Below are 41,633 nucleotides of genomic sequence, written 5' to 3' on the forward strand. Positions count from 1 at the left end.
TTGTTACCTCAAATATGGCAGTGGTATTAGCCAATGCAGGTAAAAAAGTCTTATTAATCGATACTGACTTACGTAAAGGTCGTATTCACAAAGCCTTTAGCTTAAATAATAAAATAGGGCTGTCTGAATATCTATCTCAAAAGGATATGACGTCTCCGACAATTCATGAAAACGTGATTGAAAACCTTGATGTGATTTGTCGTGGTAAAAACGTTTCCCACTCCTCTGAATTACTGATGGGCGAGCGTTTTAAACAGCTACTCGATAAAGTAAAAGCTCAGTATGACATTGTAGTCATTGATACCGCACCTATCTTAGCCATTACTGACTCAGCCATTATCGGTAAATACGTCGGTACTTCATTACTGATTGCGTTCTATGGTGTGAACACAGTTAAAGATATTGAGCTATCAATCAAACGTTTCAAACAAAATGATATTGAAATTACTGGTGTGATCCTCAATGGTATCGATGCGCGTTCAGATGACTATAACTATGTTTATGAATACTAAGTTTATAAATACTAGATTTATAAATATTAATCAGATAAGGACGTTATGATGGATAACTCTCAAGTTTTAGTGACTGGCGGTCTGGGCTACATTGGCAGCCATACCTGTGTACAAATGATTGAGCAAGGTATGCAACCGATTATCTTAGATAATCTACATAACGCGAACCTTGAAGTACTCAACCGAATTGAAGCTATCACGGGTACTAGACCAACCTTTTATCAGGGAGATGTACGCGACAGCCGCATTCTTGATACTATTTTTGCTCAGCATCAAATCAGTTCAGTGATCCACTTTGCTGGGCTAAAGGCAGTGGGTGAGTCAGTACAAAAACCGATTGAGTATTATGACGTTAATGTTAACGGTACTTTGGTGCTAGTCGAAAGTATGAAAAAAGCGGGTGTGAAAAGCTTAATTTTTAGCTCTTCGGCGACAGTTTATGGCGATCCAGAAGAAGTTCCATTAACTGAAGCATCCAAAGTTGGTGGAACAACTAATCCATATGGAACAAGCAAGTATATGGTTGAGCGTATTCTCTCCGACCTATATATTGCCCAAAATGATTGGTCATTAACACTATTGCGTTATTTTAACCCTGTTGGCGCACATCCATCGGGCACTATGGGAGAAGACCCTCAAGGCATCCCAAATAACTTAGCGCCTTATGTTGCCCAAGTTGCTGTTGGTCGCCATCCTAAAGTTATGGTGTTTGGTAATGATTATCCAACACCCGATGGTACTGGCGTTCGTGACTATATTCACGTGATGGATTTAGCTGATGGTCACATTGCCGCTTTAAATAAAGTAAGCACAAAAGCGGGATTGCATACCTATAATCTGGGAACTGGCACAGGTACTAGCGTATTAGAAATCATATCCGCATTTGAAAAAGCGTCAGATAAACCAATTAAATATGAGATTGTCGCGCGTCGCCCTGGTGATATTGCTGAATGTTGGTCTAGCCCTGATAAAGCCTATAAAGATTTAGGTTGGAAAGCACAATATTCAGTGCAAGATATGGTAGATGATAGTTGGTGTTGGCAGTCTCAAAATCCTTTAGGCTACGATAAATTTTAACTACTGGTTATTATTATGAATATTGATATAGATTCATTCGCTTTATATATTGGTGTTAAAGGTGAGTACTTAGCTATGTTATATCGAACGACATGTAAATTAGAAGGTTTAAATTTACCTATACGAAATCGCCATGGTAAAGTGAAAATGAGTGATGTCTTAGTATTTAAAAAAGAATTGGCGAATGTTTTAAATAGTAAAAAATAAACTTATTCTTATAAAAGCACCCTCTAAAATAAGGGTGCTGATTAATATATAATTTTAATTCCTAAGATCTTATTCAGTTTGTTCTAAAATTTTTTAATTTCAATTAAACTCAAGTATAACTACTTATTTTCGCAAAGCTAAAAGGCGAAACCTCCTTCGTTTTATTCACATCCAAATAATCAGCCCACCATTGCACCATCAATCGACGTTCATCAATGTGTTCTGCTTTATGAATATAAGCTGCACGCACAGAGTTACGCTCTTGGTGGCTCATTTGCCTTTCTACTGCATCTTTAGACCATAACCCTGATTCAATTAACGAACTACAAGCCATAGTTCTAAAACCATGACCACAAACTTCCGTTTTAGTGTCATAACCCATGACGCGCAAGGCTTTATTGACTGTATTTTCGCTCATGGGCTTAAAGGGATTATGCGCGCCGGTTAAAATGAGTTCGTGCTCACCCGTCCATGCCCAGATTTCTTTCAATATAGTGATAGCTTGTTGGCTGAGTGGTACTAAATGCGGAGTACGCATTTTAGCACCTCGGTGCGAAAACTTAACATCGGGTATAGGTTTTCGTTCTGCGGGAATAGTCCACAATGCTTTATCAAAATCAATTTCAGACCAACGAGCATAACGAAGTTCACTCGAGCGAATGAAAACCAATAAATTCAACATCACGGCTAAACGAGTGACGGGTTGCCCTTTATAAGCATTGATACGGGCAATAAGTTCAGGGAGTCGGTCTAGATTAAGAGCAGGGCGGTGTTGGCGCTGTACCGTCGTCACAGCCCCCGCGGTATCAATGGCAGGGTTATAACCAATAATACCGGATTGCACAGCATAGCGCATTACAGCAGCGATACGTTGCTGCAAACGAGCCGCTATCTCATAAATCTCTTTACTTTCCGCAGCGCGAATAGGAATAAGCAGGTCAGGGGTTTTGAGGGTGGTGATATCGCGTAGTCCAATATAAGGAAATACATGCGACTCTAAACTCTTTAAAACCTTTTCGCTGTGTGATTCAGACCACTTTTTATTGCTGGCATGCCATTGCCTTGCAATTGTTTCAAAAGACAGGTTGGTATCTGTAACAGCTTTAGAGACACGCTTTTGCTCGCAGGGGTCAATACCGTCAGTGATCAGCTTTCTCGCTTCATCGCGTTTAAGCCTTGCTTCAGATAAAGAAACGTCAGGGTATAAACCCAATGCTAAGGTTTTCTCTTTACCTAAGTGACGATAGCGTAAACGCCAGTACTTAGAACCATTAGTGTGAACCAATAAGTGCAATCCTGCACCATCGGTTAATTTGTAGGATTTTACGTCGGGTTTAGCGACCCGAATTTTAGCGTCAGTTAGAGCCATAGTGAGCTTCCTGAGGGATAAAATGGGTACAAAATTCTATCGAACTAGTGTATACCCGCAATTGTACCCACGCAATGGGGTTGATGTGGGTAGAATCGAGTTGAATTCAGTAGAGTTGAAACTTTAGAGGAGTGTTGATTTTAGCGGGCGCTACAAACAAAAACAGACGTCGATTGACGTCTGTTGATAATAAGGTGGTGCCCGGACTCGGAATCGAACCAAGGACACGGGGATTTTCAATCCCCTGCTCTACCGACTGAGCTATCCGGGCAACGGGGCGCATTAAACCGTATTAGGCTGTTTACGTCAATGGATTTTTAATAAAAAACCTTAATTACTGACTGAGTGTTTTCTTTTTCGACAAAACTTGACCGTTTAACGCGCTGACGATGATTTTTAGCTCAATGCGCCTTTTTTACGGCATAACGCAATGGCTAAAATATCTTCAGAAAGATGTTGAGCAATCTGCACATCTTTTATGTCGTGCTGAACCAAAAGGCGGTTAAGGCAGCCTTCTAAAACTAACTCCATCTGGTTAGCGACTAATTCTGAATCTTCAATATCAAGCTCATCTAATAACTCTTTTGTGAAGTGAAATGAATTATCTTTTTGTAAGCGACTTAGTTGATGAATAGGGTGGTCTGAGTCAGGGTAATAGCTGCAAGCTGAGATAAACAGACAGCCAGGGAAACGCTCTTCGCTGACCTTTTCACTCAGTTGTTGGTAACGTTCTGTTAGCTTCTGTTGAGGACTCAGCGATTCATCAAGGAGCGTTTGGCGTTGCCATGTTTCAATCTGTTGCCCATGAAAACGCAAGCAATCATAGATAAGGGCTTCATCATCTGGCCAAAACTGGCGAATGGTCGCGAAATCAGGCTCAATTTCATTCAGTAGGTTTTCCGTTGATGCGGATAAACCTTGTTTTTCCAGTTGGTTTAAGGCATGGCTTAAGATCGTTTCACGCTGGATAGGCATTATCATCTCCATCAGAATATTTCCCAGTTTGATTCATCATAGCAATGTTCAATATCTAATTATAGCGGTTTGCTTTATGAACGGAAAAACTAAGCGTGAATACGTATTGTACTGTTTACTGAGATAATTGAAGAGGGTGTCGGAAAACGGGTAGTAAAGTAGGTATATAATTTATTGATATTTAAGGATTGAAAACACTTATTTGAAAAAAAAAGCATACGCTAATATTTTAATGTGGCCTTAGATGAGTGAATTAAAGAACTATAGTCATTAGATTTTGATATTTTTTATTATGGGAAATGGGAAATGGGAAATGGGAAGGGAGGGGGGTAATCCCCCCGAGCCTAAATTAATCAATAATGTTTTATTTATATTTGAACATTAATGAATCAACTTAGCTTCTGTATTGAAATTAACGAAATAAAAACTAAAAATATTTTTAACAAACTCGTCAATATCATGCTTTCTTAAGTCCAGAGCCTGTAAAATATCTAAAAGGCCTTGTATGGTAAGTGCATTTATGCCCCGTTCATAGCGAGAAACTTGTTGCTGACTAATGCTGAGTCGAGAGGCGAGTTGTGCTCCAGTAAGGCCAACTTTTTTTCTACGGAGTTTTAAAAACTGGCCAATGTAAATAGACACTTCTGCATCTTCAAGTTGTAAATTATTTGTCATTCCTACTCCAGATAATATTGATGTAGGAGAATAATATTATTTAAATATGGAATTCAACATAAAATCATTCCCAGTGAAATATATATAAATATATATGAGGTGTTTCTGACGCGTATTAAACAAGGTTAATCATGTCATTTCCAATATTTATGACTAATGGATATTAGTATTTCAATAGATACTACCTATTTCAACTACGCAGGATAAGAGTGACAAAGTGGTTTTTTGCGGATTATAAAGCCTTTGTTTTTATTTTAAATGGTGTTTTATGCTGAATTTGTTTGTTTGAGATTCATTGTATAATATTAAATTTCACAAGTACTGTTGGGGTAGATATCTTATATTGGGCATTATTTTAGTGAGATAGAAATTGTTTGTTACACTAACACTGAGAGTATTAATATATATGTTTCAAATGAAACTTTTTATTCGTAGTACTTGTGAATAAACAATTCTATCTTAATTTATCATTTTTTTTACTATTGGAAACATAAATTAATATTTTATTTAACTTGATCTAAAAGACGAAATAAAACTATCTTATATTCTTGTTGCATAGCAATATTAAGTTCTGTTTCTTTTTTATTTTGCATTCTCGCTCTAGCTGAGGCGAATATTTGTTCCTTCGTCGCATTTTTTACAGCTAATAAAAAAGGAAAGCCAAATTTTTGGCGATAAGTTTCGTTAAGTTGTGCTAATTCTTTCGCCTCAGTTTCAGTACATTCATTTAATCCTGCACTTGATTGTTCTCCTTGAGATAGCAATGCAATGTCGTTATTACGCAAAGTCTTACAAGCAAGTTCAGGATGAGACTGAATCAGCTCTAACTGTTTATCGGTTCCTGCATTTTCAACTACGTTGACAATATCGATATACATATCAACAAAGCCTGTAAATGGTCGTTGTTTTGCGGCTTCAACGATAGGCCAAGTGGTATCTTCAAAAATAGCGGAAAGAGATTTTTCATAGTTATCCGCTGACATACTATTGAGTTCATCAATAGTATAAGTTTGATTGGAGAAAGCATAATTTGACGTTAAGAGTAACGTTAATGGAAGAATGAATTTTTTAATTAATAGCATAGGGAATCCTTTCATGTTAAAGATGAAATATTAATAAACTTAAATTAAGAATGAAATTTAAATATTTAGATATTAAATACGTAAAGGAAAGGCATTTTTTATAAAATGCCTTTTATCTAACTTTGATAAAATAATCAATCAGAGCTCAATATCTCGATTACAATCTTTTGAGTAAATATAACTAAATTCTTTATCGCCAACCGCGTAACCGGCCTGAAGTGCATAAGATGCCATAAAGATATAGTCGCCTTCTTTCACCGGAACCCAGTCATTATCTAGGTTATACATACCTTGGCCAGTTAAAATCAGCGCCCCATGTTCTTGGTAGTGAGTTTCAATATAGCCGTGGCTTGCGCCTGGCTGGAACGTAAGAATATGAATGTTCATATCAAAACCGAGATCTTTCGGCAGTAAATCTTGAAGGTGTACATTATGCATGCCTTCGTAATCAATTTTAGGTAATTTATTGGTATTACCACATACGACATGAGCTTTATGACCTGCTGTAGGTTCATAAACTCGTTTGTATAAAAATAATTTAGAGGCTTGGCCTTTATTATTATTTTTAAAGCGTAAAGTAACGCCTGCGGGACAATATAAATAGCCACCTTGAGTTAATGCATGTTCTTCTTTATCTGAATAAGCGGTAATTTCACCGTCGATGACATAAACAATGCACTCAATCTTACCGCCGCCAAATCCGACTAAGTTACCGCCTTCGTTATTGAGAGTCACAAGATAATCAACAAAACTTGCACCTAATTTAGGTGTTGATAAGATAGTGACATTACAGTCGGTAAATCCCGGGATGATATTGCAGACAACACCATTAGGTGGAATGATGGCGTAATTATCTTTTTTGATAATGGCGCGTGATGCTAAAATATCATTTGGATAGCCAATTTGATTATTTAAATAACCCATACCATACTCTCCTATAGAAATTGTTTTTTATTATCTTATTTAATTATTCATGACATTTCAGTCAAATTAGAAAATAAATTTTTGAATATATTGAATATTGCTATTCAATATATGCCAGTTTATATAAAACTTCTGTGAGTAATTTTACCCCTTCAGCGAGGTCGGCGAGCTTCGTCGCTTCTGCTGGATTATGGCTGATACCATTAATACTCGGTACAAACATCATGACGGTAGGAATGTGTGGTGCAAAAATTTGTGAGTCATGGCCTGCTCCACTATGCATGACTTTGTAGCTATATTTATTTTCTTCACAAATAGTCTTAACAAACTCAACCAGTTCATTATTCATGGGGATTGGGCTTTCATCCATCCACAAATTTATCTCAGCCGTAATCCCCATTTCTTGGCAAATACGCTGAATATCGTTTTCAATAATTTCAGTGAATTGGACTAATATTTGTTTGTCGGTATGACGACAATCAAGGGTGAAATCAGTTTGTCCGGGAACGACGTTAACGGTATTGGGGTGCGGCACTACACGGCCAAAAGTAAGTACTAACGGATCGCCATATTGTTTTGCTTTTTCAGTTGATTCAAAACAGATACGACTAAATGCGCAGATAGTATCTTTGCGATATCCCATCGGTGTGGTGCCTGCATGGTTTGCTTCACCTTTTAACGTAATACTGTAGCGTCGTTGTCCAACAATATTATTAACGACTCCAATTGTAGTTTGCTCTCGCTCAAGAACATTACCTTGCTCAATATGTAGTTCGACAAATGTTTTGATATCATTACGAATAGGTTGATGAGCGGGACGAAATTGGAAGCCCGCAGCTGTCATGGCATCAACAAAATTAATCCCTTCAGCATCTGAAATGGATTTTACATCCTCAGATTTAGCGATGCCTACTACGTTTTTACTCCCCCAATAGGCATAGGGAAACCGGCTACCTTCTTCCTCTGCTAGGGAAACAACCTCTAACGTTCGTAATGGTTGTCCATAGGTTTTTTGCAAATAGTCTAAGGCAATATAAGCGGCTTCAATACCAAATTGGCCATCAAGGTTTCCGCCGTTGACGACGGTATCAATATGCGAGCCTGAGAGTATGACTTGATCGGGATATTTACTGCCTTTAATTTGGCCAAATAAATTACCGATATCATCGTAATATGCATTTAATCCTGAATGTTCAAAGGCATTTTTTAATGCTTTTTGGGCGCTAATCCATTCAGGCGTATAAAGCAGGCGTGTCATGCCATTATTTTTAACAGCACCATGCTTGGATAACCAATTTGAAGTTTCTTGAACTTCATGTGTAAAGTTCTTCATAAACTCACCAGTTAGTGATTTTTATACTGTGTGCTGTAGTAACAGACAGCTAGTGTTGTCACTAAACAGCAATATTTGTTCTCATAAGCTAAAGTAATTAATAGGTTTTGCGGTACGTTATTATTTGAAATGTCTTTCCCTAATTACCGGATGCCAGTGATCAGGGAAAGTAATACCGATATTATCTTAAGCTAAATCTTGAAATTAAATATTTGCAGAAGAGATACCGACTAATTAATTTATCCCTATTTTTTAGTTAGCTAGCAAAGGGAGATTTATTGTTGTAAGACTTTTGGTAAATATCATCAGAAATTAAATAATTATAAATTTCGTCTACAATCTCGATACCATTAGCTTCGCTTTGTTTTTCTCTATTTAAGCTGTTCTGCCCTGGATAAAGTACTTTTTCAAAACCAGGTGCAGGTTTAACGGCATTCAATTCTTGCATCACTTGGCTAATATGTTGACGGAACATCACAGGGTTAGTGAAATAGGCTGGATTTATAACAATATGTAATTGCCCGAGCTCTCTTCCTTGTGTTAAATCATGGTACATGGAGCTCACATGTTTACCAAAAGGTAGCCCTAATAGAACGCCGGATAAAATATCGACCATCATCATTAAGCCATAACCTTTAGGGCCTGCAATTGGTACTAAACCTGTAACTGCAAATGGGTCAGTGGTTGGATTACCGTCTTTATCTACTGCCCAAGTGTCAGGTATTTTTGCATTTTTAGAGCGAGCATCGAGTACTTTACCCCATGCTTGAACCGTGGTGGCCATATCAAAAGTGATATTATCGGTTTCACCGGGAGCAGAAAATGCAATTGGATTAGTACCGTAGTATGGCTCAGCGCCCCCATAAGGGACCACCATTGGGTCGGATTGACAGACTGAGATACCGATCATGCCTGCATTTGAGGCTTGCTGAACAAAGTAGGATAACGCGCCACTATGACCGATGCGGCGAATGCCCACGACGGCGATACCGTTTTCTTCTGCCATTTTAATGGCTTCATCCATACTGAGTTTTGCGGCAACATGGCCTGCGCCATTGTCACCATCAAAAACTGCGCTGCAAGGGCCGGTTTTTTCGAAAGTAAAATTAGGTGAATTATTGGTTCCGCCTTTAGAAATGCGTTCTGAATAATATTCAACACGTACTGCTCCGTGGGAGTGAATTCCTTTGGCATCAGCATGAACTAACACGTCAGAAACAATACTTGCATGTTCTTCAGATAAACCTGCGGCATGAATTTTATTAGCGATAAGCTGGTGGAGTTTTTCTTTAGAAACTTTCATACTTAAATAACCCTTTAGTGTTTTCGAAGTTTAATAAAACTCGGTGCTAGCATCAATGTATCAACTAAATTTGGAATAAATGTGATCTAGGTTATTTTTATCTGATTTTATTAAAAATTCCATAAATCAACATACAATTATTAGAATGTCTTAAATAGTCATTTAATTGAGATGTTTTCTTTCAATGCCATGCTTATTTTAAAGTAATTTCTAACAATATATAAAATGTGACCATTCTCAACTTATTTTTCTCTTTAATTTGTAATTTTGTTTTTCAATATAAATATGTATTTACTTTTTTATCGAATATTAAGTAAATAAAATTCCGCCTAATAAAATGTTGTCTTAAGGATATTATTATGGTCCATGCCTTCATAAAAAAAGGGAGTTTCCAAGATTCAGTGAGTCTTATGCTGATATCTCGAAAATTAAGTGAATCTCCAAATGTATCTGAAATATCAGTCATGATGGGAACGCCTGCAAATAAATCATTGCTAGAGGCTACTGGTTTTTGGCATTCATCATTTGATGAAGCCACTCCGAATGATATTTGTGTTGCCATTAAAACTGAATCGGAAGATAGCGCAATTGTAGATGAAATCGTGATTGCCCTTGAAGGATCGCTAAAAGAAATAGCCCAAGGACAGCAACAAAAAGGAAAAAAACTTCAACGTGCGCGTAGCTGGCGGATGGCGAAAAGCAAATTGCCGGATGCAAATATTGCTCTCATTTCTATTGCAGGCGAATTTGCCGCAGAGCTTGCCAATCAAGCCTTAGATGATGGCTGCAATGTGATGATGTTTTCAGATAACGTGACACCTGAGGACGAACGAAATTTAAAAATCAAGGCAAGTAAACTAGGCTTAATTGTGATGGGACCCGATTGTGGAACCGCCTATTTAGCTGGCGCTCCCTTGGCTTTTTCTAATGTCGCGCCACAGGGCAATATCGGGATTATTGGCGCTTCAGGAACGGGTATTCAAGAGCTTATCTCTCAAATTACCCTTGCGGGTCAAGGGATCACTCATGCAATTGGTTTAGGCGGCCGTGATTTGACCGCAGAGATTGGCGGCATCAGTGCGATGACGGCAATTGATTTGTTAGCAACAGACTCAAACAGTGATGTGATTGCTTTTGTTTCTAAGCCGCCGGCAAAAGAGATCCGTGCCAATGTTATTGAAAAGCTTAGGGCGCAAGGTAAGCCTGTTGTTGCCCTTTTTCTGGGAACCACTCCAGAGGTTCGACAAGATGGTAACCTCTATTTTACGGAAACATTGGATGAAACGGCGCGTATCGCTGCAATGTTAGGGCGTGTACAAGCGGCAGCTAAAATTCAACCTCAAGGTCGCGGTAAAAAAATTGCTGGATTGTATGCGGGGGGAACTCTAGCAGCAGAATGTGCGATGCTACTCGCGACTAAGTTAGGCTTACAAACCGATGCAGCGCACTATCAAGGTATGATGCTAAATGAGGGCGGTCATAAAATTATTGATTTAGGTGATGATTTTTATACGCAAGGTAAGCCTCATCCCATGATTGACCCATCAACGCGTAATCAGCAAATCGCGAGTTTGGCACAAAAAACCGAGATTGGGGTGTTATTGCTTGATGTGGTGATTGGTTATGGTGCGCAGATTGATTCTGCTCAGACATTAGCAAAAGAAATTATATCACTAAAAGAGAAACGACCTACTAATGCCCCTATTGCGGTTATTGCAACCGTAACGGGAACAGAACAAGACCCTCAGGTACGCTCAGCGCAAATTACCTATTTAGAAGAGGCAGGTATTGCGGTGATGAATTCACTTCCTGAAGCGGTGACCCTTGCCTGTGCTGTTATCTCACCTTCAATTCCCGCTTTTCCTCAACAAGAACATCAAATATTGCAAAGCGTCTCAGTAATTAATGCTGGGGTTCGCAGTTTTGCTGACGACTTGCAAGCCAATGAGATCCCCGTTGTTCATTATCAATGGGCGCCTATTGCTGGTGGTAATCAAAAACTAGCTAATATTCTGAAAAAATTGAAATAAGGGTTTGGATATGTACTCAACGATTGAAGAAGCAAACGCCGCAGTAATTGAACGTATTCGTGCCGCTCGTCCTTTCTGGCAAAGTGTTGAACCGGCAAAAGTCGTGGTTCCGGCCTTACAAAAAGGTAAAAAGCTGTTACATGCGGGGCCGCCTGTCACTTGGGATGAAATGAGTGGTCCAGTTCGAGGAGCTTGTATTGGGGCTTGTCTATTCGAGCAATGGGCTGATACAGAAGAACAAGCACTCAAGATGTTAAATAACGATGAGATTGAGTTTGTTCCTTGTCACAACGTGAAAGCCGTTGGGCCAATGGGGGGGATCACCTCTGCCAATATGCCAATGTTGGTTGTAAAGAATATGACTCATGGTAACTATGCCTACTGCAATATGAATGAAGGTATAGGCAAGGTGATGCGATTTGGTGCATACGGCGAAGATGTGCAAACACGTTTACGTTGGATGCGTGATTCATTAGCGCCAGTGTTGAAAAAAACATTGCAGACTTTGGACGATGGCATTGATTTAACCGCGATGATGGCTCAAGGCATCACCATGGGTGATGAGTTTCACCAACGCAATATCGCAACCTCTGCATTGCTGCTAAGACAGCTAGCGCCGATTATGAGTTCGCTAGATATCGACAAAGATGAGCTGCAAAGTGTGCTGCATTTTTTAAGTCTTACAGATCAATTTTTTCTGAATTTAGCGATGGCTTACTGTAAATCAGCGATGGATGCAGGCGCAGAAATTAAACAAGGCACAATTGTGACTGTTTTAACGCGCAATGGTAAGAATTTTGGGGTCAAGATCAGTGGGATGGGTGATGAATGGTTTACGGCTCCTGTCAACACGCCAGAAGGATTGTTTTTCTCAGGCTATAGCCAAGCGGATGCGAATCCGGACATTGGTGACAGTGCAATTACCGAAGCATTCGGCATCGGAGGTGCCGCAATGGTTGCCGCGCCGGGTGTGACACGTTTTGTTGGCGCGAGTGGCGGCATGAGTGCTGCGCTGGATGTTTCCGATGAGATGGCTGAAATCTATTTAGAGCACAATATGATGTTGCAAATTCCAACTTGGGATTTCCAAGGCGCATGTATTGGTTTAGATGCGCGCCGCGTGGTTGAAACGGGTATTACACCACTGATTAATACGGGTATTGCACATAAAGATGCAGGGGTTGGCCAAATTGGGGCTGGAACGGTGAGAGCGCCAATTGCCTGTTTTGAAAAAGCTATTATTGCACTGTCCAAAAAGCTGGGTATTACCGAATAAATCATCAACTTATCACGCTGAAGGAGATTGAAAAATGATAATGCAAGCGTTGTCAGTTAGCGAACATTTGCCAAAGGATACTGGGATATTGCGTGGCATTGGACGCTTTAATCACGCACTCAATTTTTTGACTCCTTCAGGTGATCTATTGACTTTACATCGTCACGGACGTGGTTTGAGTCCAATGGGGTGGATGGTATCCGAACGAGATTTTCAGGTGATATTTGAAGATGAAAGTGAATGTATTGAATATCAAAAAGATGTGATTATTGGGCGTAATTGGCAATTGCAAGCCCCTGAAAATCGGGTCTCATTGAAAATTTTGCCACAGAAGCTTTCGAGTTCGGTGATGGTGTCCTTATGGGATATTTTAAGGCAGTCCAAAGCAAAAAGTGGACTGCATGGCATGTTATCTCAAGTCACTAATGGAACGGTTCCTAGAGAGCTTCAGGTGCTTAGTGCTAATTTTCAGCGTTGGCGTCGTGGAGATAGTATTAACTGGCAATCGGTTGTTGGTAAAGGGCCCGGATTAACGCCAAGTTACGACGATATTTTAATTGGGATGCTATTAGTCAGTTTTTTAGATGAGCGTACTGATAGCCATAAATCACCGCCTTTTTTTCAAGATACACCTTCATTAGAGCTATTAACCACCCTGATTAGCGTGAATTATTTGCAGTTTGCTTCTCAGGGAATATTTTCTACACCATTGCAAACATTAGCAACCGCATTGACGCAGCCGATGAAATTGTCACAGGCGGTGCGTTTATTACTTCAAGTGGGGCACTTTTCTGGCGCGGATACCTTAATTGGTGTGTGGCTGGCTGGAATGGAAACCCATCATTAAATCAATTTTTCAAAAATAACTCATTGATGACGTCATTAAAATATAAGGATAAACATGGAAACGATAGTTGTTGCCTTAGGGGGGAATGCGTTATTAAAGCGCGGTGAAGTCCTTTCTGCTGACAATCAATATCATGCAATCGCTTCAATTGCAGATGTATTAGGTAAATTGGCTCAAAAATATCGTGTTGTTATCGTGCATGGTAACGGCCCACAAGTCGGCTTATTAGCGTTACAAAATTTGGCCTATCCAGAAGTGCCAGCCTATCCCCTTGATATTTTAGTGGCAGAAAGTCAGGGTATGATAGGATATATGTTGACTCAAGAATTAGGCCGACATCACCCTCTACAACCAATAACCACCATATTGACGCGAGTAAGTGTGGATGCGAATGATCCCGCTTATCAAAATCCAACTAAGTATATTGGCCCTGTTTATAATGAAACTGAAAAAGCAGATTTAGAGGCAAAATTAGGTTGGACTATCAAAGCCGACGGCCAATATTACCGTCGTGTTGTCCCGTCCCCTGAGCCAAAATCAATTCTTGAAATTGATGCAATAAAATATCTATTAGATAAACATCATATTGTTATTTGTAATGGTGGTGGCGGTGTGCCGGTTATTCAACAAGGGAAAGGTTATCAAGGTAGTGAAGCCGTTATTGATAAAGATTTATCGTCAGCATTATTGGCAGAAGCAATTAATGCTGACCATTTAATTATTTTGACAGATGCTGATGCGGTGTATCGCCATTGGGGAACGCCAAAGCAGAGTGTAATTAGAACAGCAACGGTTGCCGATGTTGCACCTATGGCAATAGATGATGGCTCAATGGGACCGAAACTTATCGCAGTGAGCCGTTTTGTGAAGCGTTCAGGTAAACCTGCTTATATTGGTGCGCTTAATCAAATAGAAGCCATCCTTAGCGGTGAGATGGGGACAAAAATCACACCATAATCATGATTATTTTGTAGCTGGGTCAATGGCGCTCAATAAATTGTTAATGATTGGGTTCTGTAATTTGAATAGTTTAATCACTGTTTTTAATACTTCACCTTTGTGGCTGCTATTCCATGCTAAAGAAAGTGGAGAAGGGCGCCTTGGTCTTTTTATTGATTTAGCCATTAATTGACCGCTTGTAATATAAGGTTCACATATTGATGCAGGCAAAAAACCAATGCCAGTTCCCTTTAGATGGCAAAGTACTTTGGTACTCATATCGGGGACTTTGATTTCTCGTTGGCCTGATAACAGCCATGCTGTTCGTTTAGATAATATTTGTGAGGTGTCTTCAACATTAATTGTGGGATGACAGCGGAGTTGTTCATCACTCAAAATGCCGTCGACATCTGCTAAGGGGTGATGCTTGGCAACAGCAAAGATCCACTCGATTTTACCTAAAAACAAGGTGTTGACGCTACTATCAAGTGATTCAGAACCAGGGACACCAATAGCAATATCACTTTTATTGCTTAACAGTGAATCCCATACCCCCATGTAAACATGGCGAGTAATATTGATACGAGTAAATGGAAAGCGCTCAGTGAGATATTGAATGAGGTCAGAAACGGCATCAGCTTGATAAAGCAAATTATTGATAGAAATTGTAATTTCTGGTTCGACACCTTCATTAATCAACTGTAATTGGCTTGGCATATTACTTAACCAGTGATGCCACTGGCGGCACTGTTCGAGCAGAAATTCACCTGCTGCGGTTAGGTTAACTGTTCGTGTGGTTCTCATAAACAGTTGTACGCCAACATGCTCCTCTAACATTTTGATTCGATAGCTAATAGTAGCCGTACTTTTGTGGAGTTGTTTAGCTGCTTGAGAAAAACTTTGACACTGAGCAACGGTAATAAAGGTTGTCATGGTTTCTTGATCTAGCATTTTTTATTCCTCGGGCACAGGAAAAATGAAGTTGTGCAGATCCGTCTTAGTTTGCACTGGAAAGAGAACATTTCTGATGATAATTGAAAGCGATAAGTATAAATCACACTCAATTGTTAGAAATTATTATCTTACTGAATATTAAGAGATTATATATCTTTCAAATTATAAAAATGTGATGCACACAGTTTATTGGAAAATTTTTCCAATAAACTGTGTTAAAATAAAAACAACCTGATACACTGGTTTTATTATATCGATGATTATGTTTGTTAATGATGGTGTGTTTATCCACTAATGTAACAGTGGCATGAATACAGTAGTGGCTCAAAATTTTTAGCGTGTTAGGAGAAAACAATGAAACTTGTTCTATCTGATCTGACACCGGAAGCGTTTGCTCCTTATGGCGACGTCATCCAAGTTGAAGGGTCTGATTTTTTTCATATTAATGAGGGGTCAACAGAGCGTTATCATGACCTTGGAAAAGTTGAAATCACGGATAGTAAGCCGGTATTGATGAGTATTAGTCGCTCAGATCCTTGTAATATACCGATGGATATCACGTTGCTTGAGAAACATCCACTATCAACACAGGCTTTTATCCCAATGAATGGCGAACGCTTTGTCGTCATTGTGGCAGAACCCGGCGATGATATCCCTGCTAAAACATTACGTGCATTTATTACGAATGGAAAACAAGGAGTTAATTATCATCGTGATGTATGGCATCACCCCATTTTTGCCTTTAAGGAAAAAACTGATTTCTTAACTGTAGACCGAGGTGGCGCAGATAATTGTGTCATTAAGAATCTACCTGAACCTTGTCAAATCGTTTTTCCTTAACTAATCTATTGGGCGATAATGGCTAATTGATAATGCTAGTGCCCGCCGATAGTAAACATAAAAGGTAAAAATAAATGACTGAACCACGTAAAAAAGGAAGACCACAAACAGATAAAAGTACACCAAAGGGTGCTCAAGCACTTGAGCGTGGGCTTGATATTCTTCAGTTTTTGGCTAACTCAGGTGGAAGTTCATCGGTTTCAGTACTCTCGGAGCAGTTGGGTCTACCATTATCAACGACGTTTCGTTTACTGAAAGTCCTTGAACAATCAGAGTTTATTTTTCAAGATCCTCAACTGGGTTGGTGGCACATTGGTCTACAATCATTCACTGTTGGCGCGACCTACATGAATGATCGCGATGTTGTTTCTGTGGCAGGTCCTTTTATGCGCAGATTGATGTTGTTATCGGGTGAAACGGCAAATCTTGCTATTCGCAACAATTTAGATGCAGTTTTAATTAGGCAGTGTGAATGTCATGCGTTAGTTAGAATGTGCGCGCCACTTGGTAGCCGTTTGCCTCTACATGCTTCTGGTGCGGGTAAAGCACTTCTTTTCCCTTTAGATGAGGAAGAGATGTTAGAACTTGTTATTCGTTCAGGCTTACAAGAATTCACACCAAAAACGATAACCAGTATTAACATTTTAAAGAAAGCGCTTGAACATTACCAAAAACTTGGTTATGTCATTGATAATGAAGAACATGCATTAGGTCTTAATTGTTTGGCAGCGCCAATATTTGATCGTAATAATTCATTGATTGCAGCAGTTTCTATCTCGGGACCAAGCTCTCGAGTGACTGAAGAGCGTTTTACTGAATTGGGTGAGCTAGTGCGTGATGTTGCAGCCGATATCAGTGCTGCATTAGGTGAGCGCCAGTAAAGTAATAAATTGGCACGAATAAGAATGATTGAATAGCGGGTGGCTAGCATCCGCTAATACAAATAGATAAATAACCCGTTTTTTTAAACGGTTTTTTTAGACATAAAATCAAGTTGGAAAAATTTTCCAATAAAAGGAGTTAGTATGGCTAAGATGCGTGCAGTTGATGCAGCAATGTATGTACTGGAAAAAGAAGGCGTTACAACCGCTTTTGGCGTACCAGGTGCTGCAATAAATCCTTTCTATAGTGCAATGCGCAAACATGGTGGTATTCAGCATTATTTGGCACGCCATGTTGAAGGGGCCTCTCATATGGCAGAAGGCTATACAAGAGCAAATCCGGGTAATATTGGGATGTGTTTAGGGACTTCGGGTCCCGCAGGCACTGATATGATCACGGCGCTTTACTCTGCATCAGCCGACTCAATTCCTATTTTATGCATTACGGGTCAAGCACCAAGGGCACGGTTACATAAAGAAGATTTCCAAGCAGTAGATATTGCATCAATTGCAAAACCTGTCACTAAAATGGCGACCACTGTCCTTGAGCCTGCATTGGTGCCGCGTGTATTACAGCAAGCCTTTCATTTAATGCGTTCAGGACGTCCGGGACCGGTTCTGATTGATCTCCCATTTGATGTTCAAGTGGCTGAAATTGAGTTTGATCCTGATACTTATGAGCCATTACCGAGCTATAAGCCTGCCGCAACGGTTGCTCAGGTAGATAAAGCATTAGATATGCTATTCGCCGCTAAAAAACCATTAATTATCGCGGGTGGTGGGGTTATCAATGCGGATGCATCAGACAAACTGCAAGAATTAGCTGAGATTTGTAATGCGCCTGTTATTCCAACATTGATGGGATGGGGTTCAATTCCAGATGACCACGAGTTAATGGCTGGTATGGTTGGTTTGCAAACATCTCATCGTTACGGTAATGCCACATTATTAGAATCAGACTTTCTGCTAGGTATTGGTAATCGCTGGGCAAACCGTCATACCGGTTCAACGGATAAATACGTTGGGAACCGTAAAACAGTCCATATTGATATTGAACCAACACAAATTGGTCGTATTTTCTGTCCTGATTTAGGGATAGTTTCTGATGCTAAATTAGCATTAGACTTATTAGTTGAACGCGCTAAAGCCCGTAAAAAAGCGGGAACATTGCCAGATTACAGCAAGTGGGTTGCGCAGTGCCAAGAGCGTAAGCGTACCTTATTACGTAAAACACATTTTGATAATACACCAGTCAAACCACAGCGCGTTTATGAAGAGATGAATAAAGCATTTGGTCGTGATGTTTGTTATGTCACCACGATTGGCCTCTCACAAATTGCTGCCGCACAAATGCTACATGTATTTAAGCCTCGCCATTGGATTAACTGTGGCCAAGCTGGCCCATTAGGCTGGACTTTACCTGCCGCTCTGGGGGTTTGTGTTGCAGATCCTAAACGTAAAGTAGTCGCTGTTTCTGGCGATTATGACTTCCAATTTATGATTGAAGAGCTTGCTGTCGGTGCCCAATTTAAATTGCCATATATCCATGTGGTAGTGAATAACGCTTATTTAGGCTTAATTCGTCAATCACAACGCGGTTTTGATATGGATTATTGTGTTCAACTCGCGTTTGAGAATATTAACTGTGATGTTATCGGCGAGTATGGCGTTGACCACGTTAAAGTTGTTGAAGGTCTTGGTTGTAAAGCCATTCGCGTATTTAAACCCGAAGATATTGCGCCAGCCTTTAAGCAAGCTGAAAAATTAATGAAAGAGTTCAGTGTTCCTGTTGTGGTTGAAATCATTCTTGAGCGTGTGACGAATATTTCAATGGGAACTGAATTGGATAACGTGACTGAATTTGAAGAAGTGGCAACTTCTGAAGCGGATGCACCAACGGCAACGGCATTCTATCAATATAAATAAGGAAATAAGCTGATGACAAAGTTTGCAGCTAATTTATCGATGTTATTTACTGAAGTTGATTTTATGCAGCGTTTTAAACTCGCCGCTAAGAATGGCTTTAGTGCTGTGGAATATATGTTTCCTTATGATTTTCCAGCGCAAGCGATTAAAAAAGAACTTGATGATAATAAGTTAACTCAAGTTCTCTTTAATCTTCCTGCTGGTGATTGGGATGGTGGAGAGCGTGGAATTGCGTGCTTACCTCAAAGACAAGAAGAGTTTCAGCAAGGTGTTAAGCAGGCTATCGAATACGCAAAGGTATTAGGCTGTAAACAAATTAATTGTCTAGTTGGCCGTAAAGATCCTGCGCTTTCTGAAGCCGAAACGCTTATCACGTTAGTACAAAACTTACGTTTTGCGGCTGAATTACTGTCTAAAGAAAATATTCGTTTACTTGTCGAAGCGGTGAATACTTTTGATATTCCGGGTTTCTATTTAAACCGTTCTTTTCAAGTGAAAGAATTAATTAAACGCGTTAATCATCCAAATATTTATTTTCAATATGATATTTACCACATGCAGCGTATGGAAGGTGAATTAACTGAAACAATAAAGCAGTTATTTAATCATATCTCACATATCCAGTTAGCGGATAACCCAGGGCGTCATGAACCGGGAACCGGGGAAATAAATTATACCTATCTGTTTGAGCAACTTGAAGCTATGGGCTATCAAGGGTGGATTGGCTGTGAATATAAACCGGCCACAACCACAGAGCAGGGTTTGGATTGGTTAAAACAATATTCATAATGAGGGGTAGATCATGAAATTAGGCTTTGTGGGTTTAGGTATTATGGGTGCGCCAATGGCGGCGAACTTGATTAAAGGTGGTCATGAGTTAGCGGTTAATACTCGAGGTACTCTTCCTACTTCTTTATTAGAAAGCGGTGCTAAAGCCTATAATAACCCGAAAGAAGTGACAGAAAACTCAGATGTCATATTTATTATGGTGCCAGATACTCCGCAGGTTGCTGAGGTTCTATTTGGTGAGAATGGCTGTGGTTTTGCCAACTTAAAAGGCAAAATTATTGTAGATATGAGTTCTATTTCACCGATAGAAACCAAAGAGTATGCGAAAAAAATTAATGAACTTGGTGGCCAATATCTTGATGCACCGGTATCCGGTGGTGAAGTTGGCGCTCAACAGGGCACACTCAGCATCATGGTGGGGGGAGAAGAGGCTTCATTTTCCAAAGTGAAACCATTGTTTGAACTGATGGGTAAGAATATTAGTTTAGTGGGCGGTAATGGTGATGGACAAACATGCAAAGTTGCTAATCAAATTATCGTTGCACTAACCATTGAAGCGGTAGCAGAAGCACTTGTATTTGCTTCTAAAGCGGGTGCAGACCCAGCACGAGTACGTGAAGCGTTGATGGGGGGATTTGCTTCTTCAAGGATCTTAGAAGTTCATGGTGAACGCATGGTTAAGCGTACATTTGACCCAGGTTTTCGTATTTCGTTACATCAAAAAGATTTAAATCTTGCTCTACAAGGCGCTAAGGCACTGTCAATGAGTTTGCCTAATACGGCGACTTGCCAAGAGCTTTTCAATCTATGTGCCGCACATGGTGGTGAAAACAATGATCATTCGGCATTAGTGAAAGCTATTGAAATTATGGCAAATCATAAGCTCAGTGATTAAGTTACCGAAGTCGTAGTATGTTCTAAAAATAGTAATAAGTAGTTACAAGTAGTAAAACAGTTTAACTAGTCGTTTATTTGCCCCACGTATGTGGGGCTTTTTTTATGGGTAATAATTAAATTTTTTATGTGAAAAAAATAAGTTAGAGACAAAATTTTTTAAAAAAAAACGGAGCCTATAAATTAAGGCTCCGCTTTTATATTAAATTAACTTAGTTAAGTTTTATTTTACAGCATCCCATTTGAATATATTTTCAAGAATTATTGAGATAATAATTCCCATTAATAAGCCATTAGTGACAATAGGTCTTATCATTAATGGAATATCTTGCATATATGTTGGTGGAACACTCATTAAAAATATACCAATAAATAAAGGTAGTGCAAGGCGATAAATATTTCTTGGATTGAGCTCAAGTATGCGAATAAAGAGCAAAGAAGACCAAAGTAAAGGCAAGTAAGTCACCATCATAACGGTACTACTGATGACTAAAGGAAACGAAGAAAACAGACTGGATAAAATAGGAACCAAGCTGATAATTAAAAAGAAAATAGAGCCGATCACAAAAGGTTTTTTGCTGAAATCATTCGTTTGTGTAATGAGTCCGATAGAAGAAACGAAAGGCGCAAAAGGCACAATACCTAAAGGTGAACAAATAAATGTCATAGTACCGGAAGTAATAAAACTTCTTTTGTACATTGCTGGTGTTGAAGGGTTCTTTGCATTGAACATATCAGTCCCTTTGATGGCGCCAAAGGTATTTGAGGTATTGAGTAATGAAGCAATAATGCAGGTCACGACAATACCATAATTGATGGTTTCAATTTTACCTAATGGGAAAAGTTGCCAATTAATACTATTTGAAACGGTGGATTCTGATCTGAATAAAATTAAGAATAAAAACCAACCAAGAATTGACCCGATAAGTACTGCATATTTATTAATATTTCGAGGAAGAAGTACAATAATCGCAATGATGATCGCCATAATAAATAAAGCAAGTAGGAACGTTTCAAAGTTAATGTGCACAATATCTGTTGTTGCACTGAATGGGAGACCAAGCATGCCTTTTAGGAATATAGTGATTAAATTCGCACCTAATAAAAACATGAATACAGCCATGACACCGGGTGAAAATAGTAAAGCGAGATATTTCCCTGCACCACTAATACCAATTATAACTGTAATAATCCCTGCTATAGCAATACCAACCGCGAAGCTTCCACCAATCACTTCAAGAGGTGTGCCTTGAGCTGACTCGGCAAATGTCACTGAAAGAATAGTTCCCCACCATAAACCGGCTGGGCCTTCCATAATTGACCGTTTATGACCTGCAATAGCTTGAATCAAGCAAGCAACTGATGTTGCAAGGAAGGCATATTGAGTAATTGTTAGTGTTGTTGCATCAGACAGATGAAATGCAGATTGTAATGTAGGTGGAATAACAACAGTATTGCAAAAAATAAAAAAGAACCATTGTAGACCGGACAAACAGTTATCTTTGTTCAAACTAAACATAATCACTTCCTATTAAAATGACAATACAGCACACTCAATTAAGCGTGTGCTGTATCGTTCAATACAACATTACTGCTGGTGCTTCAATATAAATTTACCAATTGGGTTTTTACGCACACCTGTTTTTAACTCATAGATGGTTTCACCACGTAAAATGGTACGAGCAATTTGAGCGCCAATTTCTCGACCAATGTATGGGCTAATTTTATGACGGTATTCCAAATCTTCAGATTTTAATTCATAAGCTGAGTTAGGTTTGATGAAAACAAAGTCAGCATCTTTACCGATGGTAATAGACCCTTTATGTTTTAAGCCAAATATTTTCGCGGCATTAGTTGCCATTATTTGGGCAAACAAAGGTAGGCTCATCCCACGTTTCTGAACGGCTTCATCATACATAATATCTACACAGTTTTGCATTCCAGCAATACCACCCCATGATTTAAATACATGACCCTCTTTCATTTCTGGTGGACATGGGGAGTGATCAGAGCCTAAACAATCTATTTCACCTTTGAATAATTTCTCCCACATTCCTTTTTGATTCTGTGCATCTCGGATAGGTGGCGAACATTTAGCGGTATTGCCAATTTTGGCAAAGTCATCAGTTGTAAGGGCAAAATAGTGTGGGCAAGATTCTGCGGTTACCTTTTGACCTTCATTACGCGCTTTGGTGACTTCATCGACACCTTCAGGACTACTAATATGGCAGATATGGACTGGGCAATTCGCAACTTTGGCGAGATAAAGCACGCGGCGAATAGCTTCAATTTCAGTATATACAGGGCGAGAGGCAACATAATCATGTGCAGTTATCCGTCCTTCAGCCTCAGCTTCAAGGCCTAATGCGTCACAGATTGCTGCATTTTCGCAGTGAATGAGTACGGGAGAACCAAACTCGCTAATAATTTCAGCGCCACGTAAGAATTGAAAGTCATTAACTTCACGGAAGTCATTATCAATTGTTTTATCACCACAGGTTGCAATAAAGCATTTGAAGCCGACAACGCCTACATCATCAAGTTCGTGTAATTTCCCTAGATTATAAGAAACCAATCCCCCGAGTTGTGCGGCATCAACGGATAATTTACCGGAAGCGGCATCAAATTTAATTTCAATACTTTCACGGTCAACCGTTGCGGGTAATTGGTTTAAAGGCATCTCGATAATTGTTGTTATACCGCCTTTTGCTGCTGAACGCGTTCCGGTTTGGTAGCCTTCCCAATGCGTTCTGCCGGGCTCTGATATATGTGCGTGAGGATCAACCATACCTGGAGATACAATTAAACCGACTGCATTTATTTCTTCTTTAGCACCGGATAAACCTGCGCCAATGGCAGATATTTTGCCATCTTTTATCGCAATATCAGTAATTGTTGCTTCGTTTTCAAGAATGACAGTGCCGTTTTTAATGATTAAATCGTATGACATAGGTATTCCTTAGATAAGATTATTCTTTCATTTTATTAACATTACTGTTCAGCGTATTATTCGATATATTAAAAATTAATGAGCTGAATAGGTTCTTTATTCCAAACTATGCAGGGTTCTTTATTGCAATATCAGAATCCGCATTTAATAAAGCTTCTTTTTGTATTGCTTTTGTTGTGTCTTTTTTAAATAAAGAGTAGAGAACGAAAGCTAATATCACGCCTGCGAACCAAGATACTCGCGATACAGGTTCAAGTATGGGGATGATTTTTCCACCGAGAGAGAAAATAACGGCAATAACAGTGACAACGAATGCCGTAATATTAAATCCGTGTTCATAGAATTTATAATCACCCGCCTTTGTATACAGCACATCTAAATTAATTTTCGTACGCATCACAATAAAATAGTGGGATAACATGACACCGACTACAGGACCTAAAATACCGCCGATAATATCTAAGAAAGTATAAATGCTGTCCTGATTTTCAATTAATTTCCAAGGCATGATTAATACACTGATAATACTGGCGATGATAACACCGTGACGATAAGTTAATTTTGATGGATACAATGATGCAATTTGATAGCCTGCTGGGATAATGTTACCTGCCGCATTTGTTGAAATCGTGGCCATCAATATGACAATAACAGCAAATAGTGACGCGTATAAACTATCCCATTTTTGCACAATGTCGAGAACGTTCCATGTATTTACACCGTAGTGAATACTAGCGCCTGCTAATATACACACACTGCTGATAGCAAAGAGTAAGTAGGCAACAAGTAAACCGGCGGTTTGTCCAAAGGCTTGTTTCTTGAAACTAGATGAATATTGCGTGAAGTCTGAGGCATTTACCGCAGGTGCAGCCCAGACCGCGACCACGCTATTAATTACGATGAAAAAGAAAAAGACTTTACTTGGCGCTTCGCTAATTCCGTTTGGAATATAGTCAAGAATAGGTTGAATACCTACTAAAGAGATTGACCAGATTGCCATACCACCAAATAGTATGTAGATACAAGGATTTAAGATTGCAGTCAGTTTATTGAGTACTTTACCGCCACCGAGTCCGATAGCGACATTCATGGCCCAAAAAATAATAAACACCATGAAAGCAGGAATCGTCACACCCATATAGGTTTCGCCATTACCGATGTTTAAAAATTCAGGCCAAATTTTACCAATGAGAATTAATAAGGCCAGTGAACCGGTAAAACATTGCAAGCCAAACCACATAATCGCTGCAACACATCCTCTTAATATTCCTGGGAAAAGTGAGCCTTTGATACCATAAGATGCACGAAGTAGCATGGGAAATGGAATACCATATTTAGAGCCGGCAGCACCATTCATTACCATGATAAATGCAATACAAATGGAGCTAAGTACAATAGCAAACATGATATTCATGGTTGAGAGACCTAAAATGAAAAAGCCGCCCACCATTAGGTAATTTGGAACGTTGTGTACAGATCCCATCCAGAGAGTAAAATAATTAAATGCTTTCCATGTTCTTTGCTCGGGATCTTTAGGTAATAGGTCATCAGTGTAACCACGTTCACGATAAATCTCTTTTTCGTTTGATCGGTTCATATATGTGTCCTTTCACGCATATAATTTAAATATGAAAGCGAGAGATTTAACTAATCGAATTTTTAATAAAATACCAAAGTTATTATTTCAAAATTTTAAACAATCTTATTTTTTATATATGCGTCAACTTAATAACTTATTATTTATATATAGTTATTAGTTAACTTTATTTTATTATTATTACTAGCAGTTTTTAATTATTTCTTGGGTTTAATATAGCCACCCTTAACTCTGATAGGCAATGTATTTTTAAGAAAATTTTCCAAAAAATAGATCTAGAGCACTATTATGTTTTAAAGTTAATAAAAAACATATAGTTACAATTTTAATTTGTGGTTTTATTTTAACTTCATAAGTTATTTAAATGATTTTATTGTGAATTAAATTAACATTAACTCATTTTTTAGTGATTTAACGCTATTTCGTTTGATTTAATAGAATGTTTCTTGAGTTTATTTTTTTAAAACGTTGTTATTTATGGTTAATTTTAATTGGAAAATTTTTCCATTTAATCTTTTAAATTGTGATTCTTCTGATACAATAGCGTTAATTAGATAGTTAAGCTTTCGTTTAAGTTACCATGATGATTAAAAATAAAGACTTAGATCTTAAGATGAGGTTTTTAATTTCCTAAAATAGCGATAAATAATCTAATACATTTAGCTAATAAGAGATAATAATTACTCATGAGAGTGCTATTATTAAAAAATGACTCAGTTTTCGATAGGTGATCATATTATGAAAATTATCATAGCTCCCGATTCTTTCAAAGAAAGCATGTGTGCAGAAGTTGCAGCAAAAGCCGTTATGAAAGGATTTAAAATGGTATTTCCAGATGCACAATATGTCTGTTTACCTATTGCCGATGGTGGTGAAGGCACAGTTGATGCATTTATCGCAGCAGTAGGGGGCGAACGAGTCACCATAAAGGTTAAAGGCCCTCTTGGTGAGCCAACAATGGCATATTATGGTTTATTAGCGGCTAGGAAAACCGCCGTTATCGAAATGGCTCAAGCTAGCGGATTAATGTTAGTGGCTCCCGAACAACGAAATCCAATGCTGACGAGTAGTTATGGTACTGGGCAATTGATTCAAGATGCACTTGATAAAGGTGTTTCTCAGATTATTTTAGGTATTGGTGGTAGTGCGACAGTGGATGGTGGGGTCGGCATGCTACAAGCCCTTGGCGCAGTTTTTTATGATGATAAACAAAATGTACTGGGTACTGGCGGTAAGGTCTTAAATCAAATCGCAAAGATTGATATTTCGGCGCTAGACTCTCGCTTATTGGATTGCTCAATAAATGTGGCTTGTGATGTGGATAATCCATTAGTCGGTACTCGAGGTGCGGCTGTGGTGTTTGGCCCGCAAAAAGGAGCCACACCTGAAATGGTCGTTGAACTTGAAAATGGATTAAATCGACTTGCTGATGTTATTGAGCAGGTTAAAGGCCAAAACTATCGTCATCTAGCCGGCGGCGGTGCCGCTGGGGGTATCTCTGTTGCCGCAGCGGCATTTATGAATGCACAATTAAAGCCTGGGATTGATATTGTTATTGAGGCGGTCAAATTAGAACAGGAAATCGTGGATACCTCATTAGTGATTGTAGGGGAAGGAAGCATGGATGGGCAAACTGCTGGCGGTAAAGCGCCAATAGGTATTGCTAAAGTAGCTGCAAAACATCATGTTCCCGTGATAGCACTTAGCGGTGTTTTAGGTGATGGTGTGGAAGGATTACATCAAGAAGGGATTGATGCGTTTTTTAGTATCTTACCTCGCCTATCTAAATTGGACGAAGCATTAACACAAGGTGAGATTAACTTACAGCAAACCGCGTATAACGTCGCTACAGTACTTAAGATAGGGCAACAGCTATAAACCAAGAAATAAGAACCATAGATGGGTTGCATTAACCAATAAAGAAAAACCCGTGGTATTCAGTTTAAAACTGCTACCACGGGTTTTTTATGATATTAATTCGTTTTTTTTACCACAACTACAGCATCATACCGCCAAATAGGAAGCCGAATGTAACGGCTAATGCAACGGCGATAGTACCTGGTATAAAGAATGGGTGGTTAAAGACTAAGCGACCAATACGTGTTGTCCCGGTATCATCCATTTGAACCGCCGCAACAAGTGTTGGGTAAGTTGGCAGAATGAACAGGCCTGATACCGCTGCAAAAGAAGCGATGGCAGTCAGTGGGCTAACATGCAGTGCTAATGCCATTGGCATCAGTGCTTTAGCAGTTGCAGCTTGTGAATAAAGAAGAGCTGAACAGAAGAAGAAAATAACTGCTAACATCCAAGAGTGTTCGTGGATTAGGTCACCCGCAGTTGCTTTGATCCAGTCTAAGTTATGTTGTACGAAAGTATCACCTAACCAGGCCACACCTAAGATACAGATACATGCACTCATACCTGCTTTAAATGTACTTGAGTTGAGGATAGCATCCGTATTGACACGGCACAGTACAGTGATCAGTGTTGCAACAGTTAACATGATGATCAAAATGGCATTCGTCGTATTCATCAACGGTGTTTCAACGATCCCTAAACTTGGGCTGTTAATGATTGCATAAGCAACGACACTCACAACACCTAATAGAAATAGCAGAACAGAGGCTTTAGCACCGTCTTTGATTTCTTTTACTTGGCTACCACGTAGTTCAACTAAACCTTCAGCTAAACGTTTTTGATAGATTGGGTCATCAGAAAGTTTAGAGTTGAAAGTCCAAGAGATGATGAATGACATCAAAATAATCGCAAGGAATGTTGATGGCAATAAAATCCCTAACAGCGTGATGTAGCTGACAGTGTTACCTGCACCCATCATTGCTGGATTTTCCATAACAGAGGCCATATAGACAACTGCTGCAGAAATTGGTGATGCAGTGATACCTATCTGCGCTGCAACTACGGCGGTAGATAGTGGACGACATGGTTTTACACCTTGCTCTTTCGCAACTTCAGCAATAACAGGTAGTGTTGCTAATGAAATATTACCTGTACCTGCAAATAGCGTCAGAAAATAAGTCACGATAGGGGCTAGGATCGTGATGTATTTTGGATTACGACGTAATAATTTTTCTGTTTGAGCAACCAAATAATCGAGACCACCTGCAATTTGCATTGCAGAGATGGCAGCGATAACAGCCATGATAATAGAGATTACGTCAAATGGAATTGTGCCCGGTTTCACGCCAATAGCTGCGAGTACCAAAACACCTAGGCCACCGGCAAAGCCGATACCTATCCCACCAAGACGGGCCCCCAAAAAAATGGCCAGCAGAACAATAATAAATTCTACGGCTAACATAGTGCTTACTCCTCGATAAAATGAAAATTAAAATTATGAAAATATTATGTTAATTTTTTGTATGTGCATTAATCAAAAAAGGCACGCTTTCTAATGAGAGGCGTGCCTTTATTTTTAAGTATTATTTATGATTTGCATCTATTTTTAGTCATCAAATCTTTTTGCTTTGTAAGCTGGGTGTTTTAAGTTCTCAACAGAGAAAATATCATCCAATTCAGCTTCAGTCAGTAGACCACGCTCAAGTACGACTTCGCGGACACTTTTACCTGTTTCAGCACAAATTTTACCCACGATATCACCATTATGGTGACCGATGAATGGGTTTAAGTAAGTGACGATACCGATAGAGTTAAACACGAATGCTTCACAGATTTCTTTATTCACTGTGATGCCATCGACGCATTTCTCGACGAGGTTGCGACAAGCGTTATTTAGCAGCGAAATTGATTCAAACATTGCTTGACCAATTGCTGGTTCCATAACGTTTAACTGCAACTGACCCGCTTCTGCTGCCATCATTACGCAAATATCGTTACCCATAACTTTAAAGCAAGCTTGGTTCACAACTTCTGGAATAACAGGGTTAACTTTTGCTGGCATGATTGAAGAACCTGCTTGTAATTCTGGCAGATTAATTTCTTTCAATCCAGTACGTGGACCTGAAGACAACAAACGTAAGTCATTACAGATTTTAGACAATTTAACTGCAAGACGTTTCAATGCCGCATGAACGGTAATGTAAGCACCACAGTCAGATGTTGCTTCGATGAGGTCTTCTGCTGGAACACAAGCTAGGCCTGTAACCTCAGCTAATTTCTCAACTGCAAGTTTTTGATAACCAGGAGCAGTATTCAGACCAGTACCGATAGCCGTTGCACCTAAGTTAACTTCAAGCAGTAAATCGATGCTGCGTTTTAAGTTTTTCTCTTCTTCTTTTAAAAGAGTTGCAAAAGCATGGAATTCTTGACCAACAGTCATTGGAACAGCATCCTGCAACTGGGTACGACCCATTTTCAGAATGTCTTTGTATTCTTCTGCTTTTCTTTCGAAACCTTTTTTCAGGTAAGTAACAGATTCAATTAATTTTAATACAGAGTTGTACACTGCGATACGGAACCCGGTAGGGTATGCATCGTTGGTAGATTGGCTTTTATTCAAATGGTCATTTGGGTTTAGGAACTCATATTCCCCTTTCTTATGACCCATTAGTTCAAGACCAATGTTTGCCAGAACTTCGTTGGTATTCATGTTGAGTGATGTACCCGCACCACCTTGGAATACGTCAACAGGGAACTGGTCCATACATTTACCATCGTTCAAAATCACATCACATGCTTTGATGATAGTTTCCGCAATACTACGCGGAATAGTGTGTTGCTCTTTATTAGCTAAAGCGGCGGCTTTTTTTACCATAACCATGCCACGGATAAACTCTGGGACATCATTGATGGTGCGGTCACTTATATAAAAGTTTTCAATCGCACGTAGAGTATGAACACCATAATAGGCATCTGCTGGAACTTCTTTCTTACCTAACAGGTCTTCTTCGATACGAAAATTGTTTGACATGAGAACCTTCTTAATTAGATTACAGTTACTGTCCGTTTTATGCGCTTCTAAAAAAAATATATATACCGTGAAACAAAACTTTGCAGGTGGTTAACACCTATTACTCCGTTGTCAGCATTATGTTCTACTGATTTATGGGTAGATCATATGCTTTTACACAGATAATGCCTTGAACCTAGATCACTATATAGTTTGATTTATGAAACAGATTTCACGATGTGTGATCTGAGTCACAGATAAGTGCTACTAACTAAAAAAAACCAACAGTTGAAATACGTTATATTCATCCCAATTATTATGGCTATACTAAAGAAAAAAGCGAATATTGAACGTTGTCTCTTAGATGCAGTTCACAAAGGTTTCCCTAGAGGCATTAAATAGTTGATAGCTTATTGAAATAAAGGAGAACTTGTGCGCTGGTTACCACTAATATTGATATGTCTTCTCATTTACATTGAGTCAGTCATATTTGTCCGAGTTGCTACTGAAGTTGGCGTGTTAATGACACTCCTTTTAGTTGTTCTGACCTCTTGTTTAGGGGTTTCCTTGGTGAAGAATCAAGGTATGAAAAATGTTATGCAGATTCAGCAAAAATTAGTTTCTGGTGAAAGTCCTGCGGCTGAAATGATTAAAAGTGTTGCGCTAGTATTAGCGGGCTTTTTATTAATTGTGCCAGGCTTTTTTACTGACTTTATTGGTCTGCTATTACTGCTACCCCCTGTTCAAAAATTATTCGTCATGCGGTTGATCCCACATATTCGTTTTTATCAGCCTGGAAATGGCTTTAATAATCCAGGTAGAAGCCATCCACAAAATGGTGATGTTTTTGAAGGTGAATTTCAACGTAAGCAGGATGATGCTTCTTATACTATTGATAATTCAGATACTATCGATGGTTCGAATAAATCGACAGATTCAGATAAAGACCCTCGCTCGAAGAATTAATTTTCTTTATTTATAGGGGAGATAAAAACAAAAAATTTTTATCTCCCCCCTTGAAGTCTCTTCCGCTAGCCCCAATCTGTTCAAACAGGGTACTAGTTTATTTGAGACATACTGGTATCGTCCGTTACCTAGTGTGGACTTTGTTTACAGGAGAACTATTAATGAAAATTCGTCCATTGCATGACCGTGTCATCGTTAAACGTAAAGAAGTTGAATCAAAATCTGCGGGTGGAATTGTTTTAACGGGAACTGCAGCGGGTAAATCTACTCGTGGTGAAGTCCTTGCAGTAGGCCACGGTCGCATCCTTGAAAATGGTGAAATTAAAGCACTGGATGTTAAAGTTGGCGATATCGTGATTTTTAACGACGGTTATGGCGTGAAAGCTGAAAAAATCGACAATCAAGAAGTGTTGATCATGTCAGAAAGCGATATTCTGGCGATTGTTGAAGCGTAATTTTCACTTAAAACTTCTCAACTAACGAAAAGAATTTGAAGGAAAGAGATAATGGCAGCTAAAGACGTTAAATTTGGTAGTGATGCACGTACGAAAATGCTTCGTGGTGTGAATATTCTTGCTGATGCAGTAAAAGTAACTTTAGGTCCTAAAGGCCGCAACGTAGTTTTAGATAAATCTTTTGGCTCACCTGTTATCACTAAAGATGGTGTTTCTGTTGCACGTGAAATTGAATTAGAAGATAAATTCGAAAACATGGGTGCTCAGATGCTGAAAGAAGTTGCATCTAAAGCTAACGATGCAGCGGGTGACGGTACAACAACTGCAACAGTTCTTGCTCAAGCTATCATCACTGAAGGCTTGAAAGCGGTTGCTGCGGGTATGAACCCGATGGATTTGAAACGCGGTATCGATAAAGCCGTTATTGCAGCAGTTGAAGAGCTTAAAGCGCTTTCTGTTCCATGTTCAGATACTAAATCAATCGCACAGGTTGGTACTATTTCTGCAAACTCTGACGAAACCGTTGGTAAATTAATCGCAGAAGCAATGGATAAAGTCGGCAAAGAAGGCGTTATCACTGTTGAAGAAGGTACTGGTCTGGAAGATGAGCTGGATGTTGTTGAAGGTATGCAGTTCGATCGCGGTTACCTGTCTCCTTATTTCATCAACAAACCTGAAACAGGCGCAGTTGAGCTGGAAAACCCATTCATCCTGTTAGTTGATAAAAAAATCTCTAACATTCGTGAATTATTGCCAGTATTAGAAGGCGTTGCGAAAGCAAGCAAACCACTTCTGATTGTTGCAGAAGATGTTGAAGGCGAAGCGTTGGCAACTTTGGTTGTTAATACTATGCGTGGCATCGTGAAAGTAGCCGCAGTTAAAGCCCCTGGTTTTGGTGATCGTCGTAAAGCAATGCTGCAAGATATCGCTGTATTGACTAACGCGACTGTGATCTCTGAAGAAATCGGTATGGAGCTTGAAAAAGCAACATTAGAAGATTTGGGTCAAGCAAAACGTATCGTTATTAATAAAGATACCACTATTATCATCGATGGTGTTGGTGATGAAGCGACAATTGCAGGACGTGTTGCTCAAATCCGTCAACAGATCGAAGAATCAACCTCAGATTATGACCGTGAAAAACTGCAAGAGCGTGTGGCTAAATTAGCTGGCGGCGTTGCAGTCATTAAAGTCGGTGCAGCAACTGAAGTTGAAATGAAAGAAAAACGTGCTCGCGTTGATGATGCTCTACATGCAACTCGCGCAGCAGTAGAAGAAGGCGTTGTTGCTGGTGGTGGTACTGCACTGGTTCGTGTTGCTGCTAAGCTTGAAGGCATGAAAGGCGATAACGAAGATCAAACCGTTGGTATCCGTGTTGCATTACGTGCAATGGAATCACCAATGCGTCAAATCGTAACTAACGCAGGTGCTGAAGCGTCTGTGGTTGTTAACAACGTTAAAGCTTCTAAAGGCAACGAAGGTTACAACGCGGCAACTGATACTTATGGCGATATGATTGCTATGGGTATTTTGGACCCAACTAAAGTTGCACGTTCAGCGCTGCAATTTGCAGGTTCTATCGCAGGCCTGATGATCACTACAGAAGCTATGGTTACTGATCTGCCAAAATCAGATGCATCTGATTTAGGTGCAGGCGGTATGGGCGGAATGGGTGGAATGGGCGGTATGATGTAAGCCATTTGGCTGCATTATGCTCTAATCGCTCTAGTGGATGACACTAGAGATGGTGAAGCCTAATAAGACCGGCATTGTTAGTTTACCTAGCGATGCCGGTTTTTTTATTGCTAACAATTGTGCTTTGCAATTATTTTTGCGCAAAGGTAGTGCATCAGGTTATATTTAGCGTAAGGTAAAAAATGGTCTAAATAAGTAAAGAACAGAACAGGGTGTATTGGTGGTTTTGTGGTAAACTCTATTCGACTGATGGTATATGAAAACGTGAATATTGATTACTTTTAGTTAGCGCGTTAACGACATTCGAATTTTATCGCCCAATAGGGTGTGAATTTTGACTCTATCGCTGTTTAGAAATGTAGATGAAAATCTAAGTGTTTCATAAAATAGAGTTATAAAACAAATGATTGGACGATATTAACTAAAGGCATTTTCAAACCAGCTGCAAAAACATAATGAATAATGAGGGAAAACATGCGAATTAAAGTATTGCTTGGTGCTGCTGCATTGCTGCTGTTAGCAGGTTGTACGACAACCACTAATTTATCTTCAGCAGGCTCACAAGTTCGTTTTGTTGAAAATCAACCTGGAAGTGATTGCCAGCTTCTTGGTCAGGTCGCAGGGACTCAAAGCAACTGGTTGAGTGGTGTGAATAATGAATCTAGCGCTATGCGCAGTGCTGCTAACGATTTACGTAATAAAGCAGCAGCAATGGGTGGTAATGTGATTTTTGGCGCAACTAGCCCGAGTGAAACCATTCTTTCTAGTTTCATACCCGTAGACAGTAAAATGATTGGCCAAGTTTATAAGTGCCCTTAAAATGAATTAATAACGCCCGATTGAAACTATTTGATTTTGGATTACTCAATAGTTCTCAGTAATTCGGGCGTTTTTCAATTTTAATTTTGCCTTAAATTGAGGTCGAGTAGTGTTTTACTTGGCTCTCCTCCAATTTCCCGCGCAAGCTTGGGTACTAGATATCCCGAAACTCGACTAAGTAGCTGTTGGATAAGCTGCCTAGCTTCTTGATCGCTCACGAGAAAGTGCGCAGCGCCTTGTACTTTATCCAGCACATGTAAGTAGTAGGGTAAAATTCCGGCATCAAATAAGGTATTACTTAGATTAGCTAGCGCGGTGACATTATCATTAACTTGGCGTAGTAAGACGCTTTGGTTTAATAAAGTGACTTTTGCGTTTTTAAGCTTTTGCATCGCAGCACTAAAGTCTGCATCAATTTCGTTGGCATGATTAACGTGAGTCACCATAATGACTTGTAGGCGTGAGTTTGCCAGCCTATCACACAAGGCATCAGTGATACGTTCAGGGATAACAACCGGCAAACGAGAGTGAATTCTAAGGCGCTTAACATGCTCAATAGATTCAAGTTGGCTAATCAGCCAATCGAGCTCACTGTCTTTTGCCATCAAAGGATCACCACCTGAGAAGATGATTTCATTGAGTTCAGTGTGATTTTTTATATAATCCATCGCCACTAACCAGTTATTTTTATTTCCCTTGTTATCTTCATAAGGAAAATGCCTGCGAAAACAGTAGCGGCAGTTTACTGCACAGCCACCTTTAACCAGCATTAATGCGCGATTGTGGTATTTATGCAGTAAACTTGGGATCGCATTATCTTGCTCTTCCAGTGGATCAACAGAAAAGCCGGGATGTATATCGAACTCTGCTTTTGCGGTTAACACTTGCAATAGTAGAGGGTCTAATGGATCGCCTTTTTTCATTCTAGAGACAAAAGGATGAGGAACACGTAGTGGAAATAACTGACGTGCACTATGACCTTCTTTCGATGGTTGGTGGCTTTCCAAGTTTAATATTTGCAGCAATTCATCAGGATCCGTGATTGCTTCAGCAAGTTGTTGTATCCAGACTTCTCTGGATGGGGTATTTTGAGTTATAATATCGACCATTTTTTGGCTATGCCATTTTTAGTTTATAAATTAGAGGATCTCCATGGCTACTTATAGTACCAATGAATTCCGCTCAGGTCTTAAAATCATGTTAGATGGTGAGCCTTGTGTCGTTCTTGAAAGTGAATTTGTTAAACCGGGTAAAGGTCAAGCGTTCGCACGTGTGCGTCTTCGTAAACTGATTTCTAACAAATTGTTGGAAAAAACATTTAAATCTACTGATTCTGCAGAAGGTGCGGATGTCATGGATATGAACTTAACTTACCTCTATAACGACGGTGAGTTCTGGCATTTCATGAACAATGAGACTTTCGAACAGTTAGCGGCAGATGAAAAAACCGTTGGCGATAACGCTAAATGGTTAGTTGATCAAGCTGAATGTATTTTAACACTGTGGGATGGTCGTCCAATTTCAGTGACACCACCAAACTTTGTTGAATTAGAAATCACAGATACAGATCCAGGTCTGAAGGGTGATACAGCAGGTACAGGTGGTAAACCAGCAACGCTGAGCACAGGCGCAGTAGTTAAGGTTCCTCTATTTGTTCAAATCGGTGAAATTATCAAAGTTGATACGCGTTCAGGTGAATACGTTTCACGCGTAAAATAATTTTTCACGATCGAATTGAAAGACAAAAAGCCGTGGCTTCAATACCACGGCTTTTTTATGTTTAAAATTCAACTAGTGAGCATTAACAACATTTGGGCCCACCCTTACCGCCATAGCGCGCATCTTGCCGTTCTTTGAAAAACTCTTCGTAGGTCATCGGTGTTTGATCGGGATGAGTTACCTGCATATGTGCAACATAGTTATCATAATCAGGGATACCGACCATCATTTTTGCCGCTTGGCCTAGATAGCGTGCCGCATTACCCAGTGCTCCAAACATTTTGTATCCTCGTCATATTTTGTGTTGTAGCGTTGTTGGCTTCGCTCAGCTACCTTAGTCACATACTTATGTATGCTCCTAAGGATATCCTCGCTTACCGCCTAGCTACAACACAAATTATTTTAGATATCGACTTTTTTGTCGCATATAATTTAATTATTGATAACCAACTTAATGATGGCGTGTATTGGCCACGATATCTTTATAGTTTGCTGGCATTGGCTCATAAGGAACCTCATTAGCAGTTGGCTCATCAGACTTCAATGCTTTTAGCGCGGTACGTATTGAGAATAGCGCTAAGAAGACGACGACAATCATAAAGAATATGGTTAAGCCTGCATCTAATCGGTTATTGAATATTAACTGATTCAATTGTGATTCAGTATACTGCACAGGAATATTACCGCTATCAATCATTGCTTGGAATTTATTTGCTACAGCTAAGAAGCCAACTCGTGCATCTTCACTGAAGGTTTTTTGCCAGCCAGCAGTCATGGTACAAATCAATAACCAAGATGTTGGTACCAAGGCGACCCACGCATATCTTTGACGCTTCATTTTGAATAGCACAACTGCACATAGCATTAATGCCATACCTGCGAGCATTTGGTTGGCAATACCAAACAGCGGCCATAAGGTATTGATACCGCCAAGTGGGTCAACGACACCTTGATGAAGGAAATAGCCCCAAGCAAGTACACATAATGCGGTTGCCATTAGATTGGCTGGTAGCGAATCGGTTCGTTTCATGGACGGAGAAATAACACCCAGTAAATCTTGTAACATAAAGCGCGCAGCACGGGTACCTGCATCAACAGCGGTAAGAATAAATAAGGCTTCAAATAAAATGGCAAAGTGATACCAGAATGCCACGTTCATCAACCCGCCTAATGCACCGTGTAGAATGTAAGCCATACCAACAGCAAGTGTTGGTGCTCCTCCTGCGCGAGAAATAATGCTACTTTCACCAACATCATTGGCTATTTGATGTAATTGATCAGGTGTGATTTGAAAACCCCAACTACTAACAACTTGAGCAGCTGATACCACGACATCTTGTGTTCCAGCAGGTGCAAGCATTGCCATTGGACTATTCATAGCGAAATAAACACCAGGGTCAATCACACAAGCTGCGACCAATGCCATGATAGCGACAAATGACTCCATTAACATGCCACCATAACCGATAAAGCAGGCTTGATTTTCATTGGCGAGCATTTTCGGTGTGGTACCAGATGCAATCAAAGCATGGAAACCAGAAACTGCGCCACAAGCAATGGTAATAAATAAGAATGGGAAAAGGTCGCCCGCCCAAACTGGGCCTGTACCATCAATATATTTAGTTAATGCAGGCATTTGCAGGCTAGGATTTAAAATTAAAATACCAATAGCAAGACCAATAATTGTACCAATTTTTAAGAAGGTGGAAAGATAGTCTCGTGGTGCAAGTAATAACCATACAGGTAAAACAGCAGCAACAAAGCCATAGCCAACTAGCATCCAGGTTAGTTGTACACCTGTATAATCAAAGTAAGGAGCCCATGTTTCGCTTTCGGCTATCCAGCCTCCAGAAATAATTGCGAAGATTAAAAAGACTAAACCGATTATGGAAACTTCACCAATGCGTCCGGGACGAATATAGCGTGTATAAATTCCCATAAAAATAGCGAGAGGGATAGTAAATGCAACTGTATAAGTTCCCCAAGGGCTATGAGTTAAAGCTTTTACAACAATCATGGCGAGAACGGCTAGAATGATGACCATAATCATAAAACAGGCGATGAGTGCGAGAATTCCCGCGGTATTGCCCATTTCCTCTTTAACTAACTCGCCTAAAGAACGGCCATCACGGCGTGTTGATACAAATAACACCATAAAATCTTGAACCGCACCAGCGAGCACAACGCCTGCAAGCAGCCATAACATGCCGGGGAGATAACCCATCTGTGCAGCAAGCACAGGGCCGACTAAAGGACCTGCACCGGCGATTGCGGCAAAATGGTGACCAAATAAAACTTTTTTATCTGTTGGAACGTAATCAAGCCCATCATTATGACGAATTGCAGGTGTCATGCGCGTTTCGTCAACTTGAAGCACTTTCTTGGCAATAAAAATACCATAATAACGATATGCGATAAGATAAACGCAGACTGCGGCAACAACAATCCACAGTGCGTTTATCTGTTCACCACGATTTAAGGCTACATAACCTAGCGAAAAAGCGCCAAGCAGAGCGAGAGCAATCCATATCAATTGTTTACCCATAGCTATCCCCGTCTATTAATTTATTGGTTTTTTATTATTAATTTAAGTAAAACTGTGAAAGGTATAACCATACTTAGAGGAAAGGAAAAGTAGCTAAAACGAGACACCAAGTTGAAACTTGTAAGTAAATTTAATAATTGCAGTTCATATCACTAAATAAGGGTAAATTATTGGATTTTATTCGGATTGTGACTATGAAAACAAATGGGTACAAGGTTGAATTCTGAAAATATTAATTATTTCAATATTTAAATCTAATTCTATCTTTTGTTTTTTTGATTAAAAAAGCGGGAATATTTGGTATTCATAAAAAGAAACCGGAAGATAAAACCTCCGGTATTTCAATATGTAGATTTAAGCCTGTCTTAAGCGTTGGATTATTTTTTTACCAAAAAGCGTCATAATAAGACCTAACATAATCAAGATGAGGCCAGCAATTTGTATGCTATTGATATGTTCACCAAGGAATAATGCACTACTACTCAATCCAAAAACGGGAACGAGAAGCGAGAAGGGAGCAACTCGCCATGCTTCGTAACGTCCTAGCAGTACACCCCATAGCCCATAGCCAATAAAAGTTGATAAGTAGGCAAGATATAGGATCACGCCAAATATTGACCAATTGAAAGAGGATAGCCCTTCAACGATTGCGTCTTCACCTTCAAAAATCCATGAGCACAGCAAAAATGGAATAATTGGAATTAGAGCACTCCAACTAACAAGAGAGAGAGCACTACACTTATTTTCACCTTGGTTTTGCATAATAATTCTATTGGTGATATTTCCACATGCCCATGATAATCCGGCAATTAATGTAAACATTAGCCCAAGGAATGGAATATCATCTAGCCCGCCAGAGGTGGCTCCATTGGCTAAAACAGTGAGTCCCGCAATAGCAATAAACATACCAATAAAATGTGTGGCTTGAAGGGATTCTTTTAAAATCATAGCCCCTAATAGTAGAGTAAAAAAGGCTTGGGACTGAAGAATGACAGAGGTGATTCCAGCTGGCATTCCGACTCTAATGGCACTAAAAAGAAATGCAAACTGCCCAAAGCTGATAGTCAGCCCATATAACAACAGCAATTTAAAGGGAATTTTAGGTCGTTTAAAAATAAAAATCGCAGGAAATGCGACGAAAGCAAAACGTAACGCACCAAGTAATAGTGGTGGTAAGGCGGTGACCCCAAGTTTGATAATCACAAAGTTAACGCCCCAAATAATCACCACGCAAAGGGCGAGTAATATATCTTTGAAACTCATGCTATTTTCTCAATAATAATCGACATTATGCTTTCTACTTTACCCTTGGTGATACAAGAGTGCGATGACAACTGTGCTAGATGATAAAATAAAGTATAAATAGGTTAATTACCGTCACTGATTTGGACTTATATGTTATTTTGCATGGCTTGAGTCTTAGAACGCGAACGTTTATAATAAATACTCAAATCAACCGTGTCCAGGACGACCTGAATTACGTTCAAATAATGGGGACGACCCTGAGTAGTTTACAGGAGAAATGGCAATGGCCTGGATCATCCTCTTATTCGCTGGTCTATTAGAAATTGTTTGGGCGATTGGATTAAAATATACCCACGGTTTCACCCGACTCACACCAAGTATCATTACTATTGTTGCCATTATTGCAAGTATGGGACTGTTAGCCTATGCAATGCGTGATTTGCCAGCTGGAACAGCTTATGCAATCTGGACGGGAATTGGTGCAGTTGGTACCGCAATTGTCGGTATTATTTTCTTGGGTGAGTCAGCGAATATATTTCGTTTGCTGAGTTTAGGCTTAATAGTCGCGGGCCTAATTGGACTGAAAGTATCGAGTTAATCATTTAAAATTAATAAACGGGCAGCGTTAATGCCCGTTTATATTTAGCTTAATATTATTTATCATCATAATTCATAATTTATTTTTTCATATAACGAGATGGCCATATTTCAGCGGGGGTTATCTCTAAAAATTCTGCAATAATTCTTTCTCCTTTAGGCCAGCGCCTTGAAAGGGCATTACTAAGTGTGGCTGAATTTAAACCAGCAGATCGAGATATCGCTGACAAAGTTGAGCCTTTTTTTCTTATTGCGGCAATGATATCCGCAGAATGCCAATCGGGTTTCATATTTTCTCCAATAATTAATAGTTAATTAAATATATTTAATAATTAATGTGAAATTAACTTTCACATTTTTAACTGAATTTCACTTATTAATGTAAACGGTAAGTTTATTTTTTAATAGTTATATTAAACTAACCTTTTAATGTTTATTTTTATGTGATAAAAATATATTGATTTGAACTTTTATGCTTAATTGATTTAAGTGGTCACTTAAAAACAATCAATGTTAAGGTTAATCTTATGGATGTTAAAAGCAAGTTTTTAGAAAAATCTTGTGCTAATTTATCGAATTTATTCTCTAATTATTTTGATTGGAATGATATTGATCTTTCTTTTTCTAGAATTGATATTTTAAATAAAGAAATTAGTATAATTTCTAATAATTATGAATGGTTGCTAATGTATTGGGATGATGATTTAGATAAAATAATTAGTGAAAGACTTTCATCAGGAATTCAGTATTGGGCTAATTATTCAAATTCTTATAAAAACACTTTGGCTAAATCAAATAAAAATGCTTTAAAAGTGGATTTTTGTACTAAGTATGGAGGTGTTTATGAAATAACATCAATAAATTCAAAGAAAAAACTATCAATAAAAGACATGATAGCAATTTATAAATGCCGGCCTATAGTATCGGATTATGCACATAGTACATGGAAAAAGGATGATAGTGTTATATTGCCACAAAGAGAAAATATAGTTTTGCCAATAGAATCAATTGGAAATCAAGAGTTACAGGAGGTTGAACCATTAGATATCCATCAATATATGCGTTTCGGTAATATTCGATTCACTTGTAAAGAGATCATAACTATTCGGTTATTATTATCTCATTGTAAGGTTAAAGAAATTAGTTATATTCAAGGATGTTCAGAAGCCTGTGAACACAAACGCATTCTACGTATTAAAGAAAAACTTAATTGCCCTCATGCATCTTCAAGCAGTTTATTTAATGCTTTAAAAGAAAATGGCATTACGCTAGCTTGCTTGGAAACTTTAGTTAGTTATCCATAGATATCTATTGATATTTTTAATTTAATTTAATTTAATTTAAT

The 41,633-nt window shown here is 39.1% G+C and carries 38 protein-coding genes and 1 tRNA gene; 20 read left to right on the forward strand and 19 right to left on the reverse strand.

All coding sequences use genetic code 11. From position 1 onward, the window contains the following. The 3 genes from ACTH6U_RS14315 to ACTH6U_RS14325 form a co-directional block, all read left to right on the forward strand. Positions 1-512, forward strand: a 512-nt coding sequence (locus ACTH6U_RS14315; RefSeq protein ID WP_441832480.1) for a polysaccharide biosynthesis tyrosine autokinase, incomplete at its 5' end; no start/stop codon positions are given. Between the two features lie 48 nt (positions 513-560). Further along, entirely contained in the window at positions 561-1,589 is a 1,029-nt protein-coding gene (gene galE, locus ACTH6U_RS14320; protein WP_441832504.1) for a UDP-glucose 4-epimerase GalE, read from the forward strand. 15 nt (positions 1,590-1,604) lie between these two features. Beyond that, positions 1,605-1,796, forward strand: a complete 192-nt coding sequence (locus ACTH6U_RS14325; RefSeq protein WP_068440557.1) for a hypothetical protein — start codon at positions 1,605-1,607, stop codon at positions 1,794-1,796. A 109-nt stretch (positions 1,797-1,905) separates the two neighbouring features. Here ACTH6U_RS14325 and ACTH6U_RS14330 read toward each other — a convergent pair whose 3' ends face one another. The 8 genes from ACTH6U_RS14330 to allD all read right to left on the reverse strand — a co-directional run bounded on the left by ACTH6U_RS14330 (position 1,906) and on the right by allD (position 9,457). Further along, complete coding sequence (locus ACTH6U_RS14330; protein ID WP_068440560.1) at positions 1,906-3,165, reverse strand: tyrosine-type recombinase/integrase; 1,260 nt, start codon at positions 3,163-3,165, stop codon at positions 1,906-1,908. A 195-nt stretch (positions 3,166-3,360) separates the two neighbouring features. Then, a tRNA-Phe gene (locus ACTH6U_RS14335) sits at positions 3,361-3,436 on the reverse strand. Positions 3,437-3,561: 125 nt separating this feature from the next. Beyond that, the gene (dicD, locus tag ACTH6U_RS14340; RefSeq protein ID WP_441832505.1) at positions 3,562-4,134 is read right to left on the reverse strand and encodes a division control transcriptional repressor DicD; all 573 of its coding nucleotides are present in this window, start codon (positions 4,132-4,134) and stop codon (positions 3,562-3,564) included. A 387-nt stretch (positions 4,135-4,521) separates the two neighbouring features. Further along, the gene (locus tag ACTH6U_RS14345) at positions 4,522-4,815 is read right to left on the reverse strand and encodes a helix-turn-helix domain-containing protein (RefSeq protein WP_294109212.1); all 294 of its coding nucleotides are present in this window, start codon (positions 4,813-4,815) and stop codon (positions 4,522-4,524) included. A gap of 503 nt (positions 4,816-5,318) precedes the next feature. Beyond that, on the reverse strand, positions 5,319-5,897 hold the full coding sequence (gene uraD, locus ACTH6U_RS14350; RefSeq protein WP_434719821.1) for a 2-oxo-4-hydroxy-4-carboxy-5-ureidoimidazoline decarboxylase: 579 nt from the start codon (positions 5,895-5,897) through the stop codon (positions 5,319-5,321). Positions 5,898-6,035: 138 nt separating this feature from the next. After that, positions 6,036-6,821 carry a (S)-ureidoglycine aminohydrolase gene (allE, locus tag ACTH6U_RS14355; RefSeq protein ID WP_336431505.1) on the reverse strand — a complete coding sequence of 262 codons (786 nt, stop codon included), beginning with the start codon at positions 6,819-6,821 and terminating at the stop codon, positions 6,036-6,038. Between the two features lie 100 nt (positions 6,822-6,921). Further along, positions 6,922-8,154, reverse strand: a complete 1,233-nt coding sequence (gene allC, locus ACTH6U_RS14360) for an allantoate deiminase (RefSeq protein WP_441832481.1) — start codon at positions 8,152-8,154, stop codon at positions 6,922-6,924. Positions 8,155-8,410: 256 nt separating this feature from the next. Continuing rightward, complete coding sequence (gene allD / locus ACTH6U_RS14365; protein ID WP_294109236.1) at positions 8,411-9,457, reverse strand: ureidoglycolate dehydrogenase; 1,047 nt, start codon at positions 9,455-9,457, stop codon at positions 8,411-8,413. Between the two features lie 359 nt (positions 9,458-9,816). Here allD and fdrA point away from each other — a divergent pair, with 359 nt between their 5' ends. The 4 genes from fdrA to ACTH6U_RS14385 are packed head-to-tail and all read left to right on the forward strand — an operon-like array spanning position 9,817 to position 14,567. Beyond that, positions 9,817-11,487 (forward strand): acyl-CoA synthetase FdrA, encoded by a 1,671-nt coding sequence (gene fdrA, locus ACTH6U_RS14370; RefSeq protein ID WP_294109242.1) that lies wholly within the window; start codon positions 9,817-9,819, stop codon positions 11,485-11,487. Positions 11,488-11,497: 10 nt separating this feature from the next. Then, complete coding sequence (locus tag ACTH6U_RS14375; RefSeq protein ID WP_441832482.1) at positions 11,498-12,763, forward strand: DUF1116 domain-containing protein; 1,266 nt, start codon at positions 11,498-11,500, stop codon at positions 12,761-12,763. Positions 12,764-12,797: 34 nt separating this feature from the next. Then, a complete protein-coding gene (locus tag ACTH6U_RS14380; protein ID WP_294109258.1) occupies positions 12,798-13,610 on the forward strand; it encodes a DUF2877 domain-containing protein in 813 nt (270 codons plus the stop codon). 54 nt (positions 13,611-13,664) lie between these two features. Beyond that, a complete protein-coding gene (locus ACTH6U_RS14385) occupies positions 13,665-14,567 on the forward strand; it encodes a carbamate kinase (protein ID WP_294109263.1) in 903 nt (300 codons plus the stop codon). Positions 14,568-14,573: 6 nt separating this feature from the next. Here ACTH6U_RS14385 and allS read toward each other — a convergent pair whose 3' ends face one another. Next, on the reverse strand, positions 14,574-15,500 hold the full coding sequence (gene allS, locus ACTH6U_RS14390; RefSeq protein WP_294109264.1) for an HTH-type transcriptional activator AllS: 927 nt from the start codon (positions 15,498-15,500) through the stop codon (positions 14,574-14,576). Positions 15,501-15,857: 357 nt separating this feature from the next. On the opposite strand from allS, the gene ACTH6U_RS14395 reads away from it, so the two are divergent. The 5 genes from ACTH6U_RS14395 to glxR all read left to right on the forward strand — a co-directional run bounded on the left by ACTH6U_RS14395 (position 15,858) and on the right by glxR (position 20,834). Continuing rightward, the gene (locus ACTH6U_RS14395; protein WP_294109273.1) at positions 15,858-16,343 is read left to right on the forward strand and encodes an ureidoglycolate lyase; all 486 of its coding nucleotides are present in this window, start codon (positions 15,858-15,860) and stop codon (positions 16,341-16,343) included. A gap of 74 nt (positions 16,344-16,417) precedes the next feature. Then, positions 16,418-17,224 carry an IclR family transcriptional regulator domain-containing protein gene (locus tag ACTH6U_RS14400; RefSeq protein ID WP_294109282.1) on the forward strand — a complete coding sequence of 269 codons (807 nt, stop codon included), beginning with the start codon at positions 16,418-16,420 and terminating at the stop codon, positions 17,222-17,224. 144 nt (positions 17,225-17,368) lie between these two features. Further along, positions 17,369-19,150: a glyoxylate carboligase gene (gcl, locus tag ACTH6U_RS14405; RefSeq protein ID WP_294109290.1), complete on the forward strand. Its 1,782-nt coding sequence runs from the start codon at positions 17,369-17,371 to the stop codon at positions 19,148-19,150. Between the two features lie 12 nt (positions 19,151-19,162). Further along, the gene (gene hyi / locus ACTH6U_RS14410) at positions 19,163-19,939 is read left to right on the forward strand and encodes a hydroxypyruvate isomerase (RefSeq protein WP_294109299.1); all 777 of its coding nucleotides are present in this window, start codon (positions 19,163-19,165) and stop codon (positions 19,937-19,939) included. Positions 19,940-19,952: 13 nt separating this feature from the next. Further along, positions 19,953-20,834 carry a 2-hydroxy-3-oxopropionate reductase gene (gene glxR, locus ACTH6U_RS14415; protein WP_294109305.1) on the forward strand — a complete coding sequence of 294 codons (882 nt, stop codon included), beginning with the start codon at positions 19,953-19,955 and terminating at the stop codon, positions 20,832-20,834. A 222-nt stretch (positions 20,835-21,056) separates the two neighbouring features. Here the strand turns inward: glxR and ACTH6U_RS14420 are convergent, their stop codons facing one another. From ACTH6U_RS14420 to ACTH6U_RS14430, 3 genes are all read right to left on the reverse strand, one after another. Further along, positions 21,057-22,352, reverse strand: coding sequence for a uracil/xanthine transporter (locus ACTH6U_RS14420; protein ID WP_441832483.1), 1,296 nt, complete (start codon positions 22,350-22,352; stop codon positions 21,057-21,059). Positions 22,353-22,421: 69 nt separating this feature from the next. After that, the gene (gene allB, locus ACTH6U_RS14425; RefSeq protein WP_294109319.1) at positions 22,422-23,783 is read right to left on the reverse strand and encodes an allantoinase AllB; all 1,362 of its coding nucleotides are present in this window, start codon (positions 23,781-23,783) and stop codon (positions 22,422-22,424) included. 106 nt (positions 23,784-23,889) lie between these two features. Further along, positions 23,890-25,380 carry an allantoin transporter gene (locus ACTH6U_RS14430; RefSeq protein ID WP_441832484.1) on the reverse strand — a complete coding sequence of 497 codons (1,491 nt, stop codon included), beginning with the start codon at positions 25,378-25,380 and terminating at the stop codon, positions 23,890-23,892. Between the two features lie 738 nt (positions 25,381-26,118). On the opposite strand from ACTH6U_RS14430, the gene ACTH6U_RS14435 reads away from it, so the two are divergent. Beyond that, positions 26,119-27,258, forward strand: coding sequence for a glycerate kinase (locus tag ACTH6U_RS14435; protein WP_441832485.1), 1,140 nt, complete (start codon positions 26,119-26,121; stop codon positions 27,256-27,258). A gap of 118 nt (positions 27,259-27,376) precedes the next feature. On the opposite strand, the gene ACTH6U_RS14440 is transcribed toward ACTH6U_RS14435, so the two are convergent. Both ACTH6U_RS14440 and aspA read right to left on the reverse strand, forming a co-directional pair. Beyond that, positions 27,377-28,699: an anaerobic C4-dicarboxylate transporter gene (locus tag ACTH6U_RS14440; RefSeq protein ID WP_294109359.1), complete on the reverse strand. Its 1,323-nt coding sequence runs from the start codon at positions 28,697-28,699 to the stop codon at positions 27,377-27,379. Positions 28,700-28,843: 144 nt separating this feature from the next. Further along, positions 28,844-30,268, reverse strand: coding sequence for an aspartate ammonia-lyase (gene aspA / locus ACTH6U_RS14445; protein ID WP_294109367.1), 1,425 nt, complete (start codon positions 30,266-30,268; stop codon positions 28,844-28,846). Positions 30,269-30,679: 411 nt separating this feature from the next. Between aspA and ACTH6U_RS14450 the strand changes: the two genes are divergently transcribed. From ACTH6U_RS14450 to ACTH6U_RS14465, 4 genes are all read left to right on the forward strand, one after another. Next, positions 30,680-31,213: an FxsA family protein gene (locus ACTH6U_RS14450; RefSeq protein ID WP_294109376.1), complete on the forward strand. Its 534-nt coding sequence runs from the start codon at positions 30,680-30,682 to the stop codon at positions 31,211-31,213. Positions 31,214-31,374: 161 nt separating this feature from the next. Then, positions 31,375-31,668 carry a co-chaperone GroES gene (locus ACTH6U_RS14455; protein ID WP_294109395.1) on the forward strand — a complete coding sequence of 98 codons (294 nt, stop codon included), beginning with the start codon at positions 31,375-31,377 and terminating at the stop codon, positions 31,666-31,668. A gap of 51 nt (positions 31,669-31,719) precedes the next feature. After that, entirely contained in the window at positions 31,720-33,363 is a 1,644-nt protein-coding gene (gene groL, locus ACTH6U_RS14460; protein WP_294109402.1) for a chaperonin GroEL, read from the forward strand. 474 nt (positions 33,364-33,837) lie between these two features. Continuing rightward, positions 33,838-34,182, forward strand: coding sequence for a DUF4156 domain-containing protein (locus ACTH6U_RS14465; RefSeq protein ID WP_294109412.1), 345 nt, complete (start codon positions 33,838-33,840; stop codon positions 34,180-34,182). 80 nt (positions 34,183-34,262) lie between these two features. On the opposite strand, the gene epmB is transcribed toward ACTH6U_RS14465, so the two are convergent. After that, the gene (gene epmB, locus ACTH6U_RS14470) at positions 34,263-35,291 is read right to left on the reverse strand and encodes an EF-P beta-lysylation protein EpmB (RefSeq protein ID WP_441832486.1); all 1,029 of its coding nucleotides are present in this window, start codon (positions 35,289-35,291) and stop codon (positions 34,263-34,265) included. A 43-nt stretch (positions 35,292-35,334) separates the two neighbouring features. On the opposite strand from epmB, the gene efp reads away from it, so the two are divergent. After that, positions 35,335-35,901 (forward strand): elongation factor P, encoded by a 567-nt coding sequence (efp, locus tag ACTH6U_RS14475; RefSeq protein WP_294109430.1) that lies wholly within the window; start codon positions 35,335-35,337, stop codon positions 35,899-35,901. 82 nt (positions 35,902-35,983) lie between these two features. Here efp and ACTH6U_RS14480 read toward each other — a convergent pair whose 3' ends face one another. The 3 genes from ACTH6U_RS14480 to ACTH6U_RS14490 form a co-directional block, all read right to left on the reverse strand. Continuing rightward, complete coding sequence (locus ACTH6U_RS14480) at positions 35,984-36,181, reverse strand: YbdD/YjiX family protein (protein ID WP_434719831.1); 198 nt, start codon at positions 36,179-36,181, stop codon at positions 35,984-35,986. A 171-nt stretch (positions 36,182-36,352) separates the two neighbouring features. Next, positions 36,353-38,446 (reverse strand): pyruvate/proton symporter CstA, encoded by a 2,094-nt coding sequence (cstA, locus tag ACTH6U_RS14485; RefSeq protein ID WP_441832487.1) that lies wholly within the window; start codon positions 38,444-38,446, stop codon positions 36,353-36,355. A gap of 354 nt (positions 38,447-38,800) precedes the next feature. Beyond that, positions 38,801-39,709, reverse strand: coding sequence for an EamA family transporter (locus ACTH6U_RS14490; protein WP_294109453.1), 909 nt, complete (start codon positions 39,707-39,709; stop codon positions 38,801-38,803). 265 nt (positions 39,710-39,974) lie between these two features. Here ACTH6U_RS14490 and sugE point away from each other — a divergent pair, with 265 nt between their 5' ends. After that, on the forward strand, positions 39,975-40,289 hold the full coding sequence (sugE, locus tag ACTH6U_RS14495; RefSeq protein ID WP_294109462.1) for a quaternary ammonium compound efflux SMR transporter SugE: 315 nt from the start codon (positions 39,975-39,977) through the stop codon (positions 40,287-40,289). Positions 40,290-40,368: 79 nt separating this feature from the next. Here the strand turns inward: sugE and ACTH6U_RS14500 are convergent, their stop codons facing one another. Next, a complete protein-coding gene (locus tag ACTH6U_RS14500; RefSeq protein WP_441832488.1) occupies positions 40,369-40,578 on the reverse strand; it encodes a helix-turn-helix domain-containing protein in 210 nt (69 codons plus the stop codon). A 237-nt stretch (positions 40,579-40,815) separates the two neighbouring features. Here ACTH6U_RS14500 and ACTH6U_RS14505 point away from each other — a divergent pair, with 237 nt between their 5' ends. After that, complete coding sequence (locus tag ACTH6U_RS14505; protein WP_441832489.1) at positions 40,816-41,592, forward strand: hypothetical protein; 777 nt, start codon at positions 40,816-40,818, stop codon at positions 41,590-41,592. Positions 41,593-41,633 lie beyond the last annotated feature (41 nt).

This window comes from Providencia sp. (assembly GCF_052096715.1).
Classification (GTDB): Bacteria; Pseudomonadota; Gammaproteobacteria; order Enterobacterales; family Enterobacteriaceae; genus Providencia.

Bases quoted from the DNA above. Each gene is read 5' to 3' on its own strand.
- galE (WP_441832504.1), top strand. From the start codon at position 561: ATGGATAACTCTCAAGTTTTAGTGACTGGCGGTCTGGGCTACATTGGC.
- ACTH6U_RS14325 (WP_068440557.1), top strand. From the start codon at position 1,605: ATGAATATTGATATAGATTCATTCGCTTTATATATTGGTGTTAAAGGT.
- ACTH6U_RS14330 (WP_068440560.1), bottom strand. From the start codon at position 3,165: ATGGCTCTAACTGACGCTAAAATTCGGGTCGCTAAACCCGACGTAAAA.
- ACTH6U_RS14345 (WP_294109212.1), bottom strand. From the start codon at position 4,815: ATGACAAATAATTTACAACTTGAAGATGCAGAAGTGTCTATTTACATT.
- uraD (WP_434719821.1), bottom strand. From the start codon at position 5,897: ATGCTATTAATTAAAAAATTCATTCTTCCATTAACGTTACTCTTAACG.
- allE (WP_336431505.1), bottom strand. From the start codon at position 6,821: ATGGGTTATTTAAATAATCAAATTGGCTATCCAAATGATATTTTAGCA.
- allC (WP_441832481.1), bottom strand. From the start codon at position 8,154: ATGAAGAACTTTACACATGAAGTTCAAGAAACTTCAAATTGGTTATCC.
- allD (WP_294109236.1), bottom strand. From the start codon at position 9,457: ATGAAAGTTTCTAAAGAAAAACTCCACCAGCTTATCGCTAATAAAATT.
- fdrA (WP_294109242.1), top strand. From the start codon at position 9,817: ATGGTCCATGCCTTCATAAAAAAAGGGAGTTTCCAAGATTCAGTGAGT.
- ACTH6U_RS14375 (WP_441832482.1), top strand. From the start codon at position 11,498: ATGTACTCAACGATTGAAGAAGCAAACGCCGCAGTAATTGAACGTATT.
- ACTH6U_RS14380 (WP_294109258.1), top strand. From the start codon at position 12,798: ATGATAATGCAAGCGTTGTCAGTTAGCGAACATTTGCCAAAGGATACT.
- ACTH6U_RS14385 (WP_294109263.1), top strand. From the start codon at position 13,665: ATGGAAACGATAGTTGTTGCCTTAGGGGGGAATGCGTTATTAAAGCGC.
- allS (WP_294109264.1), bottom strand. From the start codon at position 15,500: ATGCTAGATCAAGAAACCATGACAACCTTTATTACCGTTGCTCAGTGT.
- ACTH6U_RS14395 (WP_294109273.1), top strand. From the start codon at position 15,858: ATGAAACTTGTTCTATCTGATCTGACACCGGAAGCGTTTGCTCCTTAT.
- ACTH6U_RS14400 (WP_294109282.1), top strand. From the start codon at position 16,418: ATGACTGAACCACGTAAAAAAGGAAGACCACAAACAGATAAAAGTACA.
- gcl (WP_294109290.1), top strand. From the start codon at position 17,369: ATGGCTAAGATGCGTGCAGTTGATGCAGCAATGTATGTACTGGAAAAA.
- hyi (WP_294109299.1), top strand. From the start codon at position 19,163: ATGACAAAGTTTGCAGCTAATTTATCGATGTTATTTACTGAAGTTGAT.
- glxR (WP_294109305.1), top strand. From the start codon at position 19,953: ATGAAATTAGGCTTTGTGGGTTTAGGTATTATGGGTGCGCCAATGGCG.
- ACTH6U_RS14420 (WP_441832483.1), bottom strand. From the start codon at position 22,352: ATGTTTAGTTTGAACAAAGATAACTGTTTGTCCGGTCTACAATGGTTC.
- allB (WP_294109319.1), bottom strand. From the start codon at position 23,783: ATGTCATACGATTTAATCATTAAAAACGGCACTGTCATTCTTGAAAAC.
- ACTH6U_RS14430 (WP_441832484.1), bottom strand. From the start codon at position 25,380: ATGAACCGATCAAACGAAAAAGAGATTTATCGTGAACGTGGTTACACT.
- ACTH6U_RS14435 (WP_441832485.1), top strand. From the start codon at position 26,119: ATGAAAATTATCATAGCTCCCGATTCTTTCAAAGAAAGCATGTGTGCA.
- ACTH6U_RS14440 (WP_294109359.1), bottom strand. From the start codon at position 28,699: ATGTTAGCCGTAGAATTTATTATTGTTCTGCTGGCCATTTTTTTGGGG.
- aspA (WP_294109367.1), bottom strand. From the start codon at position 30,268: ATGTCAAACAATTTTCGTATCGAAGAAGACCTGTTAGGTAAGAAAGAA.
- ACTH6U_RS14455 (WP_294109395.1), top strand. From the start codon at position 31,375: ATGAAAATTCGTCCATTGCATGACCGTGTCATCGTTAAACGTAAAGAA.
- groL (WP_294109402.1), top strand. From the start codon at position 31,720: ATGGCAGCTAAAGACGTTAAATTTGGTAGTGATGCACGTACGAAAATG.
- ACTH6U_RS14465 (WP_294109412.1), top strand. From the start codon at position 33,838: ATGCGAATTAAAGTATTGCTTGGTGCTGCTGCATTGCTGCTGTTAGCA.
- epmB (WP_441832486.1), bottom strand. From the start codon at position 35,291: ATGGTCGATATTATAACTCAAAATACCCCATCCAGAGAAGTCTGGATA.
- efp (WP_294109430.1), top strand. From the start codon at position 35,335: ATGGCTACTTATAGTACCAATGAATTCCGCTCAGGTCTTAAAATCATG.
- ACTH6U_RS14480 (WP_434719831.1), bottom strand. From the start codon at position 36,181: ATGTTTGGAGCACTGGGTAATGCGGCACGCTATCTAGGCCAAGCGGCA.
- cstA (WP_441832487.1), bottom strand. From the start codon at position 38,446: ATGGGTAAACAATTGATATGGATTGCTCTCGCTCTGCTTGGCGCTTTT.
- ACTH6U_RS14490 (WP_294109453.1), bottom strand. From the start codon at position 39,709: ATGAGTTTCAAAGATATATTACTCGCCCTTTGCGTGGTGATTATTTGG.
- sugE (WP_294109462.1), top strand. From the start codon at position 39,975: ATGGCCTGGATCATCCTCTTATTCGCTGGTCTATTAGAAATTGTTTGG.
- ACTH6U_RS14500 (WP_441832488.1), bottom strand. From the start codon at position 40,578: ATGAAACCCGATTGGCATTCTGCGGATATCATTGCCGCAATAAGAAAA.
- ACTH6U_RS14505 (WP_441832489.1), top strand. From the start codon at position 40,816: ATGGATGTTAAAAGCAAGTTTTTAGAAAAATCTTGTGCTAATTTATCG.